The organism is Amycolatopsis sp. lyj-23 (assembly GCF_046549135.1).
Taxonomy (GTDB): domain Bacteria; phylum Actinomycetota; class Actinomycetes; order Mycobacteriales; family Pseudonocardiaceae; genus Amycolatopsis.
In genome coordinates, this window is the sequence record NZ_JAJPWN010000011.1 from 223,790 (window position 1) to 279,751 (window position 55,962).

Sequence of the window (55,962 nt, forward strand, 5' to 3'; positions counted from 1 at the left end):
CCACACGTCGAGGTCGTCGCACGCCTGGCGGGCCAGCCACAGCCCGGTCCGCTCGTGCCGGTAGCCGGCGGCCGGGTCGGGTGCGCCGGGGCCGTGGTCGGTGATGCGGCAGTCCAGCCGCCCGTGCGCGAACCACAGCTTGAGGTGCACCGGCGGAGCGCCGTGCTGGTGGGCGTTGGTGAGCACCTCGTTGACCGCCGCGCCGAAGTCGGTGCGCAGGAGCGTCGGGACGTCGGCGAGGTGGCCGGTCACCCGGCGGCGCACCGCCGGCACGTCGGTGAGGCTCACCGACACGACGTCGAGCCGGGCCGGGGCGTCCGGCGGCGGGACCGGCAGGAACCCGGTCAGCGAGCTCAGCAGCGCGACGGGGTCGACGGCGTGCGGGTTGCGGACCGGTCCCCGCTCGGTGAGCAGCCACGGGTGGGTGCGCTCGACGTGGCCCAGCAACGTCGCCGGGGCGGTGGCCGGGTAGGCGCAGACGACGGTGAGCGCGTCGTCGAGCCCGAGCGTGGTGGCGGCCTCGCCGCGGGCCGCCCGGTGCCAGTCCGCGAAGCTGCCGCCGGCGTCCGGCTCGCCGATCACCAGGACGTTCGGCGCCGCGCTCAGCCGCCGGTAGGCGCTCACCGCCGCGGCCGGGCGGCTGTGGATGTCGACGCGGTCGCGGTGGAGCACGCGGTGCCCGCCGAACGGGGCGGCCGGCCGGGAACCGTGGCCGGGCCCGCAGGCCAGGACCACCGTGCCGGGGCGGGTGCGGCCGGGCAGGGCGGCCAGGCGGGCGACGAGGTCCTCGGTGTCGTCGTACAGCACCGCGTAGTGCGCCTTCACCGGGTTTCCCCGGGTTCGCCGTCACGCGGTTGCACGTGCGCCATCGCGCGGCTGGCCGCCGCGACCAGCTCGGCGGGCGCCGGCCGGTTCCCGGCGGCGCGGAAGTACACCGTGAGCACCCCGAGGAGCTGCCCGGCCGGGTCGCGCAGCGAGTACGTGCTGGCCGCCTCGAACCCGGCGGCCAGCACCTGCGCTTCCGCCGGGCCGCAGACGGCTCCCCCGCTCAGGCCCGGCGTGGGCAGGGCCGCCGCGGAGACCGCGGTGTCCGCCTCCCGGACGGGGTTCAGCGCACCGGTGCGCGCATCCGGGACGTGCAGCGCGCAAGCGCTCGCGCGGGTCGCGCACTGGGCGGCCACGGCGATCGCACTGTAGACGACTTCCCGGTCGGCCAGGGTCAGGAACGACGCATCGGCCAGCGTCTGCGGGCGGCGGCGCAGGACGGGGCGGACAGCGGCCAGGATGGCCCGCCTGCTCGCCCGGACTTCGGCGTCGACGAGGCCTTGTTCGGCGCGCGCCGACATCTCGAAGGCGTCGTGCACGGTGTCGTTCCACTGCTCTTGCGCACCGGGGCGCCGGTCCGGCCACACTCCGCCCCTCCAGCCCGCTGCTTTCCGGTGCGACGGAACCAGGTTACGCCGGAGCACGCCGGAGCACGCCGGGCGACCGGCCGGTGGCCGCCCGGCGTGGGTGTGGTTGGGTCGAACCGACCACGCGCGAGAAAGGCATCCGCCCATGGCGCCGTCCGATCACGGTCTTCGGCTGCGAGCTGAAGTCGAGCGTCCCGGCCTGCTGGTGCTGGCCGCGTCGGGTGAGGTCGACGCCCTCACCGCGGAGACGCTGCAGCTCGCCCTCGCGCTCGGGCTCCCGGCCACCACGGTGCTCGACCTGTCCGAGCTGACGCTGCTCAGCGCCGCCGGATTGCGCGTGCTCGTCCGCGCGGCCGAGCGCGCCGCCACCGAGGGACGCCGGCTGCTGCTGGTGGCGGACAACCCCGTCGCACGCCGCCTGTTGACGCTCGCCCGGCTCGAGACCGCGATCCCGGTCCACGACTCGATCGAGGAAGCCCTGCAGCGGTAGGGAACTTCCCGGAGCGGTGGTCGATTTGCTTCGATCTTCGGTCGTGGTGCGCAGGCATGAGCTGACTGCCGAGGAGTGGCAGGTCATCGAGCTGTTGCTGCCTGTTCCAGGTGCGACGGCCACGGACGGCCGCTGTCGGTCGTGCTGCTCGGCGGCAACGTCAACGACTGCACCCAGTTCACCACCGTCATGGCGGCCGTCGAGTTCGCCGCCCCGGACCGGGGCGACCAGCGACCCGCCCGAGTCTGGTGCTGGCGGACGGACCAGCAAGCCAACCGCCGGCGACGCGGCCGAGCCGGCGGACGCACACCGGCCATCGACCGCACCGCCTACAAACGCCGAAACGTTGCCGAACGCTACTTAAACCGCCTCAACAGTTCCGCGCCATCGCCACCCGCTTCGACAAGACAGCCGCCTACCGAGGCCCGATAGACCTGACCACCCTGCTCCAACTTCTAGGACAGCTCCTACAAAATTCCCGGTCCTCAGTGGACAGACGGACCCGCTCACGCCACCTTGATGACGACCTTGCCCGCGGCGTGCCCGTTCTCGACGGTGGCCAGCGCCGCCGGGGCGTCGGACAGCGGGTGGACCGCGGTGATCACCGGCGTGAGGGCCCCGTCGAGGGCCAGCCGGGCGGAGCGCGCCAGGTTTTCGCGGTCGAGGCGGCGCTCGACGAACCGGCCACCCAGCTCGGGCACCGACTGGTCGCCGACGGCGATGACGGTGCGGGGCTCGCGAGCCAGCGGGGCGACCGTCCGCAGCGAGGTGCCGCCGACGAGGTCGACGATCCCGTCGAGGCCGTCCGGAACCAGCTCGCGGACCGCGGCCACGACGTCCTGGGCGGTGTAGTCGACGAACTGCACCCCGATCGCCTCGGCCTGCTCGCGCTTGGCGGCGCTGCCGGTGCCGAGCACGCGCAGCCCGCGCGCCGCGGCCAGCCGGGCTACCACGAAGCCGACCCCGCCGCCCACCCCGTTGACGAGGATCGTGGCGCCGGCCGGCAGGCCGAGCTGGTCCAGCGCGTCCACCGCGGTCGTGCCCGCCACCGGCAGCGTCGCCGCCACGGTGGCGGACAGGCCCTCGGGGATGCGCGCGGTGTTCGCCGCGGACAGCACCGTCGTCTCGGCGTAGGTGCCGCCGCCGGTGAGCGCGAAGCCGAAGACCGCGTCCCCGACCTCGAGCCCGTCGACGTCCGCCCCCAGCGCGAGCACGGTCCCGGCCGCCTCCATGCCCAGCACGCGCGGGAACGGGCGCCCGCCGTCGAGCCCGGGGACCAGCCCGGCACGCAGGAGGTGATCGAGCGGGTTGACGCCGGCGACGTCGACCCGGATCAGCACCTCACCGGGCCGGGGGGCGGGATCGGGGCGCTCGAACGACTCCTGCACCTCGGGCCCGCCGAAACTCCGGAAACCCCACGCCTGTCCCATTTTCCGCAACCTTCCGCCACGACCGCCCGGCGGTTCCGGGCGCCTGCGGCCATCCTCACCGTTCACACCGGTGTCAGGGGCAACCGGCTGAGGCGCGGATCACAGCGTCAGGCCGACCGGGCCACCGGCTGGGCGGCCAGCGCCGCCCGGTGCCGGTTGTTGGCCGCGATCACTTCGTCGAGCGCGCCCCGCATCGCGGCCAAGCGCGCGATCTCGGCGTCGATCCGGTCCCGTTCGCGCATCATCGTCGCGAAGGCCTCGTCGACGACCCCGGCGTCACCCGGGGTTTCGACGCACGGCAGCACCGCGGCGATCACCCGGCTGGACAGGCCGGCGTCGAACAGCTGCCGGATGAGCGCCACGCGTTCGACCTCGGCGTCGGAGTAGTGCCGCTGCCCGGCCTCGGAGCGGGAACTGGTGAGCAGGCCCTGCTGTTCGTAGTACCGCAGTGAGCGTGAACTCACGCCCGTACGCCTGGACAGCTCGCCGATCCGCATGCCCGAAAGCCTACGCCGCGGCCACCCGTCACCGACCGCCTGACACGGCCGTGACGAGGGCGCCGACGGCGGTCTCGATGTCGGCCCGCGTCGTCCAGCGACCGAGGGACAGCCGCAGCGCGGCCAACGCGCGCTCGGCACCCAAGCCCATCGCCGCCAGCACCGGTGATCCCGTGTGCACGCCGCTGTGGCACGCCGAACCGGTGGACGCCGCGATCGCGGGGGCGGCTTCGAGGACCTCGTGCCCGCGGGTGCCGTCGATGCTGATGTTGAGCGTGTTCGGCAGCCGGCGGCCGGCCGGCGCGGGGCCGTTGAGGCGGACGCGGCCCGGCAGCGCCGCGTCGAGCCGGTGGTGCAGCTCGTCGCGCAGCGCCGTCAGGCGATCCGCCGCGACGTCCTCGGCCGCGAGCCGGGCCGCGGTGCCGAACGCGACCGCCAGCGCGACGTTCTCGGTCCCCGCGCGCAGGCCGCGTTCCTGCCCGCCGCCGTACACGACCGGCTCCAGCGCCACGCCGTCCCGCACGAACAGCGCCGCCACGCCGCGCGGGGCGTACACCTTGTGCCCCACCACCGTCAGCAGGTCCACGCCGAGGCGTCCGACGTCCACCGGGACCTTGCCGCACGCCTGCGCGGCGTCGCAGTGGACCAGGGCCCCGTGCCGGTGCGCGAGCTCCGCCAGTTCGGTGACCGGTTGCAGCGCGCCGGTCTCGTTGTTCGCCGCCATGATCGACACGACCGTGCGGTCCGCGTCCGTCCGCAACGCCGCCGCCAGCGCCTCTTGGGTGACCAGGCCGTGGTGGTCGACCGGCAGCACGGTGACGCGGGTGCCGTGCAGCCGCTCGAGCGCGCGGGCCGTTTCCAGCACGGACGGGTGCTCGGTCGCCTGGACGACCAGGTGCGCACCGGCGGCGAGCACCGCGCCGCGCAGGGCCAGCAGGTTCGCCTCCGACCCCGACCCGGTGAACACGATCTCCTCCGGCCGGGCCCCGATCAGGTCGGCGACCTGCGCCCGCGCGGTGCCCAGCGCCTTCCGCGGTTCCCACGCGTAGGGGTGGGCGCTGGACGGGTTGCCGAACTGCCCGGTCCAAAACGGCATCGCCGCCTCGGCGACCCGCGGGTCGACCGGCGTCGTCGCGTTGTAGTCGAGGTAAACGGGCCCGTCGTCCAGGCCCGGCGGCCGGCGCATCGCCTGGGTCACTCGGTGTCCTCCGCAGTCGGTTTCGGCCGCCAGCCTCACGCAGGGCCCTCGTCGCCGCAACCGCGGCTCGCGGCCGGTCAGCTGACGTTGAAGTTCTGGTCCACCTCGGCGGCCAGCGCACCCAGGGCGCGGTCGAGCCGCGCACGCACCTCCTCGGCGTCGGCATCGGCATCGACCTGCGCCCGCAATTCCGCTTCACTGGCCCCGGTCCCGTTGCTCTTCACCCGCAGGTCGCCCGTCCAGCCGCCGGTGCGCCACGCCACGCGGCCTTCGTCCGCGTGCAGGTCGAGGTCGTAGTCGCCCGAGTCACCCGCCGGCAGCCACGCCTTCGCGCGGGTGGCGTCCGAGGCGGTGTTGAGGACGATGTCGGCTTCGGCCGTCATCGCCCGGGTACTGGTCACCATTCCGGCCCGTTCGGTCATCGCGGCCGGGTACCCCGGTCTGCCGCGGCTACGCCGACGCGCTCGCGGGTCGCGGCGAGCACCGCCACCGTGGCCTCGGCCGGTGGAGCCGAGAGCGCGGTAGATTGGGGGCCATGCGGAACCGGCGGAAGGACGTCACCCGCCGTGCGCCCGGTGCCCTCGAAGCCGAAGTGCTGGCGGTGCTGTGGGGCGCGCAGGAGCCACTGACCCCCGCCGACGTGCAGGCGCGGCTGGAAGACGACCTGGCCTACACGACCGTGGTCACGATCCTCACCCGGCTGCACGACAAGGGCGTGGCCACGCGCGAGAAGCACGGCCGCTCCTTCCGCTACCACGCCGTCGACGACGAGGCCGGGCTCGCCGCCCGGAAGATGGCCAAGGTCCTCGACAGCGAGCCCGACCGCGGCAGCGTGCTGGCCCGGTTCGTCACCCAGCTGTCCGAGACGGACGAAGAGGTCCTGCGCGCGCTGCTCCGCGACGACGCCGGGAACTGACCGAAGTGGACGCCGACCACCTGATCCCGCTCCTGCTGCCGGTGGTGGCCTGGCCGCTGGCGCGGTTCGTCGCACCCCGGCTCCCGCCCCGGGCGGCCGGCTGGCTGCTCACCGTAAGCAGCGTCGTCCTCGCCGCCGGCAGCACGGTCACGCTGTTGCTCCTGGCGTTCGCCGGGCTGTCGCTGGTCCCCGCCGTCGCCGAGGCGGGCCACTGGTCCCCGGACACGCTGCGGAACTTCGACGACGTGAGCATCCCCGCCTCGATCGCCGGCGGCGTGCTGCTGGTGGTGGTCGGCGCCCGGCTCGTCCGCACGGGGGTCCGCTACCTCCGCTGGGCGCGCCGGATGTCCCGTGAACTGGACGACCACGGCCGCGACGGCGGCGTGGTGGTCCTGCCGGGCGAGGAGCCGGTCGCGTTCGCCGCCCCCGGCCGGGGCGGCCGGATCGCGGTTTCCACCGGGATGCTGGCCGCGCTGGCCCCGGCAGAGCGCCGTGCCCTGCTGGCGCACGAACGCGCCCACCTGGTCCTGCGCCACCACCGGTTCCTGATCGCGGTGACGCTGTCGTCGGCGCTCAACCCGCTGCTGCGCCCGCTGGGCGCGGCCACCGGTTTCGCGCTCGAACGATGGGCCGACGAGACGGCGGCCGAGCGCATCGGAGACCGCGCGGTGGTCGCCCGGGCGGTGGCGAAGGCCGCACTCGCCGGCCGCAGGCCGCACACCGGATTCGCCCTGCCGGCGGCCGGCGGCCCGGTACCGCGCCGGGTGTCAGCACTGATGGCGGCACCGGCACCCACCACCCCGGCGGCGATCCTGGCCGGGGTGGTGGCGCTCGGGTTGATCACGCTGTCGGCCCAGACGGCCCTCGACGGCGCGGCCGACCTGCACGACGGCATCGAGCTTGCCCAGGCCTCGGTGCCTGATCGGGCACCGATCGGCGTTCGGGAGCCCTAGGGCTACGGCGCAGCCGCTCGTGCTTCCACGCGGCCAACCCGCTAAGCCGCACGCCACTTCAAAAGCCCGCGCCCGCCGCCCGGGACACTCCCTCGGCGGCGCTACAGCACTGGAAGCGTGCCGCACCGACCCGCGCTGCGCGGGCGCCGCCGACCTCGACGGCACCCAGTTCGGTCCGGTCGTCCACTCCGGACTGGCGAAACCGGTGCTGCTGATCGGCAGCGGCAACTCGTGCACCACCGGAACCTGCCACCCGGCGGACGCTACGGGTTGGACGGAACGAAACACTTCGACTTCAGCGATTACGGCGCCTACCTCACCGCGTTCGCCGACCACATCACCCAAAACCGGCCAGAACCGCTACTCACCACCCGCACACCCGGAGTCACCGTCCTCCACACGCACACCTGAACCCTCCCCGGCTTCAGGAGCTCGCCGCCTCCGGGGTGTCGGTGAACGCCCGGACGAACGAGGACACGCACACCGGGGGCGTCCTCAGCGACGCGACGATGTGCCCGTCGATGCGCAGCGGCGGGTCGAGCGGCAAGGCGCGGACCCGGCGCGCGGCGAACCCGGTCAGCTGTTCCGCGGTCAGCACCGTCCAGGCGCCGTGTCCGCTGCCGACCTCGATCAGGACGGTGAGCACCGAGCCGCCCGATCGTCCGCCCGGTCCGCCGCCGGCCACGTGGAGGGCGGAGGTGACCGCGTCGTGCCAGCCCGGGTCCTCCTCGCGGGCGGGCAGCCGCAAGGCCGCCGAATCCAGGTCGGCCGGGCGCACCGCCGGGAAGGCCGCCGCCGGGTGTTCCTCGGACACGACCGCCAGCAACGGCTCGGACCACGCGCGCACCACGCGCACGCCGTCCGCCTCCACCGGACCGCGGACCAGCGCCAGGTCCAGCTCGCCGCTCCGGACGGCCGCGAGCCGGGCGGCGACCGGCAGGTCCACGAGCGAGGCCTCGGCCGGCCGGGCCCCGTCGAGCAGCAGCTCCGCGGCGCGTTCCAGCCGCGCCGTGAGGCCCGGGGCCACGCCGATCCGCAGGTGGGCGGCCGGTTCGCCGGCGACCACGCGCACGCGGGCCGCGGCGGCGAGGGTCTCCCGCGCGGCCTCCAGCACGCGCACGCCGGCCGGCGTGAGCCGCACGTGCCGCGGCGACCGGTCGAACAGCCGGGTGCCGAGGTCCCGTTCGAGCCGCGCGATCTGGTGGCTCACGGCAGGCTGCACGATGTCGAGCCGCTCGGCGGCCCGGCCGAAGTGCAGCTCCTCGGCGACGGTCACGAAGTACCGCAGCGCGCGCAGTTCCACGTCCCCTCCCGGGCACGATGACAAAAAGTGATCGCTGAGCAGTCTAAGTGGGGCTGGTTCCGCCCGGCCTTCCCGGCTGGGATCGAGGCATGCACATCGGCACCGGCTTGATCAGTCCCCCGTCCCCCGCCGAGGTGGTGTCCGCCGCCGCCGACGCCGCCGACCGCGGCCTCCACGGCTTCTGGACCAACCAGAACCCCGGCGGCTGGGACCCGTTGACGCTGCTGGCGACCCTCGGCAAGCGGCCGGCCGAGGTCGGCACGGCGATCGTCGCCACCTACCCCCGCCACCCCGTGACCACCGCGACCGAAGCGCTCACCCTCCAAGCCGCCGCCGGCGGACTCACGCTCGGCGTCGGCCCCAGTCACGCCTGGTACGTCCGGGACCAGCTGGGCCTTCCGTACACGTCCCCGCTGCGGCACACGCGCGAGTACCTCACCGTCCTGCGCCCCCTGCTCGAAGGCCGCCCCGTCCGCTTCGACGGCGAGTTCTTCACCGTCGACACCCAGCTCGAAATCACCGCCCCGCCGCCCAGCCTCCTGCTGTCGGCGCTCGGTCCCCGCATGCTCGAGCTGGCCCACGACCTCGCCGACGGGGTGGCGGCGGCCTGGGTGACGCCGGACATGGTGGCCGGTCACATCGCCCCCCGCACGGCACCCGGCGCGCGCATCGTGGCCCAGGCCGTCACGGTGCTCAGCCCCGACCCCGACCACACCCGCGCCGGCTTCGCCGAGCAACTCAGCGCGGTGGGCCGGATGCCCGCCTACCGCGCCTCACTCGACCGCGCCGGGCTCGCCAACCCGGCCGACACCCTGGTCATCGGCGACGAGGCCACGGTGCTCGACGCGGTGAAGCGCTACGAAGACGCCGGCGTGACCGACCTGATCGTGGTTCCGCTCAACGAACGCGAACGCACGTTGGACCTGCTGCCGGCCTGAACGATCCGCGGGCGGGGTGTCATCGGCCGGCGACACCCCGCCTCCCCTGGCGATCGTGTTCTGCCCGCGGCGGCTTCGAGTCCGGGACGAAAGCGGGCAGGGCGGCGAGACTGTGCTGGACGGCTTCGGCGCCGTACTCGAACATCTGCCGCTCGTAGCCGCCGACCGCGTCCCGGAGGGACCGGCGGCCCTCGGCGACGTCGACCAGGCATCGGCGCAGCAGGTCGGCGTCGCGCAGGGCGGTGTTCGCGCCGTTGCCGCCGGTCGGTGAGGTGGCGTGGATGGCGTCGCCGAGCAGCGTGACCGGGCCGGATGCCCACCGTTCGCGGGGCTGGACCACCCGGATGGACAGCAGCGCGCTGTTGTCCGGATCGCCCTGCTCGATCAGCGCCTGCAGGTCCGGGTGCCAGCCCGCCATCATGGACAGTGCGGCCTCCCGCGGATCGCGGACGCCGGGTGAGCCGGGCGGCAGGATCATGGCCCAGCGCACGTAGTCGCGGACGTCCGGCAGGGTCACCTCGGGTGCCAGCCGCTCGGCCGCCTCCTTCGGCGGCGTGCGGAACCGCATCGCACCGAGCAGCAGGCTGACCCCGTCGCCGGCGATCTTCGAGCCGAAGGCCCGCGACAGGCCGGCGAAGCGCTCGGTCAGCGGAGTACGGCCGATGACGAACCGGACGCCGGTGTCGGCCGGGACAGTCGGCGGCGAAAGCACCGCGCGGACCGCCGAGTTGACCCCGTCCGCGCCGACGAGCAGATCGGCGGTGACCGGCGCGCTCTCGGCGAACCGCGCTCGGACCGAGCCGTCGTCCAGGACGTCGTAGCTGGTCAGCGCGGCGCCGGTGTGCACGGTGAGGCCGGTCAGCAGCAGGTGCCGCAGCACGTGCCGGTCGACCACGATCCCGGTCGTGGCGGGGCCGAGCTCGCCGATCCGGTTCAGCCGCGGGTCCAGGACCAGGCGTTCGCCGTAGGCGTCACCGACGACCGCGTCCAGCAGCGGGTGCCACCGCGGCGGCAGGCACCCGCGCAACGCCGCGAACCCCACCGGGTTCAGCACGAGCCGGTAGCCCTGGAACCGCGCGGTGATCGCCGGGTCCCGCTCGTGGACTTCGGCCTGGATGCCGGCTTGGCGCAGGCCCTGCGCCAGGCAGAGACCTCCCAGACCGGCTCCGGCAACAGCAACTCGCATCACGACCTCCGGAGCGAACTAAGTTCGTTAAGACGATCTAAGTACTACTTGACGAACTTAGTTCGTGTCAAGCTAGGATGACCGCCGTGGCTTCCGATCCCCAGCGCCGCCGCGCCGCGCGGCACGCCCGACCCGACGGCGATCCCGCGGCGTCCGCACCCGCCAAGAAACCCATCACGGTCGACCGGATCACCGACGCGGCCCTGCAGGTCGTGGCCACCGAAGGCTACGACGCCCTGACCGTCCGCCGGATCGCCGCGGTCCTCGGCACCGGACCGTCATCGCTGTACGCGCACATCGTCAACAAGGACGACATCGACGACCTGCTCGTCGGCCGGATCTGCGCCGGAATCGTGCTGCCCGAACCGGACCCGGCCGCGTGGCGAGACCAGATCCTCGACGTGTACGCGCAGCTGCGCGACCTGTACCTGAAGTACCCGGGGGTGTCCCGTGCCGCGCTGGGTATGGTCCCCACCAACCTCGACGCCCTGCGCGTGCGCGAAGGGCTTTTCGCGATCCTGCTCGCCGGCGGGGTGGCACCGCAGACCGCGGCCTGGGTGCTGGATGCGATGTCACTCTACGTCAGTGCCTACGCGCTGGAGCAGTCGTTGGTCCAGCAGCGGCGCAAGCACCCCGACCAGGAGTGGGTTCTCAGCCGCGAGGAGCTGCTTCGCCGGTTCACCGCGCTGCCTGCCGACACGTTTCCGCACACCCGGCGCCATGCGGCCGAGCTGACCTCCGGGAGCGGGCACGAGCGGTTCGAGTTCACCCTCGCGTTGTTCTTGGACAACCTCACCCAGCTCCGGCCGCCACCGGGGCCGCACTGCACCACGACCTCCTTGTGAGCACTTCCCGGCCGCCCGGAGATCACGGCCCGTTCGCCCGCTTGCGCCCGCGTTGTACGTTGTCGGCGAGCCGTCAACGCCGAGGGTGACCCGTGGGCCGCGTGGCTAGGAGGCAGTGTGCTGGAAGCGCTGGGCATGACTCCCGAGGAAGAACGGGTCTACCGCGTCATCGTCGGCGGGTACCGGACCGCGCCCGGCGAGATCGCGGGCAAGACCGGGCTGAGCCCCGGCGAAGTGGCGCCGATCCTGGACGTCCTGCTGGCGAAGGGGCTCGTCAGCATCGCCGACGGGCAGTTCGTGTCCGCGCCACCGGACGTCTCCCTCGGCCCGCTGCTCGTGCACGGCCAGGAGCAGTTGGAGGCCGCCAGGGCCGCGGTGTCCCAGCTCGCCGAGGAGTACCGCGGCAGCGCGCGGCGGCGTGACTCCGCGCAGCTCGTCCAGGTCATCACCGGGGCCGACGCGATCCGGCGGCAGGCCCTCGCCATCCAGCGCAGCGCCCGCGAGGAGTCCCTCTGGTTCTGCCTGGAGGGCAACGTCGCGATGGCGGCGTCGGAGAACGTCGAGGAGGCGCTGGCGCAGGCCCGCGGCGTGCAGTACCGGGTGATCTACGAGACCGGCCTGCTCGAAGAACCCGGCCGGATCGTCAACGTCCTGGAAGGCATCGAAGGCGGCGAGATCGCCCGCTCGATCGCGAAGCTTCCGGTGCGGCTGGCCATCTCCGACCGCTCGGTGGCGCTGTGCCCGCTGGTCACCCACGACAGCACGGGCGAGCCCACCGCCGCGCTCGTCCGGGAAAGCAGCCTGCTCTCCGCGCTGGTCGCGTTGTTCGAGGTCTACTGGGAACGAGCGTCGCCGCTGCGGATCGGCGACACCGCGCCCACCGCCCACCTCGACCCCGACGAGCGGCGGCTGTTGTCCCTGCTCATCGGCGGGGTCAGCGACAAGTCGATCGCGACCCAGCTCAACGTCAGCTACCGGACCGTCCAGCGGCGCCTGCAGGACCTCATGCGCCGGGTCAACGCCCGCACCCGGATGCAGCTGGCCTGGCAGGCCAGCACACTCGGCTGGCTGGACGAGCCGAGCCCCGGGCACCTCCTGCCGCAAAGCGGCGGAAGGCGCCCGGAGCCCGTGAACGACGCCGTTCCTAGCTGAGCCCGTACGCCCGCAGCACCGTCTGGTCGACGGCGTTGCCCGCGGTGTCGGTGGCCTGCACCCGCAACGCGACGTAGGAGTTCGTGGCCCCGAGCGACGGGTGGTCGATCGTGGCCTCGTAAGACTTCCCGGTGCGCTTGACGTCGACGGCACGCCAGGTCTTGCCGTCGTCGTAGGACGCCCAGGCCCGCACCGACCGCACGTCCGGCACGCCATCCCGTCCTGGAACCGGGCGGCCAGGCCGATCCGGGCCTTGCGCCCGGCCGGGAGCCGGTTGCCGGCGTCCGCGTCGACCGCGTAATCCAGCTGCAGCAGCGGAAGCAGCGTCGCGGACGCCGACCGGGCCGAGCGGAACGTCCACGAAGTCTGCGTGCTGGTGCCGAACAGCCACTCCGGCGAATCACGCCGGATCGACAGGTCGAGCCGGTAGGTCGCCGGGTCCGCGCCGGCGGGGAACGTGCCGAACGCGTACGGCTGTTCGGACACGAGCTTGCCGTCGCGGAACAGCTTCGCCGACGTGACGGCCGGCCCGGCCTGGTCGTCGCCTTCGTTGAAGCCGTAGTGCCCGGTCTGGCTGTCGACGAACTCCGGGATCCGGATCCGGAGGTCGTCGCCTTCGCGCGTGGAGTCCAGGCCCGGCACGCCCCGCGGGATGGCGGGCCGGACCACCGGCGCGAACCAGTCCTCGGTGAGATTCTCCTTGCCCGTGTAGGTGCGCGGCGCCGCGGTCATGCCGCCCTGGAGCGGGGACATCTCGTCCCAGATCAGCCCGTGCTTGACCCGGTGCTGCCACAGCGTGTCGCCGGAGCTGACGTACTCCTGGCGGGTCGACGGCGTCGTCACGCGCCGCTGGTACTCGTTGACGGCGAAGTCCTGCCACGGCCGCCACGCGAACCGCTGTTCCTTGGCCTCACCGCCGCTGCCGGTCTGGCGGTAGCGGGTGGTGACGGTCGCGGTGTTCGCCGCGGTGACCCGGTGGACGGGCTTCTCCGGGATCCGGTCACGTTCGGTCTGCACGACGTCGTAGAGGTACGGGCTGACCGCGACCCCGTGCAGGCTCAGGAAAGCCGGGAACCGCTTGATCCGCTCCAGCAGCGCGAGCCCCTCGTCCCGGTCGAGCTGGACGGTCGGGATCGTCAGGTACGGCGCCGCGCTGATCGACGGCACGCTGTTCGATGGCACGCTGTTCGATGGCACCGAGGCCGCGCCCCAGCCGTCCGGCACGACGATGAAGACCACCGCCGCCCCGGCGTCCGCGGCGGCGCGGGCGACGTCGTCACGGTTGTAGTCGGCCGGGTCCGGGTCGACGATCGCGGCCTTCCCGCGCACGTTCTTGAAGTCCGCCGGTTTGCCGTGCCCCGCGGAGACGGCCTGCAGCAGCTTCCAGCCGTCCAGTCTGGGCGACCCGGCGAGGTAGCGGTTCGTGAGCGGGCCACGGCCGCCCAGGACGTTCACCGTCAGCGGCGGCGCGATCCTCGCCCAGCGGGAGCCGAACTCGAAGGCACCGGTGGTCACCTTCGGCGTCGGGGTGACCCGGAGTTCGCGGGTGTAGTCGAACTGCATGGCGTAGTTCGCGATCTTGCGCGGCCCGAGTTCCCGGTAGGTGTAGTAGCTCCAGATCCCGGCCTGTTCGGACGGTTGCGGGGTCTGGATGTCCACCTTCACCGCCTTGCGGGCGTCCAGCACGACGGTCGTGTCGCCGGTGACCCGGATCTCCGGCTGGACGACCTGGAACGCGGTGAGGCCGTCCCCGCCCCCGTCGACCTCGGCGGTCAGGTAGTAGACGCCCGCGCCGACCTCGACCGTCAGGCCGTCGCCGGCCAGCCAGCTGTTGACGTCGAAGCGGTAGTCCTCGCCGTACATCAGCAGCCAGGGCGCGACGGCCGGCTTGCCCTGCAGGTCGAGCGCGGTGAGCCGGACCTGGTACTTCGGCGCGGTCTTGTCCGCGCCGAGCGCGGTGTGCACCACCACCCCGTCGGCCGTCGCCGTGAGCCGTCCGCTGTAGGTGCCCGGCGCCAGTTTCGCCGGGTCGCCGGTGATCGTGACGGTCGCCCGGCCACCGGCCGGGACGTCCACAGTGGACCTGTCGAGCCGGATCCCGTCCGCGGCGGGGACGCCGGCGAGGGACTTGGCGTCGAGCGCGAGTTTCAGCGAGACCGGGCTGCTGCCGGTGTTGGTGTAGGTGACCACCTTGGCCACCGGCGCCTTGCCGTCCGCGACCGCGCCCAGGTCGAGCGTGCCGGTGGCGAAGACCTTCTGCTTCACCGCGCGCGCCACGTCGACCCGGCCGCCGCCCTGCTCGAACACCGAGAGCCCGGTGGCGGTCAGGGACGTGCTGGCCAGCGCGTCCTTCAGCTGCCTGCCCGTCCAATCGGGGTGCTGCTGAGCGAGGATCGCCGCCGCGCCGGCGACGTGCGGGGTGGCCATCGAGGTGCCGGAAGCGGCGGTGTAGTGGTCGTCGACGACGTCGCCCATGGCGGTCCCCGCGGCGCGGGCGGCGACGATGCCGACGCCGGGCGCGGTGATGTCGGGCTTGACCGCGTTGTCGCCCAACCGCGGGCCGCGGCTGGAGAACGACGCCAGTTTCTCGTCCCGGCCGACGGCGCCGACGGTCAGCGCGGCTTCGGCGGTGCCCGGCGAGCCGACCGTGTAGGCACCCTGGTCGCCGTCGTTGCCGGCGGCCACCACGAAGAGCGTGCCGGTCTGTTCGCTGAGCGTCTGGAGACCGACGCTGAGCGGGTCGGTGCCGTCGGTGGGACCGCCGCCGAGGCTCATGTTGACCGCCTTGGCGCCGGAGTGCGCCGCCCACTCCATCCCGGCGAGGACCCAGGACTCGTAGCCGAAGCCGTCGTCGTCGAGCACCTTGCCGACGAGCAGTTTCGCGCCCGGCGCGGCGCCCTTGAGCCGCCCGCCCGAGGCGGCGCCGGAGCCCGCGATCGTCGAGGCGACGTGCGTGCCGTGGCCGAAGTGGTCGGTGGTGTCGGGACTGGTCGTGAAGTTGACCGCCTCGCTCACGCGCCCGGCCAGGTCGGGGTGGGTGGGGTCGTACCCCGTGTCGAGGACGGCGACCGTGGTGCCGGTGCCGTCGTAGCCCGCCGCCCACGCTTCGGGCGCGCCGATCTGCGGGACGCTGCGATCGAGCGAGACGCGGACCTTGCGGTCGAGGGAGATCCGCTCGATGTTCGCCGAGGAGGCCCAGAACGCGGTGGCGTTCGCCTTGCTCGCCCGGGCGGAACGGCCGTTGACGCTGCTCAGCGTCGCACCGAGGTCGGCCTTCGCGGTGGCTTTCCGGAGGTCGGTGCCCTGGCGGTAGGTGAGGATCAGCGGGAGCGTCGCCGACTGCTCGTCGGCGTACCCCTCGGCGATCAGCTCGGTGACGTCGAAGAGGGACCGGTCGACCTGCTTCGAGCCCAGCCGCGGGGTGACGTCCTCGGGGAAGACGCTGAGGTGGCCGTCGACCTCCTGCTGGTGGAACCGGATCTTCTCCCGGCCCGGCGCGGGCTGGACGGTGGCGGCCTGCTTGCCGCCGGGCTGCCGTTCGACCTGGACGACGTCCCCGGTGAGCAGGGTGACCGAATGGCGTTCGGTGCCCGCGGGTGACGGGGCCGCCTGCGGGCCGGGCGCCGCGTTCGCGACTGAGGCGGTGCCCGCGGCGAGGGTGCCGATGCAGGCCACGACCAGAACGGATGATCTCCAGTGCATCGCACCAGGCTCGCGCCGGCACCGTCATCCGTCACTAGGGCGGGCGCGTCCGAATCACGACACGTCGCATCTCCGTCAGCGGCGGGCTACCGCGGGAACGCCGCCACGAGGAGCCGCCGGAGCTCGCGCCGGTCGTGGTCGTCGAGCCCGGCCAGCACCCGGTCCTCGGCCTCGGCCACCTCGGGGTCGAGGCGCGCGAGCGTGGCCACGCCCTCGCGCGTCAAGGTGGCGGGCAACGACCTCCCGGACGACACCGTCGCGGGCCGCGTCACCAGGCCGCGGTCCTGCAGCTCGCGAACGACCTTGTTCATCGCCTGCGGCGACACCTGGGCCTCGCGGGCCAGCTGGGCGTTGGACTTCGGCGAGCGCGCCAGCATCCGCAGGCAGAGGTACTCGGGCGCCGCCAGCCCCGAGGGCCCGAGCACGGTGGCGGCCACCTCGGCGCGCAGGGCCGCGGTGATCCGGTGCAGCAGGTAGCCGAGTGGCTCGTCCCGGAAGACTTCCATGTCAACCATGTTGACATATATCAATCCGGTTGACACTCTGGGACGCATGACGAGTTCACCCGGCGACGCGTTGTTCGAATCCGCCTACCGTGGTCAGGCCCCCGAGATGGGGCGCGGCTTCCGCCCGCCGTGGAGCCTCGGCGAACCGCAACCCGAGGTCGCCGCGCTCATCGACGCGGGCGCGTTCCACGGCGAGGTCCTCGACGCCGGCTGCGGCGAGGGCGCGACGTCGATCCACCTCGCCGAGCGCGGCTTCCCGACGGTCGGCCTGGACCTGTCGCCGACCGCGGTCGAGCTGGCCCGCGCGGAAGCCGCCCGGCTCGGCTTGACCGGCGCCGAGTTCGCCGTCGCCGACATCAGCACGTTCACCGGCTACGACGGCCGCTTCGGGACCATTGTGGACAGCACGCTGTTCCACTCGATGCCGGTCGGGCTGCGCCGGGGCTACCAGGAATCGATCGTGCGCGCCGCGGCGCCCGGCGCGTCCTACTTCGTGCTGGTGTTCGACAGCGCGACCGTGCCCTCGGACAAGGTCAACCCGGTCTCCGCGGACGAACTGCGGGAGGTGGTGGGCGCGTACTGGGAGATCGACGAGATCCGGCCGGCCCGCATCCACGCCAACGTCCCGGACGGCTTCCCGGATTTCGCGGGCTTCGCGGGCAGCGATGTCCGGGACGAGGGCCCCGGCCGCAAGTCCGCCCCCGCGTGGCTGCTGTCGGCACACTCGTGACGCATCAAGAAGCGTCCGGGAGCTGCGTGGCCCGGTAGCTGCCGGGTGTCCGGCCCATCGTGCGCGTGAAGGTTTCGACGAACGCGCTCGGCGTGGCCCAGCCGCAGCGGTGCGCGGTCTGCGTGACGCTGGCGCCCTCCGCGAGCTCGATCATCGCGTGGAACACGCGGGTCGTGGTGCGCCACTGCGGATACGTCGTGCCGAACTCGACGCGGAACAGCCGGGACAGCGTGCGTTCGCTGGTGCCGGTGCGCCGGGCCAGCCACGCCGTCGTGCGGGGCCGGCTGAGGTCGTCGGTGACCAGCCGGCACGCGTGGGCCAGCCGGGGATCGCGGGCGACCGGCAGCGTCAGCGGCTGGTCGTGGGCGCGGCGCAGGCGGTCGCGCAGCACCGCGTGCAGGCGCGCGGCCTCGGGGGCACCGAGGCCGGGTTCGGTGGTGGCGATGAGCAGTTCGCGCAGCAGCGGGCTCACCGCGATCACCGTCGGCGCGGTGCCGTCCAGCGGCGCGTCCCGGCTCGGGAACATCAGGGTGAGGACCTCGGAGGCGCCGTAGACGCGGTGCTCGTGCCAGGTGCCGGCGGGCATCCACACGGCCCGGTCGGCGCAGGCGACCCACGCGCCGCGGTCGGTTTGGACCGCCAGCACACCGCGGATGACGTACACCAGCTGGTGCTCGTCGTGCCGGTGCCGCTCGATGACGTGCCCGGCCGCGTGCTCGTGGCGGTTTTCCGACATGAATCGACAGGTTATCGGAAGTGCCACCCCGGCGGTGGCTGCCACCGTGAACGCATGACGACCACTTCGCGCCTCCGCCGCGTCGCGATGGACACGCGACCGTTGCAGAACCCGGTGTTCCGCCGCACTTTCCTGGGCCAAGGCGCCGCAGTGGTCGGGACGGTGGTGACCGAAGTCGCCGTGCCGGTGCAGATCTACGACCTCTCGCACTCCTCGTTCGACGTCGGGCTCGCCGGACTGGCCGGGCTCGTCCCGATCCTGGTGTTCGGCCTCTACGGCGGCGCGGTCGCCGACGCCGTGGACCGGCGGCGCCTGTACCTGGCCTCCTCGGCGCTCACCTGGACGGTCACCCTCGCGTTGCTCTGCCAGGCCGTCGCCGGGGTCGGGTCGGTGCCGCTGATCCTCACGCTGGTCGCCGTGCAGTCCGGCGGCTTCGCCGTCTCGTCCGCCGTCCGCGGCGCCATCACCCCGGCCCTCGTCCCCCGCGACCTGGTGCCCGCGGCCAACTCGCTCACCTACACCGCGTCGACGATCGGGCAGGTGCTGGGCCCGCTCGTCGCCGGCGCCCTGCTCGGCCTGCCGAACGGGTTCCGCTACGCCTACGGCGCCGACGCCGTCCTGTTCACCGCCGCGCTCTACGCCACCTTCCGGCTCCCGCCCCTGCCGCCGTCGGCTCCCCTCGGCCGTCCCGGTCTGCGCTCGGTCCTCGACGGCCTGCGCTTCCTCGCCGGCCGCCAGGTGCTGCTCGTGTCCTTCCTGGTCGACATCGCCGCGATGGTGCTGGCCATGCCGACCGCCCTGTTCCCCCAAGCCGCCGAGACGCGCTGGCACGGCGGCGTCGGCCTGCTGTACGCCTCGATCGCGTTCGGCTCGGTCCTCGCCGGGCTGTCCAGCGGCTGGATCGGCCGGGTGCGGCGGCAAGGTGCCGCCCTCGCGGCGGCGGTGGCCGTCTGGGCCGCGGCCGTCGCGCTGGCCGGGCTCGCCCCGGCCCTGTGGCTGGCGGTCACGCTGCTCGTCGTCGCCGGCGCGGCCGACCTCGTCAGCGCGGTGTACCGGCAGACGATCCTGCAGACCACCGTCCCCGACGGGCTCCGCGGCCGGCTGCAGGGCGTGTACACCGTCGTCGTCACCGGCGGTCCCCGCCTCGGCGACCTGCGCGCCGGGATCATGGCCTCGGCCCTCCCCCTCGCCGTCGCGTGGTCGGCGCCCGCACTGGCGTGCGCGGTCCTCGTCCTGGCCGGCGCCGTCCTGGCGAGGTCCTTCTGGCGCTACACGCCTCCTGGCCGTTGACGGCTGACCGAGGTGTACACCGGAGCCGCGCGGCTCATCGTGGCGGCGATCGCCGCCGAGACCACCACGGCGGGCAAGCTGCGCGCCCACCTGGAGACCAACGTCCGGTTCCGCCACGACCACCCGGCGGAAGCCTGCGCGCTGCAGGCACTCGGGCCGTTCGTCAAGGACGCCGTACCCGCTCCAGGCGTCCCGCGAGCCCGGCGTCCGCAGCCTGGCGGTCCTGCTGGCCCGAGGTCAGCAGCGCGGCGAGTTCCGCGACTTCGATGTCCGGGTCATGGCGGTGATGATCCGCGGCGGTGGCGAGTCGGCCGCGGAGCAGTTCCACGGCGATCCGCCGCTGGCCGCTCAGGCGATCTCGACCGTGCCGTCCTCCGCGACGACGTACAAATCGATCCGAAGAGCTGCGCGGACCTCCGGCTGCACACGCTGGGCTGCCCGTCGCACGGAGGCAGGAACAACGAGCGCGTAGCGCACCTCAACGGCATCGAAGCGCATGCGTCGGAGCAACTGACCGTAGGCAGTGTCGACGTCCAAGCCTGGTGAACTCGTGTGCCCCTTCGCCTCCGCAAGCAGAGTGATCCCGTCACGTTCGGCGACGACGTCGACCTGGTCCACCTCAGTTCGCACCGACCACCCGTCACACGCCAGCCATGCCACGAACGCCTTGACGACGTCGGCCTCCGTCATCCGGCCAGCCTCCCATCCGGCTTGTCTTTGCCGCGGACGAGTTCGCAGCACAGCCGGAGGAATCGTCATACGGCACCCCGGCCCCCGGCCGCCCGCGCAGAACTCTGCGTCACAAGCGGTTCCCGGCACTCGCGGCGAGCCGCCCGTTTCGGCCATGATCGACGGCAGCGGGCGAGAGGAGCGCGGATTGAGCACCGGACTGGCCGGACGGCTGGCCGCGGCGCGGGCCGAAGCGCTGGTCGGCCGGGGGCGTGAGCGGGCCGTTCTCGACGGGATGATCGCCGGTGCGGCCGATGCGCCGGTCGTGGCCTTCCTGCACGGTCCCGGCGGGATCGGCAAGTCCTCGCTCGTGCGGTACGCCGCCCGTCAGGCCGAGCTCGCCAGCCGGCCGGTCGTGCGCATCGACGCGCGGTTCCTCGACGCCGACCCCCGACGGCTCGAAGAAGCCGCCGCGCCGGCGTGCGCCGTGCCCGGGACCGTTCTGCTCATCGACACCTTCGAACGGTGCCGGCGGCTCGAGACGTGGCTGCGCGAGACCTTCCTGCTGCGGCTGGCCGACGATGTCACCGTGGTGCTGGCCGGCCGCGTCGCGCCCGACGTCGAGTGGTCGCTGGATCCCGGGTGGGCGCAGCTGTTCACCGCACTGGCGCTAAAACCCCTCGACCCGGCCGAATCCGACGCGCTGCTCGCCGCCCGCGGTGTCCCCGCCGGGCAGCGCGGCACCTTCGTCGCCTTCGCCGGCGGCAGCCCGCTCGCCCTCTCCCTGGCCGCCTCCGCACCCACGCCGGACGCGCACTGGGCGCCGACCGGCGACGTTCTCACCACGCTGGTCGAACGGCTGGTCGGCGACCTGCCCGGCGCCGTGCACCAACGGGCCCTCGAGGTCGTCGCCCAGGCCTACGTCACCCGCGAACCCCTGCTGCGGTCCGTGCTCGGCGACGAGGACACCGCCGAAGTGTTCTCCTGGCTGCGTCAGCTGCCCTACATCGAGACCACTGCCGAAGGGCTGCACCCGCACGACGCCGTCCGCGCGACCCTCGCGGCCGATCTGCGCTGGCGCGACCTCCAGCGCCACGACGACATCCGCGCCCGCGTCTCCCTCGCCGGCCTGGAGGCCGTCCGCGCCGCCACCGAAGCCGACGCGCTCCAGCGGGTCGCGGAATGGATGTTCCTCTTCCGCGACCGGGGCGGCACGGACGACCTCTACAACTTCCGCGAGCACCCGCACGTCGAAGACGAAGCGCTGCGGCCCGACGACGTGCCCGGTCTCCTGCGGTTGGCCGAGGCCACCGAAGGGCCCGCGTCGGCCGCCGCGGCCGCGCACTGGCTGGACCGCCAGCCGGACGCCTTCCGCGTCTACCGCTACCCGGGCTCCCCCGCGCCTGCAGGGTTCATGGCCATGCTCCGCCTGGACCGGCCGCTGCCCGGCGACACGGCGGCGGACCCGGTGATCGCGGCCGTCTGGGACTTCGTGAACTCCGTCGCGCCGCTGCGGCCGGGTGAGCACCTGGGCATCCGCCGCTTCGCGGTGCAACCGGGCGGCTTCCAGCGCCCCTCGCCGCTGATGGAGCTGATCAGCCGGCGGACCATCGGCGAGGAAATGCGGGTGCACGGCCGCGCGGTGACCTTCAGCGTCTTCGAAGACGGCCGGCGGTGGGGCCGGTACCTGGCCGAGGCCGGGCTGCCCGAGGTCGCGACCGTGACCGTCGGCGGGCGGCCGCAGCACGTCTTCGGCCGCGACTGGCGGCGGCAGAGCGTGGAGGACTGGGTGCGCCACCGCGCCCGCACCACCGCTGCCCCGGTGCCGACCTGGTCCGCCGGGAGCCCCGCCGCCGAACCGCCGTCCGCCGCCTTCGGGGAAGCCGTGCTCGAAGCGCTGCGCACCTGGCACAGTCCCCGCGAATTCGCGACCAGCGTCCTGCTGCACTCCCACCTCGTCCCGCCGGGTTCCGCCGACCCGGTCGCGCAGCTGCGGGCCGCCATCACGGCGGCCCTCGACGCGCTCCCGGTCGACCCCGCCGGCGTCAAAGCCCGCGAAGCGCTGACCACCACCTACCTCACGGCCTTCCGCACCCACAAAGCCGCGGCGCGGCGGCTCGGCGTGCCCTACGGCACCTACCGGCGCCACCTCGCCCTGGCCCGCGAACGCCTGACCGCGCAGCTCCTGCGGCAACCGGCCACCCCGCGCGCCGGCACAGGTCCGGACCGCGGCGAACCGGAGGCGATGTCGCGGGCCTCGTCGAGCCAGGCGTAGCCGCTGCTCATCAGCGCGGAAGCCGGGAACGCTTCAGAGCGACTTGAGCACCCGGACGCGGTCGGCGACGGCGCGTCGCGAGACGTCCGCGTCGAACGCGATCGAGTCGAATTCGTGCGGGACACCGGGGTGCAGGTGGAACTCCACCGGTACCCCGGCCCGGCCGAGCTTGGTGGCGTAGGCGATGTCCTCGTCCCGGAACAGGTCGAGCTGGCCCACCTCGATGTACGCCGCGGGCAGGCCGGCCGCGTCCTCGAGCCGGGCCGGGGCCGCGGTGGCCGGGACATCGGGTCCGCCCGCGGCGTCGCCGAGGAGCGCGGGCCACGCGGTGCGGCTGTCGTCGTAGGACCACAGCAGGTACGGCGCGATGTGCTCGTCGGGTGCGGGGGTGCGGTCGTCGAGCATCGGCATGACGAGGATCTGGCGGGCGATCGCCGGGCCGCCGCGGTCGCGCGCGAGGATCGAGACCGCCGCGGCCAAGCCGCCGCCCGCGCTGTCGCCCATGACGCCGATGCGGGCGGGGTCCACGCCGAGCTCTCCGGCGTGGTCGTGCAGCCAGAGCAGCGCCGTATAGGCGTCTTCCAGCGGAGTCGGGAAGGGGTGCTCGGGCGCGCGGCGGTATTCGACCGAGAGCATCGGGACGCCGCCGGCCGAGACGTAGCGGGCGACCGGGCCGTCGAACAGGTCGATGTGGCCGAAGATGTAGCCGCCGCCGTGGAAGAACACCACCGCCGGGCCCGGCGTGGCGCCTTCCTTGGCGTACCAGCGCATCGCGATCGGCTCGCCGTCGACGGCCGTCGCGGCGTAGTCCGTCGTCTTGACGTCGGACGGGATCGGCTGGGCCGTTCCCGCCGCGCCGATGACCGGCTCCCAGAACGCGCGCTGCGCCGCGACGTCCCCGGCCGCCGGCCGCGGGGCGCCGGCCATCGGGGCGAGCGCCGCGGCGATTTCGGGGTCCAGGCTGAGTGTCATGGTGGGTCCTTCCGGGTTCAGGCGGCGGACGGGACGACGACGACCTTGCCGTGCACCGCGCCTTCGGCGGCGCGCGTGTGCAGCGCCGCGAGTTCGGCCAGCGGCACCCGCTCGGCGACGTCGACGTGCAGCTCGCCGGAGTCGACCTGCGCGACCAGCTTCGCCAGCTGCTCGCCGTCGCCGCGGACGAACAGGTCGATGCCGCGGACATCGCGTGCTTCGTCGCTGGGCGCGGGCATCCACACCGTCGTGTTCACCAGGACGCCGCCGGGGCGGACCAGCGTGACCAGCGCGGCCAGCTGCTCGGGGGCGACCGGGGCGAGGTTCAGGACGACGTCGACCGGCTCGGTGACCGCGTCGGTGACGCGGCCGGCGGTGTGGTCGACGACCTCGTCGGCGCCGGCTTCCCCGACCGCCGCGGCGCTGCGGGGGCTGGCGGTGGCGATGACGTGCGCGCCGGCGTTCCCGGCCAGCTGCACCGCATAACCGCCGACCGCGCCGCCGGCCCCGTTGATGAGCACGCGCTGCCCGGCGGTCAGGTGGCCGTGGTCGAAGAGGGCCTGGTACGCGGTCAGGCCCACCAGCGGCAGCGCCGCGGCGTCGGCGAGCGGGACGCTCTTCGGCGCCGCCGCGAGGACCTCGGCCGGGGCCAGGACGTACTCCGCGGCGGCGCCGGGCTTGTCCATCGGCAGGAAGCCGACGACCGGGTCGCCGACCGCGAGGCCATCCACCCCTTCGCCGAGTGCGTCGACCGTGCCGGCGACGTCCAGGCCGGGGGTGTGCGGCAGCTGCACCGGGATCGGTCCCTGCATGAAGCCGCCGCGGATGTTGCCGTCGACCGAGTTGAACGACGTCCCGGCCACGCGGATCCGGACCTGGCCGGCGCCCGGCGCCGGGAGTTCCACGTCTTCGTAACGCAGGACAGCGGGGTCGCCGTATTCGTGGAAACGCACTGCCTTCATCGGAATCTCCTTCGAGCCACTTGCTTCGAGTTCGAAGCAACTGCGGGCTACGCTACCCGTGCTTCGAATTCGAAGCAAGTGACGTGGGACACGGCGGCGAAGCACCACCGGGCACGCGGGAGGTGCCCGTGGTTCGACCCTGGGTCAAGCCACGTCCGGATCGCCACGTCCGGCGCTGCCCACCCGGGCTCACCGGTGCCCACCGGACCGCACCCTTCGAATTCGAAGCAGTAGACTCGGGTGATGTCGTCCCTGGACCCGGTGCAGCTCGGCGCCTACTTCGACCTCATCGAAGTGACCAGCCTGCTGCGGCACGCGGTCGAGCAGCAGCTGCGCGAAGCCGGCGACCTCAGCTACGTGCAGTTCCAGCTGCTGGCTCGGCTCGGCGACGCCCCGACGGGCAGCCACCGCATGACCGACCTCGCCGACGGCGTCGTCTACAGCCGCAGCGGCCTGACCTACCAGGCGGGCCTGCTGGAGAAGGCGGGACTGGTCGTCCGCGCACCCTCCCCGGACGACGAGCGGAGCATCACGGTCACCATCACCGACGCCGGCCGCGCGCTGCTGGCGAAGGTGCTCCCCGGCCACGTCGAGGTGGTCAGCGGCCTGCTGTTCGAGCCGCTTTCGCGGGCCGACGTGGCGCACCTCGCCGCGCTGCTCGCCCCGGTCCGCGACCACATGCGCGCGACCCCGCCCCGCTCGGCCGCGCCCCGCCGTCGCAAGGGCGACGCCTGATTCTTGTTGTTCACCTCGGGTTCACTTCCCGGCCGTCTCATGGGGGCATGTAGTCCGCACGACCGCCGACCGGAAGGTGCGCGATGAGCACGTTGGACACGATGGCCTCCGAGCAGCTCGACACCCATCTCGCCCAGCTCGAAGACCGCTTGGGCCGGGACTACGCGAACGTGGCCCGCACGCGGCTGCACGCGATGGTGGACCGCGAACGCGCCCGGTTCGCCGGCGCCCGCATCCACGCGTTCGTGCCGATCCTGGTCGAACGCGCGGTCCGGGCCGCGCTGACCACCCCTTGAGAAAGGTCCGGAAAATCGACAACGGCCGCGACCGGAATGCGCTTCCGGTCGCGGCCGCAGAGTCGACGGACCCTTAGTTGTAGCCCATTTCGTCGGGCGACACGCCGTTGTACCCCATTTCCGCGGGGGTGCCGGCGATGACCGCCGTCGGTGCCGCGCCCGCCGCCGTGACGGCGAAGGTGGCGGAAGTGCTCAGGAAACCAGCCGCGAAGAGGGTCAACGCGACCGTCGCGACCGCTCGGCGAACCGACATCATTCCTCCGGTGGGCAATCGGGCGGAACTGGCTTTCGGGCAGTCGGACGTTCCCAGAGCCGCCACAACCGGCGGACAACAAATGGTTAATGATCCGCCAACACGAGGCGGCCATATCGCCTTCCGAACAATGGCCGAACCCGCTGTTTCCCGGACCGGAACAGCGGATGGCCGGAGCACGCCGCGTACACGTCTTGTTCAGCCGCTGTTCGCCTTCTATTATCGAACGTGTGCAACCGCTCACGGACGGTGCTGGCCTCCTGATCGGCCGGGACGGTGAGCTGTCCCGGCTGGCCGGCTGGGTGCACGACGTGGCCGCCGGTCGCGGGCGGGCGGTCCTGGTGGACGGCGAGCCGGGCATCGGCAAGTCCGCACTCGTCCGGGCGGCCTGCGCGATCGCCACCCGGTCCGGCTGCCGGGTCTTCCGCGGCGCGGGCGACGAACTGGGGCAGGCGCTGCCGCTGCTCCCCCTGCTGGACGCGCTGCGGATCACTGGCCCCGCGCCGGATCCCCGCCGGGGAGCGATCGCCGCGCTCCTGCGCGGCGACACCGCGCGGGGCACGGATCTCGCCGCGGCGGCGACCGAGCAGCTGCTGGCGCTGGTGGAGGAGCTGGGCCAGGCCGGCCCGGTGGTGCTCGTCGTCGATGAGCTGCAGTGGGCCGACCGCGCGACCGTGGCGGTGTGGGGCAGGCTCGCCCGCTCGGTCCGGCAGCTGCCGCTGCTCCTGATCGGCGTCCTGCGCCCGGTGCCGCGCCGCGACGACCTGCGTGCGCTGCGCCGGCTCGTCGAGCCCGCCGAACGGCTGCGGGTCGGCCGGCTCACCGAGGCGGCGGCACTCGAGCTGGTGGCGGAGCTGGCCGGCGGCAAGCCGGGCGGCCGGCTGGAGGAGCTGGCCGTCGGCGCCGCGGGAAACCCCTTGTACCTCACCGAGTTGCTCGACGCGCTGGCCCGGAGCGCGTGCCTCGCCGTCGACGACGCGGGGATCGCGGAGCTGACCGGCGGGCCCACCCCCGATTCGCTGCCCGAAGCGATCGCCGACCGGCTCGGCTTCCTTTCCGAGCGGACGCGGAGCGTGCTGCGGGCGGCCGCGCTGCTCGGCGTCGGGTTCTCGGTCGCGGACCTGACGGTCGTGGCCGAGGCCGAGCTGCCGGTCCTGCTGGCCGCGCTCGACGAAGCACGTGCGGCCGGCGTGCTGGTGGCGGCCGGTGACGACCTGGCGTTCCGGCACCCGTTGATCCGCCAGGCCCTGTACGACGAGCTGCCCGCCGGGGTCCGGGTCGTCTGGCACCGGGCCGCCGCGCGCTCGCTCGCCGACGCCGGTGCCCCGGTCGAGCGGGTCGCCCGGCAGCTGCTGCCCACGGTGTCCGACGGCGACACCGGCGAACCGGTGCCCCGCTGGGTCGTGGACTGGCTGCTCGGCGCCGCCACCGCGCTGATCGGCCAGGCACCCGAGGTCGCGGTCCGGCTGCTGCGCCGCGCCGTCCGGGACAGCGAGGCGGCGGCGAACGCGCTGAGCTGCCGCCTGGCCGACGCGCTCTACCGGGTGGGCGACTTCGCCGAGGCCGAGCGGGTCGCCGTGCGCGCACTGCGGCGGGCCACCGATCCGGACCTGCGCGTCGACCTGCACACGACCGTGACGCAGTGCCGGGCGATGACCGGCCGCTCCGCCGAGTCCCTCAGCGCGCTGAAGCAGGCCGCGGCCGCGCCGGACCTGCCCGCCCGGCACCGCGCCCGGCTGCTCGTGCTCACCGCGCGGACCCACCGCGACCTGGGCGAGGTCGACACCGCGGCGCGGGTCGCCACGGCGGCGCTGGCCGAAGCGGACGACGACGCCTGGGCGGCCGGGTGGGCCCGGCACGTGCTGAGCCTGGCGGCGATGATGCGCGGCGAGTGGGCCGAAGCGCTGCCGCTGTTCGAACGCGCGATGGCCACCGCATCGGACGACCCCGCGCTCACCGACCTCGGCCTGCTGGTGCGGATCAACCAGGCCGTCACGTTCGGGGCGCTAGACCGTTACCCCGAAGCGCTCGCGGCGGCCGAGCGGGCCCGCGAACGGGCGGACCGGGCCGGCAGCGTGGTGCGGCTGACCCAGGCGCAGAGCGCGCTCGGCCAGCTGCTGCTGGGCAGCGGCCGGTGGGACGACGCCGTGGCCGAGGTGGACGTCGTGCCGGACGAGCTGAAGGATCCGAGCGTGGCGTGCTGCGACCACGGCGTGGCCGCGATCATCGGCTTCCACCGCGGCGACCCGGCGGCGGCCCACCGGCACCTGGCCGCGGCGGCCCCGTTCGCGGACCGGATCGGCGGCCGGGTCGTCGAATCACTGGCCCTCGCGCGCAGCCTCGCCTTCGAGCAGGCCGGCGAGCCGGAGCGAGCGCTGGCCACGTTGACCGCCGCGCTCGCGGGGGAAGACGAAGGCGAGGGACTGCTCGGCGACGGCCTCCGGCTGGCCGAGGAGCTCGGCGACGCCGCCACCGCGGCCGAGATCGGCGCCAGGATCCGCGCGCTCACCGCCGGCGCGCGAGTCCCGCACCGCGAGGCACTGGGCCGCTACTGCCGGGGACTGACCGAGCGGGACGCGGCAACGCTGCTGGCCGCGGCCGACGGTTACCGCGACGCGGGACGCCCCCTCCCCCGCGCCGAGGCACTGTCGGCCGCCGCGATCGCGTTCGCCGAAGCCGGCGACCGCGTGTCGGCGAGGGCCGCGTTCACCCGCGCGCTGGACCTGTACGGCACGTTGGGCGCGCACTGGGACGTGGCGCGGCTGCGCGCCCGGTTCCGCACGTTCGGCATCCGGCGCGGCCCGACGGTGAAACACCGCCAGGCCACGCACGGCTGGGAAAGCCTCACGCCGACGGAAAGGAAGATCGCCGGTCTGGTGGTGGAGGGCCTGTCGAACCCGCAGATCGCGACGCGGCTGTTCCTGTCCCCGCGCACGGTCGCCACCCACGTTTCGCACATCCTGGCCAAGCTCGGCGTGCACTCGCGCATCGACATCGCCCGCGAAGCGACCCGCCACCCGGCGTCGGGTTAGCGCTCTCGGGAGTGGCGGAGCCGGCTCCACAGCGGGAAGACGAACCACCACAGCGCGAACCAGCCCAGCGCACCGGCGGTGAACCACGCGGCGGTCGCCGGACCGAGGGTGACGCTGAGGATCAGCAGCAACGCGGAGCCGATGGAGAGCATCAGCAGGGTCAGCCCGCACAACGCGAACCGGCTGGACGCGAGCACCAGCTGGCGCTTGAGCCGCCGCTGGTAGACGAGCCGGTGGAACGCCGCGGGGGCGATCAGCAGCGCCGTGGCCGCGGCCCCGAGCACCAGCGCGGCCACGTAGACGCGCCGCTCGAACTCGGTCAGCGTTGCGAAGCGCGGGGTGAAGGCGACGGTGAGCAGGAAGGCCAGCAGCAGCTGCACCCCGGTCTGCGCCACCCGCACTTCCTGCAGTATCTCGGCGTAGTTGCGATCCAGCCGCTGGGTCGGCGTCTCACGCCGCACCGAGAAGTTCCACAGGTCGTGGGCGTCCGGCGGCTCGGCAGGCCGGTCCGCGAAGCTCTTGTCGATCTCGTTCACCGTCATGCGGCCACCATCCCGTGACCGCCGGGGCAAGACATCGGTCGATCAAAGTATCCGGGAAGCCGATCAGCCGAGCCGGCCGAGGACGTAGGTCCGGGTGCCGGCGTCGGTCGTCCGCTCGGCGATGCGGCGGAACTCGGGACTTTGCTCGCCGCGGTCCAGGCGGGTGGCCCTCGCGACCCCCTCCTGGGCCCGGCCGGGCAGCCCGGGCAGCTCCTCGAGCAGTTCGTCGAGGACAGCGGGCGAACCACCCCGCAGGAACGACCCGGCCCGCCGCACGACACGCTCCACGAGTTCCGCTGCCTCGTCGAGGTGGGTCAGGGCCGGAGCGTGCACCGCGCGGCGGACCAGGGGCCGCAGCACGGCTTCGGCGCAGCCGGCCGTGAGCTGCAACAGGAGCAGGGAGTGGGCCGAGCGGATCAGCTCACGCGCCAGGTCAGCAGGGCAAGCTGGGTCTTCGCTGCGGGCGATGAGTCCTTCGGTGAGGGTGGCTGCTCGCGCGGCCAGCGGCCCGTTCCGCCGGATGTCGTCGGCGAGGGCTGCGGTCAGCGCTGCGACGACCGGGCTCGCCGTCGCCCGGTCGAGTGCCTCGGTCAGGCGGGCGGCGAGGTCCTCCGGCAGGGGCTCGCGGACGGCTTCGGTGATCCACCGGCCGATGTTCTGCACCGCACCAGGGTGGCGTGCGGTGAGGAGCTGCCCGGCGAGTGCCGCGTCGAACCAGCCGAGCTCGATCGCCGTGATCACCAGGCGGTGGACGGCGGCCTTGGCCGGGGTCGCCGCCGCCCCGAGCGCCAGCGCCGCGCAGCGTTCCCGCGCGCGGGCGTCGATCGGCGCAAAGGCGCCGGCGACGCGCGCGGCCAGCCCGTCGGTTCCCTCGGCGACCGGACGGAGGCCCGGGAGCAGCGCGGCCAGTTCCGGCACCGGGCAGACGTCGAGGACCGCACTGACGATCCGGAAGAAGTCCCTGCCCGGCAGGTGGTTCGTGCGCGCGATGACGTCGGCGAGGAGATCGGCGTGCGTCGAAGCGGCGTGGATCATGGCTTGCCCGATCAGCCGCGGATCCACCGCGAGAGCCGGTTCGAGCCACGCGATGAGCCGGGCCGCGAGCGCGCGTTCGATCGGCGGTGCCTTGATCAGCATCGTCCGCACCAGGGCCAGCGCGCGCCGATCGGCAGGCGCCGGTTCCGCCAGCAGCAGGCCGAAGGTCGCGGAGGGCTCCCGGGCGGCAACCTTTTCCAGCACGTACACCGCCCGCTGGGCCACCGCTCGGTCGGCGCTCATGGCCGCGTCGAAAAGGTCGTGCAGCGGTACCGAGTGCACGTCGGAAATCAGGTCCGCGACCAGCTGGCACTGCACGTCGTCCCACCCCGCCGCGTAGTCCTTCGCCAGCATCGCCTGCCAGGAATCCCACTGCAGGGTCTGCCGGGCGGCCGCGTCGGCGAACACGGTCCGGGCGAGCGCCACGGCTTCGGCCGTCGAAGCCGCCGGCATCCGCAGCTGCAGAGCCACTTCCAGCAAGCTCGCGGCTTCGCTCGCCGGCACGCCGGTGTGGAGGCGGAGGATCACCGTTCGTGCCAACGGCCCGAGCCTGCCGTAGTACTGCCGGAGCACGGCGCGGTCGGCGCCGGTGTCCGTGGTCTCGGCGAGTGCCTCCAGCAGCCGCTCGGGTAGCTGGCCGCGTTGATCGGCGTCGGCCATGTCCGGCCGCCGCCCGGCGATCGCTTCCAGCGCCGGGGGCAGGAGCCGCTCTCGCTCCGCCGAGCGGGCGACCAGGTCCCCCAGCACCCGCGCGGCCAGCAGCAACACACTTACGGATATCCGGGCGAAACCGGCGAGCAGCAGATCGGCCACCGCGCTCGCGTCGTTCTCGGCGGCGGCGCCCAGTGCTTCCACCACGTGCCACTCGTGCTCGGGGGAAGTCCGCCGCCCGAACAGCTCGGCGACCAGGCCGAGGTCGCCGCGGGTGACCGCCGAGAGCGCCACGGCCCGCAAGGACAGCAGGTCGTCGAGGTCGAGCCGGGCGACAGTCCGCTGGTACTCCGCCGGGTCTTCGAGCGTGTACAGGAGCTGGACGAGGATGGGCCCGAGGTGGCCGCGCTGCCCCGGGTCGGCGAGCCGGAGCAGGAAGGCCGTCCGATCGGTGCCGGCCTCCGCCAGGTACCGGGCGATGACCCACTCGGCGAACGACTGGTGGAAGAAGCGGAACCGGGTGGGCTCGGCGGCGGGCACGAGGATGCCCGCCGAGCACAGGTCGGCCAGCGCACCGGGGTCCGGGGGCGGCTCGAGCTGGGCGGCACGGAAGTTCTCGGCGAACGCCGTGGTGGACCGGTCCAGGATCGCCCGGCCGCCGCTGAGGCAGACCCGGCCGCGCTCCTCCGCCTCGGTGTAGGTGAGGCTCCGGCGCGGGCTGCCGATGACCTGGCGGTTCCAGTGCGCCCGGAACAGGCGCGCGACGGTGAGGTCCTCCGGGATTTCCCCGGTGGGTGCGTACAGGCTGCAGGCCAGGGCGAGCAGCAGCGGGTTCCCGCACACCTCGACCACCGCACGCCGGCGCCCGCGCAGGTGCAACAGGCGCTCGAGGAACGCGTCCCGCCGATCCGGTGTCACCTCGGCGAGCGTCTCCACATAGGACCGCGCGAAGTGCCTGGTCTCCGCTTCGCTGAGCCGGTAGATCTCGCGTCGGTCGAGCCGGGCCGCGAGCAGTGGCATCCGTTCGCTGATCGGCTCCAGCTGCGTCCGGAACTCGAAGCTCCGGCAGGTGAAGACCACCGGCACACCGTTTTCGACCAGCTGGTGGAGCCACTGCGTCAGCACCGGGCGCAGTTCCCGGTCGAGGACCAGGTCGAGGGTGTCCAGGAGCACCACGGGCCGCAGTCCCCACGCCTGCTGAAGACCGACGACGTCGCTCAGCGTGCCGGGACGACCGACCGCCGCGCCGAGCTGGGCATCGAGTTCCGCGAGCGTGCGGGGCCGATCGGTGACCTTCTCACTCAAGGACACCAGGACGACGCCGACGTCCGGCCGGTTCGCGAGTTCGTCGTGCAACTGTGCCAGCAGCACGCTCTTGCCCATGCCGGCCTCGGCGTGGATCGCGACCACGGCCGGGACGGCCAGGGCCTGCTCCACCGCGGGCAAGAACACCGACTCCAGGCTGTCGCGGCGCAGCAGCGGCAGGATCAGCCGCGCGGGATCGGTCAGGGCGGCCCGGCTCGGGGAGACGACGCGGTCCCGCTGCGGAATGCCGTCACCAGCTTCGTCCGCCGGCGGTGTCCACCGCGGTCCGAGGGGCGGCTCGGGATGGGCGGCATGGCCGGTGAGGACGCGCAGCAGGGCGTCGGTGCCGCCCGGCCCGAACGAAACTCGGTAGTGCGTGGTCGTGTGCCCCTGGAGGAAGGGCGGCAGTTCGCCGACGTCATGGCCGGGGAGGAGGACCGGCAGGATCCGAGCGCGCCAGCGGGACCGGTCGGCGGTGAGGAGCTCCCGGAGCATCGCGGCTTCGTACTGCAAGCCCCAGGTCTCGTCGGCGGAGGCCTGCTCCATCGAGCGCCGCAGGAACTCCGGCGACGCGATGGCCAGTACGTAGTCGGCGGCCGGCATGGTCCGGTCGACCCACAACGCCCAGTCGATCCGCTCCCCGTCGGCCCACTGGTCGAGGCGGACGTCGATGCCCGAGTTCCGAAGCAGGGTCGCGAGGCGAAGGACCACGCGCACGTGATCGTCGTTGTCGTGGGCGTAGGACACGAAGACGACCGGCGCGGTCGCTCGTGCCTCCGTCATGGCGAACCACTTTACGGCTTCGGCACTCCGGCACCGAGGTGGCACTGCGTGCCACACGCGGCGGGAGCCGCCTCGGGCGATGTCGTCCGCCCGCGTCGATGCGGTGTAACAGGCGGCATTCTCCGGCCGACCTGTTCCGGCAAGCGGTGTCTTCACCGTGGACGATCGACAGCAGGGAAACGATCATGGCGGCGGAACTGTCGAGGGAGTGGCCGGAGACGACCGCGCGGGCGGTCCTCATCGTGAACCAGCAGATCACACTGCTGTACGACACCTGGAACGAGCGCGCCCGCCCGGGAGACGTTTACGCGTTGGCCGGACACCTTCGGACCTTGTTGCACGATGGCGCCTTCAACCGGGCCTGGGGAGCAGTCTGGCCGGCCGACGAGCGCGCCAAGCCCACAGTCGTCGCTCCGGATCTGACTGCCCTCGTTCCCCGGCCAACATGGCCTCGAGTCGTGCACGCTCAGACGGCGGGGCTCGCCGTTCCGGGTGTGCACCTGTGGATGCCCGTGGCTTTCGGACCGGACACCGGCTCGGGTGCGGACAACGAGCGCAAAGCAACACCGGCCGTGGCCCCTCCCGAAGTCGAAACCTCGCAGGAAGCGTGGCTCAAGCAAGTGCACCTGAGCATGAGGGGTGCGGTGCCCTCAGGGCTGATCGACCAGGAGAGCGTCCCGCTCGCTCCGGAAAGCTGCTACACACGCCTGACGGTGGCGCAGTTCCTCCAGGCGCCCTGCATGATCCAGCGTGGCCGGCCGATCAGCCGACAGCACCTCGTCAAGGTCTTCGCCAACAACCTCGGGGCAGCTCACCTGGACTGGGACGGCAAGGATGAGGACTACCGGCTACTGGCCGAACCCGGTCAGTGGCTGCGGCTGTCGAGCCGGAACCCGGCGCTGCTGGAAATACTCTCGATCGGGCAGATCCTCGCTCGCTCCCAGGCGGCTCGGCTCTTCCGCGAACGTGTCGCGAGCTTGAACCTCGACCCGTCGCTGCTCTGACGGTCCGGCGCCGAACCGTCCTCGTCTCCTGTGGGGTACCCGTCTCGAACCGGTCACGGGTCCCGTGGTCGGCGAGACGCCGCACCGGCCGTCAGTCCTTCGTCGCGCGCTCCCACAAGCGTTCGAACTCCGCGCCGTCGATCACGGCCGGGGTCAGCGCCTGCTGGGCCGCTATCTCCTCGAACGACGGCAGTGGCACCTCGCTGAGCCCGGTGCGGCCGGTCGAGCGCCAGTCGTCGGCGTACTGCAGGGTGCCGTCGGGGAAGACCTCGACCTTGCGGACCTCCCAGCGGTCTTCGTCGAGCTCGCTGTAGATGTCCACCGGGGCGTCCGGGGCCTCGTGCCGCCAGTGCACGTGCAGGTAGTCCATGTCCGTTCTCCGGTTCAGCGCTGGCGCGGCGGGCGCGGGCGGGCCGCGTCGCCCCAGTCTTCCTGGCCCATGCTGCTGCCCAGGTGGGGGCCCGTCGGGTTCGGGCCGTGGCTGACGTGGGCGTCGCCGATCTGGACCGGGCGGGGGTTCGGGTGGTTCGTCGGCTGGTCGCTGTGGTGCACGACGTACACGTCCGGCCGGTGGTCGGACTGCGAGATCGTGTACCCCTGGCTCTCCAGGGCCGACGGGCTGACTTCGATGTGGTGGGTGAAGCTCGCGCCGGAGCCCGGGTTGAGCACCAGGGCCTGGGACAGGCCTTCCTGCGACAGCTGCCCCGGCGCGATGTTCGTGAAGTAGCCACCCGAGCCGTACCGGGCGTGCGAGCCGACCAGCGGGTTGTCGGGCGTGCCGTGTGTCCACGCCGACGGCCGGACGTGGCCGCTGCCCATGATGCCGTGCATGCCGGCTTCGTTGGTGTAGTGGTAAAGGCTGCCGTTGGGGTTGTCCGGGGTGTGCGGCACCGTCGCGTGCGGCGTCGTCGGCAGCGGGTTGTCGTAGTACGGCGGGGGCGGCCGGTTGCCGTTGCGGGGCGGGCGGCTCGGGCCGCCGTTGCCGCCCCGGCCGTTCCCGCCCGGGTTGCCGCCGCCGCCGCGGCTGCCACCGCCACCGCCGCCGCGGCTGCCACCTCCCCGGCTGCCACCGCCGCTGCCGGACGCCGCGTCCGCGCACGGCGTCAGGCCCGACGGGTCGATCCACGCCAGCGGGTTGGCGACGTACGCCTGCGGGTTCGCCCCGCCCGCCAAGCCGAGCGGGTCGGCGCTGAGGAAGCGCGCGGTGCCCGGGTCGTAGTAGCGGTGGTAGTTGTAGTGCAGCCCGGTTTCGGCGTCGAAGTACTGGCCGGGGAACCGCAGCGGGGTCACCGCGGGCGCGGTGTCCAGCGCCCGGCCCCAGATCGTCTGCGGCTGCTGGCGCGCGACGACGCCGTCGAGCCCGACCAGTTCCGTCGGGGTGCCGACGACGTCGGTCACGATCGCGTAGAACCGCTGGTCGAGCACCCGCTGGAAGCCGTCCGGCGCGAGCAGCCGCTCGCACTGCAGCAGCGGGAGCTCGCTGCCGGGTTCGACGTCCCAGCTCAGCAGGCGCCGCTGCCCGGACGCCGTCAGCCGGTGCTCCTCGGCCAGCGCCGGTCCGTCCCAGGTGAAGTCGATCTGCTCGGCCACCGCGCCGTCGGCCGCGAGCCGCTGCTTCGCGACCCGCCTGCCCAGCGGGTCGTAGCGGTAGCGCCACTGCTGCCCGTCGGGCGTCGTGACGCCGGTGAGCCGGTCCTCGGCGTTCCAGGTGAAGCGCCAGACCTGCGGCCGCCCGTCGATCCCCGGCGCGGTCCGCTCGACGAGCCTGCCCTGCCGGTCGTGGGTGTAGCGGGCGGCGCCGGCACCGGTGAGCCGGCCCCCGGCGTACGTCCGCGGCCCCGCGAGCGCGTCGGGGACGGTACCCGCCTGGACGCCGGTGACGTTGCCGGTGCTGTCGTAGCTGTAGCGCTCGGTGTGCGCGGAGCCGGTGACCGCGCTGATCCGGCCGAGCGGGTCCAGCTCGAACGACCGCGTTCCGCCGGCGGCGTCGTGCATCGCGACGAGCAGGCCGTCTTCGCGGTAGTCGTAGGAGCGCCGGTGCACCAGGGCACCGCCGGCGCCCGCCACGGTCTGCGCGGCGAGCCGGCCCGCCGCGTCCCAGTGGCGGCGCAGGTCCGCGACACCCCATTCGCGCTGGACTTCCCGGCCGGCCTGGTCGCGGCGCAGGTGCATCGTGTGGCCGCCGACCCGCAGCCCGGTCGCGGCGCCGGTGCCGTCGTAGGCCCATTCGGTGGTCAGCCCGGACGGCAGGGTGCGCCGGGTCCGCCGGCCGAGCACGTCGTACTCCGACCGCACGGTCCGGCCGTTGCAGGTTTCGGTCAGCACCCGGCCGAGCGCGTCGTAGGTGAAGGTGACGTCCGCGTCGGCGTTGACCGCGCGCAGGAGCCGGCCGGCGGCGTCGTAGGTCCACCGGGTCACGTCGGCGCCGGCGCGCTGCTCGAGCACGCGGCCGAGGGCGTCGCGGGTGAACTCGAGCGTCTCGCCGGCGCCGTTCGTCCGGCTGATCAGGTTGCCCGCCGCGTCGTAGCCGTAGCGGAGCACCCGGCCGTCGAAGTCCCGCTCCTCCACGAGGTTCCCCGCCGCGTCGTGGCGGTACTCCCAGCGGCGCCCCTGCTCGTTGCGGACCGCGACGAGCCGCAGCTCGGTGTCGTGCGTGAACTCCATCCGGCTGCCGTCCGGCGCGATCCGCGCGGCCGGCAGGTCGAACGCCCCGACCTCGTGCAACGTCCGCGCGCCGGTGGCGTCGCGGTGCTCGCGCAGGTTGCCCTCGCCGTCGTAGGACCAGTGCTCGGTGCCACCGCCGGGGCGGGTCACGCGCAGCGGGAGGCCCTCGACGGTCCAGGCGTAGCGGGCCGTCTCGCCGGCCGGTCCGGTTTCGGCGACCAGGCGGCCGAAGCCGTCGTACTCGAACGTGCGGACCGCGCCGGTGGGCGAGGTGATCGACGTGGGCAGGCCCCGCGCGTCGGAGACGATGGTGGTCCGGCCGCCCGCCGGGTCGACGACCGTGGCGAGGTTCCCCGCGCCGTCGTAGCCGTAGGTCGTGCGGGCGCCCGCCGGGTCGACCGCGGCGACCAGTTCGCCGCGCTCGCCGTACTCCCGGATCGTGCTCGCGCCGTCGACGTCCACGGTCCGCACCGGCCGGTGTGCCTCGTCGTACTGCGCCGAGTCGCTGGTGCCGTCGGGGTAGCCGACGGCGACCAGGTCGCCGGCGTCGTCGTAGGTGTAGGTGGTCGCGCCGCCGAGCTCGTCGGTGCGGACGAGCAGCCGGTGGTGGCGGTCCCACTCGTAAGAGACCTCGTGCCCGAGCGGGTCGACCTCGCGGCTGACCTGCCCCCACTCGGTGAAGTGGTAGGTGATGGCGGCGCCGAGCGAGTTCGTCGCCCGCGTGGTGCGCGCGCCGGTGTCGTAGTCGAAGGTGTAGTCGAGGAACCCGCCGTCGCCTTCGGTGCGGACGCAGCGACCGGCGGTGTCGTAGTGGTAGCGGTAGGAGACGCCGTTGCGGTCGGTCCAGCCGGTGATCCGCCCGTCGGCGTCGTAGGAGAAGCGCAGCGGACGGCCGGAGGAGTTGACGACCTCGACGAGGTGGCGCGCGTCGTCGTAGCGGTAGCGGACGAGCGGGAGGTCGGCCGGGGTGCCGTCGGGCAGCCGGGCGCCGCCGGCCAGGCTGATGCCGGTGACGAGGCCGTCGGCGGACTCGACGGCGAGCCGGTAGCCGCCGGAGTGGCTGATCGCCGTCAGGACGCCGTCGGTCCGCTCGAAGTCCATCCGGGCGCCGGAACCGCGCAGCACGGCGGTCACCGGCCGCTCCGGACCGTCGGCCGGGGCGAAGAACAGGGTCTGCGACAGCTCCGGCATGGTGACGGTGAAGCCGCCGTCCGGGGTGCGGGCCAGTGGCCAGCGGGGCCCGAACTCGGGCAGCACCGGCTCGGTGGCGCCCGGCAGCGGGTAGGTCATCAGCGCGCCGTCCTCGGCGGCGAAGCTGATCCCCGCGTCGTCGACCTCGAGCCGCTGGTCCAAAGTGGACGCCCAGGTGCGCCCGAACGACCGGCCGCAGCGGTAGTCCGACAGGTGGGTGCGCGAGACGATCAGCGGGAGCGCGGCGCGCAGCTCGACGTCGGTCTGGGGCAGGAACATCCGCCCGCTCGCGACGTCGATGGGGTCACCGCAGTCGGGCAGGTCGCGGGTCGGGGTGGCGTTGTGCGGCGGGTTGGTGTTGCCGCCGCGGATGTCGCCGCCCTTCGCGCCCGACGCCGTCGTGCCGCCCGAGGACCCCTTGGGCGGGGGCGGCGTGCTGCCCGGGGTGTGGTCCGGGGCACCGCCCGGGGTGTGGTCGCCGGCGGGCGTGGTCGAGCCACCGCCCTTCGGGGGCGGCGAGTGGTCGCCCGAGGGAGTCGTCGTGTCGCCCTTCGGCGGCGGCGTGTGGGCACCGGACGGGGTCGTCGCGTCGCCGCCGTGCGGCTTCGGCGCCTTGGGCGTGGCGTCGATGGGGCCGACCTTGTGCGGGGTGGAGACCTTGCCGCCGCCTTTGAGGCCCTTCATCGCCTTCGCCGCGTCGCCGAACAGGTCTCCGGCCCGCTTCAGCAGGGGCATGAGCGCCTTCAACGCCGTGACCAGCCGCTTGACCAGGTCGGCGATCTTCGACGCCGTCTTCGCCACCGCGCCGATCACCTGCGGCACCACCCAGGTCAGCCCGATCCCGAGCGTGAACACGACCTGCAGCGCCCAGCTGATCAGGTGGCCGATGAGCTCCGCGATGATGTCCCGGACGAGGGCGCGCACCGCGGCCACGACCTCACCGGCGGTCTTCACCCCGCTCGAAGCGCCTTCACAGCCCTTCTGCGCGGACTCCAGCAGCGCGACCGCGTCCTGCGTCCGCTGCCGGTAGGCGTCCGCGGCCGGCCCGGTCCACGACTGCAGGTCGGCCTGCACCATGTCGCCGAGGTCGGTCCCGACGGCCTGCAGCTCCCCGGCGACGTTCTTCCAGGTCTCCGACTGGGCCGCGATCTCGTCCGCGTTGCCGGTGAGGCCGTCGAGCGCTTGCTTGAGCGGCCCGACGTGCTCCATCAGCCACGCCACGCCCGCCGCCAGGATGGCGCCGAACGGGTCCATCGCCATGGACAGCGCGTCCAGCGCGGTCCCGACCGCGCCCATGGCGACCGAGGCCCAGTCCCCGCTCTCGATGGCGGACTTCAGGTCGTTCGCGCTTTCCAGCAGGGAGATGCCGGTGTAGGGCTTGGTCGAGTCCTGGGGCTGCGCAACGAGCGGGTTGGTCACCCGATCATGCTAGCGACCCGGCTCCGGCGGTCACCGCCCGTCATCGCGGGGTGCGCCAAAGACTCCGGAAGGACGTACCAAAGGGGCAGGCGCCGGCCGGCTACGGGTGCGGATCCCCGGTCTTCCCGCCGCCTCAGGCGAGCGACGGCTCGGCGTCCGCGGCCTCGGGCTCCAGCGCGCTTTCGCTCTCGGTGCCGTACTGCTCACGCACCTCTTCGACGACGACGGCGATCCGGCCCAGCCGGTCCAGCACCTCCTGGTGGGCCGCGCGGATGGCGGCGGCCTGCTCCTCCGCGCGGGAGATGATCAGCTGCGCCTCACGCTGTGCGGCCCGCTCGATCTCCGCACGGGACGCCTCCGCCTCGGCGACCGCCTTCTCCGCGGCCGCCCGGAGTTCGTCGCTGTCCTTGCGGGCCTGGTCCTTGATCTCCGCCGCCTCGGTCTTCGCGACCTGGAGGATCTTTTCGATCCGGCGGCCCAGCCCGGCGGCCTCGTCCGGTTCGCCGGCCCGCGGCGCGGGCACCTGGGCTTTCGCCAGCCGGCGTTCCGCGACCCGCCGCGCCTTCTCGTGCCGGTCTATGCGCTTCTCCGCGCCCCGCACGTATTCGTCCACCTGACGGCGATCGTAGCCCCGCAGCACGATCGGAAACCGGACGTCGGACTCGGGCAGCGTTTCGGCAACCGTGTTCTCCATTCCCCGAGTGTCGGCAAGAACGGGACGACCGGCAATTCGAAATCGGACACAGAATCCACCAAAAGGGCCGTTTGACGGCCCCGCAAGCGGTATTTCACCCGGACGGTCAGGCGGTTCCCGGGTTCGTCACGTAAGGAGCGGTGTCCCACGGCGCGCCGGTGAAGAACCGGACGGTCAGATCGGCGACGTCGGCGGCGCGTTCCAGGACCACCCAGTGGTCGGAATCCCTGATGGCGGCGAACCGGCTGCCGCGGATCGTGGCCGCGAAGGCACGCTGCCGCTCCGGGGTGGTGATGGAGTCGTGCTCGCCGGTGAACACCAGGGCGGGCACCCCGGACAGGCCGCCGCCGAAGGACGGGCTGCTGATCAGCGAGCGCTGCAGGTAGCCCAGCACGTCGGGCACCTGGACGGCGACGTGCTGCATGGAACGCTTGACGTAGCGGTACACCAGCGACCGCCGGGGGATGTGGCGGTCCTCGTCGAGGCACAGCTGCATCCGCGCGGCCACCGCGGCGAACTTCTCGGTGTCACCCCGCTCGAGGTGGGCGGCCGCCAGCCGCAACGACTCCCGCTGCGCGGCGCTCGTGTGCGAAACCACGCCGCCGAGCATCAGCCGCGCGATGCGGTCCGGATTGCGCTGGGCGCAGCCGAACGCCAGTTCCGCGCCGTAGGAATACCCGAACAGGTTGACCCGCGGGGCGGCGAGGTCGTCGAGGATCCGGTCGACCGCGGCGCCGGCGAACTCCGTGCCGGCCCCGGGCGGCAGCGGGTCGGACGACCCCACGCCCGGCAGGTCCGCCGTCACGAAGTCCGCCACCGGGGTGATCCGGTCCTCCATGTGCGGCCAGCCGCGGCTGCCCTGGAACCCGCCGCCGAGCACGACCACCGGTTCCGTCCGCGGATCGGGCTGCCGGAGGAGCCGGTAGCTGAACCGGGTTCCGCCGAGGGTGAGCGGACGGACGTCTTCTTCCCGCATGATCTCCTTGCTCAGCAGCTCTTCGTGAGGACGAGAGCGGCGTTGTGGCCGCCGAAGCCCATCGACGTCTTGACCGCGCACTCGAACGCGGCCGGCCGCGCTTCCTTCGCGACGACGTCGACCGGGATCCGGATGTCCCGGGTCCGGAAGTTGGCCGTGGGCGGCACCAGCTGCCGTTCGAGGGCCAGCACGGTGAGCGCGGTCTCGATGCCGCCCGCCGCGCCGAGCGCGTGCCCGGTCATCGCCTTGGTCGAGGTCACCAGCGGCCGGTCGCCGAGGACCCGGTGCAGCACGGTGGCCTCGATCAGGTCGTTCATCACGGTGGACGTGCCGTGGGCGTTGACGTGGCCGACGTCGGCGGCCGCCACGCCCGCGTCGGCCAGCGCGGTCCGCAGCGCCCGGTCGATCCCGGCGCCTTCGGGGTCCGGCGCCACCGCCGCGTAGGCGTCGCTGGTGGCACCGTAACCCGCGAGGCCGGCCCGGATCCGCGCGCCGCGCGCCGCGGCGTGCTCGGGCCGCTCCAGCACGACGAGCCCGGCGCCCTCCCCCACCACGAAACCGTCGCGGTCGGCGTCGAACGGGCGGCACGCCGTCGCCGGGTCGTCCCGGCGGGTGGACACCGCCCGCATCTGGCAGGCGCTGGCGAGCAGCAGCCGGGAGCAGACGGATTCGGCGCCGCCGGCGATGACGACGTCGCACGCTCCGGCGCGCAGCAGCTGCAGCGCGGTCCCGATCGCGACGGTGCCCGAAGAACACGCGGTGGACACGCTCAGGCTCGGCCCGCGGGCGCCGAGGTCCATGCACACGCTGCTGGCGGCGCTGTTCACCGTGGTCATCGGCGCGAGTTTCGGCGACACCCGCCGGACGCCCTTTTCCGCGAGCACCGCGCTCTGCTGGTCGTAGAACGGGAGGCCGCCGTGGGCGGACCCGATGACGACCGCGACGCGGTCCGATTCCCACACCGCGGTGTCGAGGCCGGCGTCGGCCACCGCTTCCCGGGCCGCGATCACGGCCAGCTGGGAGAACCGGTCCATCATCCGCACGGCCGGTACGCCCAGCACGCTCGCGGGGTCGAGATCGTCGATCGTGTAGAGGAAATCGCACGACAGCCCCTGCAGTTCCGCGCGGTGGCGGACGTTCGGAGCGGTCCCGGACCGGGTCACGCCCCGCCACGCGGACTCGGCGCCGACACCCGCCGCGGTGACCAGGCCCAGTCCCGTCACCGCTGCGGCCGGACGCGCCGTCACCGCGCGGTCTCGACGACGGTGGCCAGCTGCCCCACGGTTTCCCGGGACGTCAGCTCGACGTCTTCGAGGTCGACGTCCAGGCGTTCCTCGAGCAGCACGCGCAGTTCCTCCAGCGCAAGGGAATCCAGTCCCAGGTCGTGCAGCGAGGCTTCGGCACGCACATCCCGCGGTTCGACACCGAAGTTGCGGTGCAGGAGCGTGGTGATCTCTTCGGTGACGGTCACTCTGCTGTGGACTCCCATCCGGTTTCCGCGCGGCCGCCGGTGCGCGGCCGCACGCGGTGGGGATCGGTGCACGTCCGGCGCCGATCCCCACCGGCGTTCCGCGGTGGCTCAGTGACCCTGGCCGGTCCCGCCGTCGGACTGGCCGCCGGCGGCGCAGTTGAGCGGGCTCTTGCCCTCGGCCGCGCTGCTGCCCGACAGGATCGGCACGTCGACGCCGTTCAGGACGTCGTCTACCGGCACCTGGACGCCGAGGACGTTCACCTCGTCGTCGCAGATCCCGACCGTGGCCTCGACGTTGTGCAGCACGTCGGTGTTGTTCAGGTTCAGCAGGCTGAACTGGCTGAGGGAATCGGAATCGCCGTGGTGCACGTATCCGTCCGTGGTGTCGGCGGAGGCGACCCCACCGGCGAGGAACGCGCCGGCCCCCAGGGCGGCGGTGACGGCAAAGACCTTCTTCAACATGCGGGAGACTCCTCGGAAATCACGAATCGGGAACAGCCGCGTTCTACGCCGCGGGCGAGCAGAAATTACTGCGACGCCCGGGCGGCTTTCCACTTCGGAACACCATCGAGTGAGCACCGCGGGCCACTGACCGCGCGGTCGTTGCCTCGATCGTGGCAACCGCGGAATCGGCGCCGCGCCGCGCCGGCGGGGCCGGGTGGTAGGAACGGGGCATGGTCACGCTGGATCGGCTGGTGAACGTCCTCGGCGGGTACGGCGTCCGGTTGTGCTGCTGCCCGGTCTCCCGGGACGTGCCGGTGCGCGACGTGGTGGTGCGGGATCCCGAAGAGCACCGCGAACTGCGCGGGGACGTGTACCTCGCCGTGGGCGCGGAGTCCGTCGGCGCGGCGGTGGACCTGGCCGCCGCGGCGCGGGCCTGCGCCGTGCTGGTCCGGGGCACCGCCACGCCGGGCCCGGAAGTGCTCGCGGCCGCCGGAGCTGCCGAGGTCGCGGTGCTCGTCGTCGACCCGGAGGTGTCGTGGGGCCAGCTGGCCGGGGTGGTCTACGGACTGGTGCTGGAAGGGCGGGAAACCGAGTCCGGACGCGGGCCGACCGACCTGTTCGCGCTGGCGGACAGCCTGGCGGACGCCCTCGGCAGCACGGTGACCATCGAGGACCGGCTGTCCCGCGTCCTGGCTTACTCCAGCCTGTAGCACGGCAGGTCGACGTCCCCGGCGGCGCCGGGGTCCGGCTCGACGGCCGGCGGTACACCGACCCGGGGCGCTTCGCCGAGTCACTGGCGCGTTCGGTCGTCAGCCGCGGCGGCACCATCCGCCACCGGTTCGCCGTCACCTCGGTGCGCCCGCACCCGCACGCGGTCGCCGTGCGGTCGGCCGCCGGGCAGACGCTGTCCGCCCACGCCGTCGTCCTGGCGACCGGGGCCTGGCTGGGCGAGCTCGGCCGCCGGTTCGGTGTCACCGTCGGAGTGCGTGCCGGGCGGGGCTGCTCCTTCACCGTGCCGACGGACCGCCCGGTGCCGAACCCGCTCAACCTGCCCGGCGTCCGGGTGGCCCGCACGCCGTACCGCCGGGGTCTGCGGGTGGCCGGGACGATGGAGTTCCGGCACCCGGACGCCCCGCTCGACGACGCCCGGGGCCGGGCCGCCTCCCCCTCGTCCGGCCCCCACGGACGTCCGGAAGGAGATCACCATGACGACCTCGGCCCGCCCGTGGCTGACGCCCCGCACCCACCGCGACCTGCTCGCCGAGCGCGCCGACCTGGTCCGCGCGCGGAGCACCGGCGACGATCCCGACAGCATCGTGCAGAACCGCCACCGGCGGGCCCGGATCCGCCGGATCGACCACATCCTGCGCGCGGCCGTGGTCGGCGAGGACCCGCCCGACGACGGGATCGCCGAACCGGGCATGGTGCTCACCGTCCGGTACGACGGCACGGACACCGCCGAGACGTTCCTGCTCGGCGTGCGCACCGGAACGAAACAGGACGACCTCGAGGTCTGCTCCCCGGACTCCCCGCTGGGCCGGGCACTGGCCGGGGCGCGGCCGGGCGAGGAGCGGACCCACCGGGTGCCGGGCGGCGCCACGGTCCGCGTCATACTCGTCGACGCGCAGCCCTACGGGAAGTTCCGGCGGCCGGCCCGGTAGCCGCCGGAGGTCTCTCAGCGTCCTCACAGCACGGATGCGAAAGGGTTCGGCGCCGTCCGTTCGTGTTGGAGGTTTTGTGGAGGACCCGCTCACCCGGCGCCGCCTGTTCGGGGTGGCGCTGGGCGCTGCCGCGCTCACCGCGTGCTCGGCACCCGGGCCGGCACCGGCTCCGGCCGCTCCGGTTCCCCGATCGGCGACGCCGTCTTCGAGCGCGCCCCCGCCGTCGCCATCGTCGTCGTCGCCGCGGCCGCAGGGACCGGCCACCGAGCTCGTCCGCTCGTCCTCGGGACGGCCGCAGGTCGCGCTGACGTTCCACGGTGCGGGTGATCTCCAGGTCACCCGCCAGGTGCTGGACGTCGTGCACCAGCACGGCGCGCGGATCACCGTGCTGGCGGTGGGCACGTGGCTCGCCGAGCACCCGGACGCCGCCCGGATGGTCCGCGACGGCGGGCACGAACTGGGCAACCACACCTGGAGCCACCCCGCGCTCTCGGGCTACAAACCGGAGCCGATGTACGCGGAGATCCAGCGCTGCCGGGACAAACTGGCCGAACTGACCGGCTCGCCGGGTGCCTTCTTCCGGCAGTCCCAGGGCCAGCACGCCACACCGGAAGAACTCACCGAAGCAGGCAAGGCGGGGTACGCGCGAGTGCTGTCCTACGACATCGATTCGCTGGACTGGAAGGACCCCGGGCCGGCCGCCATCCGCGCCGCGGTGGCGAAGGCGCGCGCGGGCAGCGTGGTCAGCATGCACCTCGGGCACCCGGGCACGGTCGCCGCGCTCCCCGGCATCCTGACCGCACTGGCGGACCGCGGCCTCACCCCGGTCACCGCGTCGGAACTGCTGGCGTAGCGATGCGCGTCCGGCTGACCGCCGTGGTCTTCAGCACCGTCCTCAGTGCCCTGCTCGCCGGCTGTTCCTCGGACAGCGGCTCGTCCATGCCCGGTATGCCGGACATGAGCGGCGGCCCGGGCACGTCCGTGCCCCACCTGCCCACCCCGCCGGCGCCGGCGGGGAACCCGCTGCCCGGCATGCCCGCCGTCACCGACGCGCACGACGTCGACGCCGCGGCGGGCGCCGGGATGCTCTCGCCCGCGGTCGCCGGCGACAAGCCACTGGTCTACGTGCCGCACAGCGGCTCGGGCGACGTCTGGGTGATCGACCCGGCGAACTTCCACGTCGTCGGGAAGTACCCGGCCGGCAAGGAACTGCAGCACGTGGTGCCGTCGTGGGACCTGCACACGCTGTACGCCACCGACGACCGCGCCGACCACGTGCTGCCGTTCGACCCGAAGACCGGCCTGCCCGGCAAGGCGTTCCCGGTGGTGGATCCGTACAACATGTACTTCACCCCGGACGGGCGGTACGCGATCTCGGTGGCGGAGCGGCTGCGCAAGCTGGTCTGGTACGACCCGCACACGTGGCAGGAGCACGACGAAACGCCCGTCCCGGAGTGCACGGGGGTCGACCACGCCGACTTCTCCCCCGACGGCCGCACGGCGGTCTTCACGTGCGAGTTCGCGGGCCGGGTCGCGGTGGTCGACGTGGCTTCGCACCACCTGCTGCGGATGATCGACATGCCGCACCGCAACACGCACATGGGCCCGCAGGACATCAAGCTCGCGCCCGACGGCTCGGTGTACTACATCGCGGACTCCGACGCGAACGGCCTCTGGGTCCTCGACGGCGCGGCGACGAAGGTGCTGCGGTTCATCCCGACCGGCAAAGGTGCGCACGGGCTCTACCTGTCGCGGGACGCGAAGCAGCTGTACGTGACCAACAGGCACGAAGGCAGCGTCAGCGTCCTCGACGCCTACACCGGCGCGCCGGTGACGGTGTGGCACATCCCGGGCGGCGGCAGCCCGGACATGGGCAACGTGACCGCCGACGGCACGCAGCTGTGGCTTTCCGGGCGCTACGACCGGGTCGTCTACGTCCTGTCCACAAAGGATGGTGCGCTGCTGGCCAGGATCCCGGTCGGGAACGAGCCGCACGGCCTGTGCGTCTGGCCGCAGCCGGGCCGGTATTCCCTGGGCCACACGGGCATCATGCGGTAGCCGGGCGTCCTCAGCGTCCGCTCAACCGGTTCGTTCTCTTGGTCGAAGGAGGGACCGCATGCGTCGGGCGAAGTGGGTGGCGCTCGGCGCCTTGATGGCCTTGCTGACCGGCTGCGGCGCCGAGCCTCCGGCGGTGACCCCGTCGGCGTCGGTGCCTTCGTCGTCGTCGTCGGCTTCGGCTTCGGCGGGCCGGAACCAGGATCCGGCCCGGTTCGCCCCCCAGGTGCGGACGCGGGCCGCCGAAGCGGGCGTGTCACCCCGGCTGCTGATGGCGATCCTCTACAACGAGTCGTACAAGCCCCACGACCCCGAGCTCGAGCGGGCGTGGCAGAACGTCAAGCCGGACGCGGCTTTCGGCGTCGCGAACATGCACCGGGCCACGTTCGACCAGACCAAGGAGGGCCGCGCGTTCGCCGCCCGCGACTGGCAGGAGCTCCCCGACGACCCGGACCTGGCGATCCGCTCGGCGGCGTGGTACCTGCACGACCTGGCCGCCCAGCTCCCGGCGAAGCACCCGAGCGGTCTCACCACCGACGAACTGCTCGCGCTCGGCTACAACGCCGGTCCGGGCAACATGAAGGCGTTCGCCCGCGGCACCCGGCCGGGTGCTCAGGCACAGACCTATTTGGACACCCTGCGGAGCAACTGGGCCAAGGCGGACGCCGCACTGGGACAGCGGTAACGCGCGGGAAGGAAACCCCGCCAGTGGCGAAACGGTCAGAGGGCGATTCCCTCCTGCCCGCTGTCGAGGTGAGGTGGTTCATCTTCTTCGATTCTGTCCGGGTGCGGCAAACCGTCTTCATCGACCTGAAGTGAATCCGCCGGGTTCGGTTCGAACTCAGTCGGAGCAATCCACGGTAGATCCTCGGGTGACCCGGGAATCGCGGTCCAGCTTGATTCGACCGTGCAGAGCTCCTCCGCCGACTGGTCGCGGCCGGCCTCCGAACCGATCCCGGACAGGTCCGACAACGAGGCACCGGTGCCGAGAATGAGTCTGTCGTCCGGAAGGCGCGGTTGCGTTTGCGGAGTTCTGTCGGCAAAATCGGCCGGCGATTCCGGCCCGGCTGACGCAGCCGGGGCGGACTCCGCGGAAGTCTTCGGTTCGAAGCTGTCACCTTCGTTGCAGTCGGGCTCGGGTGCCGCCTGCCGATCATCGTCCGCCAGGCGCCAACCCGGCGGGAAATCCGTCGCCGAACCGCGGTCGCGCTCTCGGGTTCGTCGCCGGACATCTTCGGCCTGGCGGTTCTTCCCTGGGGGCGTCGGTACCGGCCTTGCCCGCTCCGGCTTGACCGGAGCAGGCGCCTCCGGGTTCGCTCCGGGTGAAGGCTTCTCGGTCGCAGGCGAAGCATCGACCTCCAGCTCGGCAACGACCGCGGTATCGGCGGCCTTCGGCTCCACCACGTCACCCCGTCGCCACAACGGCTGTGGCAAGGCATCCGGTTCCAGCAGCGAGATCGGGTCGGGGTTCGATCTTGGTGGCATCGGATCGACCGTCGACCAGGGCCCGGGAGGTTTGCCCGGCCCCGGCCCCGGGCCCTCTTGAAGCCGACGACCGAACTCGTTCTCGCTGAATTGCTTCATCATGCCGGCGAGATACGCGCAGTCGGCCGGCTCACCGTTCGCGGCTTCGGCCAGCACCCCGACGACTTGAACCCTCGTCGCCCATGCGTCGACACCGCCCAGCCGCGCGAACAGCCAGCCGGCCACCAGCTTGCCGATGACCTTGGCCAGGGGAAGGGGCAGCCCCAGCTGGTGCAGCAAGGTGATGACGACAGCCGTCGCGACGATCCTCCGCAGATCTCCGGTCAGGAGCTTCACAAGCGTGGCGACGTCGCCGACGGCGAGCACGGACCCACCGGCCGCGTCGCGGCGGAGGGCCGTCCACATCTCCGGCCGGAAGAACCGGAGCGCCTGCTTCTGAGGATCCTCGTACGGATCTTCGACCATCACGCTGACGACGGCGTCGATCACCTTGCTGCGGCTCCGGCGGTTCGGGTGCCCGCCCGGGTCGTGCTTCGCCCTGCCCATGCTCAAGACTGTGCGCGCCGGACGCCCCGGATACAACCGCCGAAGACGGCGGTACGCGGCCCGGCAGCCGGGCTTCAGCCCGAGACGATCCGCCGGAAGGTCTCCCGCTCCCGGCGCGAAAGCGGCACCCGCAGAACGTCGACCTCCGGCCGGGGCAGCGGCACCCCCATTCCCGGTTCGAACGGCGGGACCGGCGGCACGAAGACCCAGCCGAACCCCGTCAATGCCCGGGCGAGTGCGCGGACCATCCGCTTCATCGTGCCCCCTTCAGGAGACCGTCACCGGGTGGCGGACGACCGCGCCGAACAGGTAGCCCTGCGTGTTGTACGGTGCGACGTCCGGCTGGCTCGCGCCGGTGATGTCGGTGGCCCGGGCGCGCAGCGTGTACGGGCCGGCCGTGCGCGGCCGCCACGGGAACTCCCACTGCCGCCAGCCGCGGTCGGGCGCCGGGCCGATCGGCTTGGCGGGCTGCCACGTGACGCCGTCCGTGCTCACCTCGACGCGGCGGATGCGGCCGTGGCCCGACCAGGAACGGCCGCGCAGCACCTGCCGCTGCCCGGCCGGCAGCGTTGCGCCCCACGGGAGCTCGAACGCGCTCTTCACCACCTGCTCGGTCACCAGCGTGCCCTCGGGCGGGTAGTCCGGGCCCAGCAGGCGGTAGAACTGCGTGCTCCACGGCGACACCAGCGGCGTCGCCGACACCTCGATGCGGCCGAGCCACTTGACCGAGGAGATGCCGGCCCACGACGGCACCACCAGCCGCACCGGGAAACCGTGGTCGGGCGGCAGCGGCTGCCCGTTCATCTCGTACGCCAGCAGGACGTCTTCCAGCGCCTTGGCCACCGGCAGCGGCCGGCGCACCTTGCCGAGGTTCACCCCGCCCGTGACGTAGTCCGGGTCGAGGCCTTCCGGGAGCACGTCCACCGCGTCACGGGACAGCCCGGCCCGCGCGAGCACCGTCGCCAGCCGGACGCCGCGCCAGCGGGCGACGCCGACCGCGCCGAGCTTCCACGCCGTTCCGCTGACGCTCTGGCCCTGCTGGGCGGCGAAGAAACTCCGTCCGTTGCCCGCACACTCGATGAACGCCGTGATCGTCTCCGACGGCAGTGCGCGCAGCTCCCGGTAGCCGAACTCGACCGGCCCGCCGCGCAATCCGGAGCCGAACAGCCGCAGCCGCCAGCCGGCGGCGTCCAGGACCGGCGTCGACGTGTGGTCGCGGACGAAGAACCGGTCGATCGGGGTCAGGTAGCCCTGCCCGCGCATCGCTTCCCAGCGCATCTCGGCGTTGGTGCCGTAGACGTCGAACAGCTCCGGCGGCAGCGGCTTGACGATCGGGCTCGCGGCCGACGCCGCCGGGGTCGCCGCGGCGGCCGCGGCCAGCGCGAGGCCGCCGGCCGCCGTCAGGCGCAGCACGGTGCGCCGGTTCAGTCCCGGCATGCGCGCCTGGCCGGTCTGCCACTGCGCGAGGCGCACCCGGTCGTAGGCGGTCTCTTCGGTCAACGCCGTCATGCGGGGCATTCTCGGGATCACCGCTGCCCGCGGCCAGGGCGTCCACCCTGCGGAACGGTTTTATTCCCGGGCCCCGCCGCCGTCCCAGCAGCTGATCGCGCGCGCCCGGACCGCGGAATCCGGCGCACACTGCGGACAGAGCCGAGGAGAAAGGGGAACGCGGGAATGGCACCAGGAACGGGACCGCGGATCGCCGTCGCGCTGGACGGAGCAGGCTGGCACCCCGCCGCATGGCGGGAACCCGGCGCCCGGCCCCGGGAGCTGCTCACCGCCGGCTACTGGACCGACGTGGTCCGCGAAGCCGAGGCGGGCAAGCTGGACTTCGTCACGCTCGAAGACTCGCTGGCCCTGCAGACGGTGAGCTACCTCGACCGGCCCGGCGAGCGCACCGACATCGTCCAGGGCCGCCTGGACGCCGTGCTCATCGCCGCCCGCGTCGCGCCGCTGACCTCGCACATCGGGCTCGTGCCGACCGCGGTGGTCACCCACACCGAGCCGTTCCACCTGTCGAAGGCCATCGCCACCCTCGACTACGTCAGCACCGGGCGCGCCGGCGTGCGGGTGCAGGTCGCCGGGCGCGCGGACGACAACCGGCACTTCGGACGGCGGGAATTCGGCGAGTTCCGGCTCGAGGACTCCGCCGAGCCGGACAAGCCGAGCCCGCTGGCGGACCTCTTCGACGAAGCCGCGGACTACGTCGAGGTGCTGCGCCGGTTGTGGGACAGCTGGGAGGACGACGCCGAAATCCGCGACGTCGCCACCGGCCGGTTCGTCGACCGCGAGAAGCTGCACTACATCGACTTCAGCGGCCGCTGGTTCTCGGTCAAGGGCCCGTCGATCACGCCGCGGCCGCCGCAGGGCCAGCCGCTGGTCACCGCGCTCGCCCACGCCGCGATCCCCTACCGGCTGGCGGCCCGCTCCGCCGACGTCGTCCACGTGACTCCGTTCGACCGCGCGCAGGCGGCCGCGATCGTCGCCGAAGTCCGGCACGAGCAGGACCGCGCCGGCCGCGGCGGCGAGACGCTGCACGTCTTCGGGGACGTCGTCGTGTTCCTCGACGAGACCGAGCAGGCGGCCGCGGACCGCAAGGCCCGGCTCGACGACCGGTTCGGCGCGCAGTACACCTCGGACGCGCACATCTTCACCGGCACCCCGGCCGGGCTGGCCGACCTGCTGCTCGACTGGCAGGCCGCCGGGCTCTCCGGCTTCCGGCTGCGGCCGGGCGCGGTCCCGCACGACCTGACCGCGATCACCCGGGGCCTGGTGCCCGAACTGCGGTCCCGCGGCGCTTTCCGCACCGAGTACGAAGCCGGCACCCTGCGCGGGCTGCTCGGGCTTTCCCGGCCCGCCAACCGCTACACCGCCGTCTGAGGAGGCCCGAGATGACCCGGAAGCAGATCCACCTCGCGGCGCACTTCCCCGGCGTCAACAACACGACCGTGTGGAGCGACCCCGAAGCCGGCAGCCACATCGAGTTCAGCTCCTTCGTCAAGCTCGCGCAGACCGCCGAGCGCGCGAAGTTCGACTTCTTCTTCCTGGCCGAAGGCCTGCGGCTGCGCGAGCAGAACGGGCAGATCTACGACCTCGACGTCGTCGGCCGCCCGGACACCTTCACCGTGCTCTCCGCGCTGGCCGCGGTCACCGAGCGGCTGGGGCTGGCCGGCACGATCAACTCGACGTTCAACGAGCCGTTCGAGGTGGCCCGGCAGTTCGCTTCGCTGGACCACCTGTCCGCCGGGCGCGCCGCGTGGAACGTCGTCACGTCGTGGGACGCCTTCACCGGCGAGAACTTCCGCCGCGGCGGGTTCCTGCCCCAGGACCAGCGCTACGAGCGCGCCGAGACGTTCCTGCGGACCGCCTGGGAGCTGTTCGACTCCTGGCGCGGCGACGAGATCGCCGCCGACGCCGGCCGCGGCGTGTTCCTGGGCGACCCCCGGGCCGGCGCGTTCGCCCACCACGACCGGCACTTCGACATCGAGGGCCGGTTCCCGGTGCCGCGCAGCCCGCAGGGCCGCCCGGTGATCATCCAGGCCGGCGACTCCGACGAGGGCCGCGAATTCGCCGCGGCGACCGCCGACGCGATCTTCAGCCGCTACGGCACCCTCGAAGCCGGGCAGGCGTTCTACGCCGACGTCAAGGGCCGGCTGGCGAAGTACGGCCGCACGCCGGAGCAGCTGGTGATCCTGCCCGCGGCGACCTTCGTGCTCGGCGACACCGACGCCGACGCCCACGAACGCGCCCACGTCGTGCGGCGGCAGCAGGTCAGCGCGCAGACCGCGATCAAGTTCCTCGAGCAGGTGTGGAACACCGACCTGTCCGGCCACGACCCGGACGGCCCGCTGCCGTCGACCGATCCCGTGGTCGGCGAGTCGACGATCGCCCCGGGGCGCGCCAGCGTCCGCATGTACCGCGACCCGGTCGCCACGGCCCGCGAATGGCGGCAGCTCGCCGAGGCGAAGAACCTTTCCACCCGTGACCTGATCATCGAGGTCACCGGCCGCCAGACGTTCATCGGGTCCCCGTCGACGGTGGCGGCGTCGATCGACGACCTGGTCCAGGCGGACGCGAGCGACGGCTTCATCCTGGTCCCGCACGTCACCCCGGGCGGGCTCGACGAGTTCGCCGACAAGGTGGTCCCGCTGCTGCAGGAGCGCGGCTCGTTCCGGACCGAGTACACCGGCTCGACGCTGCGTTCCCACCTCGGGCTCGACGGCTGACGACCACCGGGTTCGAGCACCACGCGAACGACGCCGCCCCGGCATCGAGCTGCCGGGGCGGCGTCGCTTTCCGGGCCGGCGCACCGGCCCCGGTCACTCCTGCGCGTCGGTGGGCAGCTCCGGTGGTGCCTGCAGGTCGTGGGCGCGGAACAGCACGGCGTGCTCGACCCCCATGGCCTTGCCGCTCATCGCGGCGAACTCCGCGAGGAACTCCGCCGGGGCCGGGTGGTCCGGGAGCGCGGCCAGGTACGCGGCGTGGGCCTCGAGCGAGGCCACGCCGCGGCGCAGCGGCTCGCCGGTGACGTCGACGCCGTGGGTGGCGTCCGGGCCGCCGGGGGTGAGGTACCAGCGCACGGAATGCGGTTCGAGCCCTTCGTCCTCGACCTGGTCCGCGAAGATCCACCGGTTGCCCGCGTCGCGGATCGCGTCGAGCGTCGCGAGCCCGGCCGCGCGGTGGTCGGCCTGGTCGAAGCCGTAGGGCGTGAGCACTTCGAAGCCGGCGCCGAAGACGGCGTCGGGCTTGAACCGGCGGATCTCGCGGCAGATGTCCCGGCGCAGGTCGAGGCCGTAGACCAGGACGCCGTCCGGGTGCGCCAGCACGGTCAGGTGCTCGACGCCGACGGCCGCGCAAGCGGCCTCCTGCTCGGCGACGCGCAGGCGGGCCGTCTCCTCCGGCGGGTTCGGCATGCCGGCTTCACCGCGGGTGAGCAGGAGGTAGCCGACCTCGATGCCGCGTGACGTCCAGCGGGCGACGGCCGCGGACGTGCCGTACTCCATGTCGTCGGGGTGGGCGACGACGCAGAGCACGCGCCGGAAAGTGTCCTCGGGAAGGGCAGGCAAAGTCATGCCGGCCATCTTGCCCCATTCGGGTCAGGGGATCATCCGTTCGCCGCAAGCACCCGAACGGATCTCCGAGCCGGACCGCGGAAGAATGGGACGCCTCGCACCGCGGAAATCGTGATCGAAAACCGCTCCGACGACGTGTTCGCCCCCGCTAGTGGTGCGCCGATTCGGTGTCACATCAGGAAGACAACACAGCGGACAATCACCCGAAAGAATTGGACAGAAGCAGGTCAACCGCCCTCTCCCGCGCCCTTCCGGTTGCCCTGCGGCATATCTGTGTCTTACCGTGACCAAGTCGCTACGGGGAGGGACAAATGGGTTTTCACACGATTCCGGAGGCACTGCGTTCCGCGCGCAGATCTGCGGGTGACGCGGTGGCCGAATTGCGGGGCGCCGACTGCGGGGAGCCGATCCGCGGGCTGGCGACGGCCATGCCGGGCGGCACCACCGCCGGGACCGCCCCCGCCACGGGCGAGGCGTGGACGACGACGTTCCGGTCCTGGTGCGCCGACGCCGAGACCCAGGCCGAAAGCCTGGCCACGGCCGCCGACCGCTACCAGGCCACCGACCGGGCCGGCCGCGACGACCTGGCCGGCGCCGGATCCCTGCGGGGCCCGCGCTGATGGTTTCGCTTTCCGACGTCAAGCGGTGGAACACCGCCCGGCTCGACGAAATCCACGCGACGATCCGCCGCCGGCTGGACGTGCTGGTCCACTCCGGTGACGACTACGGCAGAACCGTTCCCGTCGACGGCTGGGCGGGGCCGGCCGCCGACACCGCGGCGTCCGCGCACCGGGCGCTGATGGCCCGCATCGACAAGCTGGCGGCCGGGGCGGGCATCATCGGCAAGGCCGTCGCCCAGGCGGCCGACGCCATCACCGGCGTGCAGCGCGCCGTGGCCGACGCCGAGGAGTACGCCCGCAAGTACGGCTACCGCATCTCGGACACCGGCGCGGTCACCGACACCTTCCCCGCCGGACAGCCGCCACCGGAGTTCGACCCCGGCGACCGGGCCCGGGCCCACCGGCAGGTCGTCGACGACATCACCCAGGCCCTGCGCACCGCCGACGACATCGACCAGGACCTCGCCGCCGTCCTGGAACGCGCCGAAGCGGGCGAGTTCGGCACCGGCGACGAACCCACCGTGGCCGCCGCGGCCGCGGCCGGCGCCGTCGATCCCGGGCTCACCCTGCCCGAACCGCCGCCGAACGCGACGCCGTCCCAGACCGCCGCGTGGTGGGCCAGCCTGTCGCCCGCCGGCCGGGCGATCCTCCTGCACGACCGGCCGGCCGCGCTCGGCGCCATGGACGGCCTCCCCGCCGACGTCCGCGACAAGGCCAACCGCGCGGTGTTCGGCCGGCAGTACACCGACCTGCAGCACCGGCGCGAAGACCTGCGCAACCGCATGACCGCACTGGACCGGGCCGATCCGGCTAAGCAGAGCGAGTACTTCGACCTCGAACGCGAAGCGGCCGCCGTCGACAAGAAGCTGCAGGGACTCGACGCGATCGACGAGCGGCTCGCCCGCCCGCTGCCCGGCCAGCCACCCGCGTACCTGCTCGGCCTCGACACCGCCGGCGCCGGCCACGCCATCGTCGCCATCGGCAACCCCGACCACGCCCGGAACGTCGCCACCTACGTCCCCGGCACCTACGCCGGGCTCGACGGCTTCGCCACCGACCTCCAGCGGGCCGACATCATGAACCAGAGCGCCGGCCGGCTCAACCCGGTGCCGACCTCGGTCATCACCTGGGCCGGTTACGACGCGCCGCAGAGCATCGTCCCCGACGCCGCCAGCACGAGCTTCGCCGATCACGCCGAGCCCGGGCTGCGCCGCTTCCAGGACGGCCTCGGCGCCAGCCACGACCCGATCCCGGTCAACTCGACGGTGATCGGCCACAGCTACGGCACCACCGTCGTCGGCCAGACCGCCCGCGACCTCGGCCTGCCCGCGGACAACCTCGTCCTGGTCGCCAGCCCCGGCGCCGGCGTGCAGCACGCCGGCGACCTGCACCTCGACGGCGTCCCGGCCGGTCAGGTGGGCCACCACGTGTACGCGACCAAGTCGGCGGTGGACCCGGTGCCCGCGTTCACGAACTTCGGCACCCCGGCGCTCGACCGCGTCGACCCGCTGGGCCCGGACCCGACGACCGGCTGGTTCGGCGGCCGCTCCTTCCCGTCGGACCCGACGGCGGGCCACAGCGATTACTGGACGCCGGGTTCCCCGTCGCTGCGCGGAATGGCCACCGTCATCGCGGGCGCACCGTGACAGCTCCGAGCCGAGGACCCGCCAGGGCGCCGGACTTCCTCCGGTCGCTGCTGCTCCTCGCGGTACTGCTGGCCGCCACGGCCGGATGCGGAGACGACATGAAACCTGCCCTTTCCCTGGCCGAGGCCCGCGACGCCGCGGCCGCCCAGATCCGCGAGGCCGCCGCGGGCACCTTCCCGCCCGGCTTCACGCTCGAAGAGCTGCCGCCGCAACCGCTCAA

The 55,962-nt window shown here is 73.2% G+C and carries 50 protein-coding genes and 3 pseudogenes (2 of these 53 only partly in view); 24 read left to right on the forward strand and 29 right to left on the reverse strand.

Annotation, left to right across the window (positions count from 1 at the left end; genetic code table 11):
* A protein-coding gene (locus ACLJPY_RS27830) for an ATP-binding protein (protein ID WP_410592794.1) crosses the window boundary here: on the reverse strand, positions 1-825 show its 5' portion. It extends 147 nt beyond the left edge of the window; only the first 825 of its 972 coding nucleotides appear in the window; it begins with the start codon at positions 823-825; its stop codon lies off the left edge, out of view.
* Entirely contained in the window at positions 822-1,412 is a 591-nt protein-coding gene (locus ACLJPY_RS27835) for a hypothetical protein (protein ID WP_410592796.1), read from the reverse strand. Before ACLJPY_RS27835 ends, ACLJPY_RS27830 begins: the two co-directional genes overlap by 4 nt.
* A gap of 145 nt (positions 1,413-1,557) precedes the next feature.
* On the opposite strand from ACLJPY_RS27835, the gene ACLJPY_RS27840 reads away from it, so the two are divergent.
* Entirely contained in the window at positions 1,558-1,902 is a 345-nt protein-coding gene (locus ACLJPY_RS27840) for an STAS domain-containing protein (protein WP_410592798.1), read from the forward strand.
* Positions 1,903-2,408: 506 nt separating this feature from the next.
* On the opposite strand, the gene ACLJPY_RS27845 is transcribed toward ACLJPY_RS27840, so the two are convergent.
* The 4 genes from ACLJPY_RS27845 to ACLJPY_RS27860 all read right to left on the reverse strand — a co-directional run bounded on the left by ACLJPY_RS27845 (position 2,409) and on the right by ACLJPY_RS27860 (position 5,449).
* The gene (locus ACLJPY_RS27845) at positions 2,409-3,332 is read right to left on the reverse strand and encodes an NADP-dependent oxidoreductase (protein WP_410592799.1); all 924 of its coding nucleotides are present in this window, start codon (positions 3,330-3,332) and stop codon (positions 2,409-2,411) included.
* 107 nt (positions 3,333-3,439) lie between these two features.
* Positions 3,440-3,829 (reverse strand): MerR family transcriptional regulator, encoded by a 390-nt coding sequence (locus ACLJPY_RS27850; protein WP_410592801.1) that lies wholly within the window; start codon positions 3,827-3,829, stop codon positions 3,440-3,442.
* A 28-nt stretch (positions 3,830-3,857) separates the two neighbouring features.
* Positions 3,858-5,027 carry a cysteine desulfurase family protein gene (locus tag ACLJPY_RS27855; RefSeq protein WP_410592802.1) on the reverse strand — a complete coding sequence of 390 codons (1,170 nt, stop codon included), beginning with the start codon at positions 5,025-5,027 and terminating at the stop codon, positions 3,858-3,860.
* A 77-nt stretch (positions 5,028-5,104) separates the two neighbouring features.
* The gene (locus ACLJPY_RS27860; protein ID WP_410592803.1) at positions 5,105-5,449 is read right to left on the reverse strand and encodes a hypothetical protein; all 345 of its coding nucleotides are present in this window, start codon (positions 5,447-5,449) and stop codon (positions 5,105-5,107) included.
* Between the two features lie 113 nt (positions 5,450-5,562).
* Between ACLJPY_RS27860 and ACLJPY_RS27865 the strand changes: the two genes are divergently transcribed.
* Both ACLJPY_RS27865 and ACLJPY_RS27870 read left to right on the forward strand, forming a co-directional pair.
* The gene (locus ACLJPY_RS27865; protein ID WP_410592805.1) at positions 5,563-5,943 is read left to right on the forward strand and encodes a BlaI/MecI/CopY family transcriptional regulator; all 381 of its coding nucleotides are present in this window, start codon (positions 5,563-5,565) and stop codon (positions 5,941-5,943) included.
* Between the two features lie 5 nt (positions 5,944-5,948).
* On the forward strand, positions 5,949-6,896 hold the full coding sequence (locus ACLJPY_RS27870; RefSeq protein WP_410592807.1) for a M56 family metallopeptidase: 948 nt from the start codon (positions 5,949-5,951) through the stop codon (positions 6,894-6,896).
* A gap of 424 nt (positions 6,897-7,320) precedes the next feature.
* Here ACLJPY_RS27870 and ACLJPY_RS27875 read toward each other — a convergent pair whose 3' ends face one another.
* A complete protein-coding gene (locus ACLJPY_RS27875; RefSeq protein WP_410592808.1) occupies positions 7,321-8,199 on the reverse strand; it encodes a LysR family transcriptional regulator in 879 nt (292 codons plus the stop codon).
* Positions 8,200-8,288: 89 nt separating this feature from the next.
* Between ACLJPY_RS27875 and ACLJPY_RS27880 the strand changes: the two genes are divergently transcribed.
* On the forward strand, positions 8,289-9,137 hold the full coding sequence (locus ACLJPY_RS27880) for an LLM class flavin-dependent oxidoreductase (RefSeq protein ID WP_410592809.1): 849 nt from the start codon (positions 8,289-8,291) through the stop codon (positions 9,135-9,137).
* 19 nt (positions 9,138-9,156) lie between these two features.
* Here the strand turns inward: ACLJPY_RS27880 and ACLJPY_RS27885 are convergent, their stop codons facing one another.
* Entirely contained in the window at positions 9,157-10,323 is a 1,167-nt protein-coding gene (locus ACLJPY_RS27885; protein WP_410592810.1) for an FAD-dependent oxidoreductase, read from the reverse strand.
* Between the two features lie 77 nt (positions 10,324-10,400).
* Between ACLJPY_RS27885 and ACLJPY_RS27890 the strand changes: the two genes are divergently transcribed.
* Both ACLJPY_RS27890 and ACLJPY_RS27895 read left to right on the forward strand, forming a co-directional pair.
* Positions 10,401-11,168: a TetR/AcrR family transcriptional regulator gene (locus ACLJPY_RS27890; RefSeq protein WP_410592812.1), complete on the forward strand. Its 768-nt coding sequence runs from the start codon at positions 10,401-10,403 to the stop codon at positions 11,166-11,168.
* Between the two features lie 540 nt (positions 11,169-11,708).
* Complete coding sequence (locus ACLJPY_RS27895; protein WP_410593072.1) at positions 11,709-12,320, forward strand: helix-turn-helix transcriptional regulator; 612 nt, start codon at positions 11,709-11,711, stop codon at positions 12,318-12,320.
* 2,367 nt (positions 12,321-14,687) lie between these two features.
* Here ACLJPY_RS27895 and ACLJPY_RS27900 read toward each other — a convergent pair.
* Positions 14,688-16,022: pseudogene (locus tag ACLJPY_RS27900) on the reverse strand (S8 family serine peptidase); the annotation flags it as partial.
* 86 nt (positions 16,023-16,108) lie between these two features.
* On the reverse strand, positions 16,109-16,528 hold the full coding sequence (locus tag ACLJPY_RS27905) for a MarR family winged helix-turn-helix transcriptional regulator (protein ID WP_410592814.1): 420 nt from the start codon (positions 16,526-16,528) through the stop codon (positions 16,109-16,111).
* Positions 16,529-16,574: 46 nt separating this feature from the next.
* Between ACLJPY_RS27905 and ACLJPY_RS27910 the strand changes: the two genes are divergently transcribed.
* Positions 16,575-17,258, forward strand: coding sequence for a class I SAM-dependent methyltransferase (locus ACLJPY_RS27910; protein WP_410592816.1), 684 nt, complete (start codon positions 16,575-16,577; stop codon positions 17,256-17,258).
* Between the two features lie 4 nt (positions 17,259-17,262).
* On the opposite strand, the gene ACLJPY_RS27915 is transcribed toward ACLJPY_RS27910, so the two are convergent.
* Positions 17,263-17,994 carry an AraC family transcriptional regulator gene (locus ACLJPY_RS27915; protein ID WP_410592818.1) on the reverse strand — a complete coding sequence of 244 codons (732 nt, stop codon included), beginning with the start codon at positions 17,992-17,994 and terminating at the stop codon, positions 17,263-17,265.
* 54 nt (positions 17,995-18,048) lie between these two features.
* Between ACLJPY_RS27915 and ACLJPY_RS27920 the strand changes: the two genes are divergently transcribed.
* On the forward strand, positions 18,049-19,284 hold the full coding sequence (locus ACLJPY_RS27920) for an MFS transporter (protein ID WP_410592820.1): 1,236 nt from the start codon (positions 18,049-18,051) through the stop codon (positions 19,282-19,284).
* A 163-nt stretch (positions 19,285-19,447) separates the two neighbouring features.
* On the opposite strand, the gene ACLJPY_RS27925 is transcribed toward ACLJPY_RS27920, so the two are convergent.
* Both ACLJPY_RS27925 and ACLJPY_RS27930 read right to left on the reverse strand, forming a co-directional pair.
* Entirely contained in the window at positions 19,448-19,612 is a 165-nt protein-coding gene (locus tag ACLJPY_RS27925; RefSeq protein WP_410592822.1) for a hypothetical protein, read from the reverse strand.
* Between the two features lie 20 nt (positions 19,613-19,632).
* The gene (locus ACLJPY_RS27930) at positions 19,633-19,974 is read right to left on the reverse strand and encodes a hypothetical protein (protein ID WP_410592824.1); all 342 of its coding nucleotides are present in this window, start codon (positions 19,972-19,974) and stop codon (positions 19,633-19,635) included.
* A gap of 187 nt (positions 19,975-20,161) precedes the next feature.
* On the opposite strand from ACLJPY_RS27930, the gene ACLJPY_RS27935 reads away from it, so the two are divergent.
* Positions 20,162-22,228, forward strand: a complete 2,067-nt coding sequence (locus ACLJPY_RS27935; protein ID WP_410592826.1) for an ATP-binding protein — start codon at positions 20,162-20,164, stop codon at positions 22,226-22,228.
* Positions 22,229-22,261: 33 nt separating this feature from the next.
* Here the strand turns inward: ACLJPY_RS27935 and ACLJPY_RS27940 are convergent, their stop codons facing one another.
* Both ACLJPY_RS27940 and ACLJPY_RS27945 read right to left on the reverse strand, forming a co-directional pair.
* Complete coding sequence (locus ACLJPY_RS27940; RefSeq protein WP_410592828.1) at positions 22,262-23,200, reverse strand: alpha/beta hydrolase; 939 nt, start codon at positions 23,198-23,200, stop codon at positions 22,262-22,264.
* A 17-nt stretch (positions 23,201-23,217) separates the two neighbouring features.
* A complete protein-coding gene (locus tag ACLJPY_RS27945; RefSeq protein ID WP_410592830.1) occupies positions 23,218-24,162 on the reverse strand; it encodes an NADP-dependent oxidoreductase in 945 nt (314 codons plus the stop codon).
* A gap of 243 nt (positions 24,163-24,405) precedes the next feature.
* Between ACLJPY_RS27945 and ACLJPY_RS27950 the strand changes: the two genes are divergently transcribed.
* Together ACLJPY_RS27950 and ACLJPY_RS27955 are read left to right on the forward strand one after the other, a co-directional pair.
* Positions 24,406-24,897, forward strand: coding sequence for a MarR family winged helix-turn-helix transcriptional regulator (locus ACLJPY_RS27950; RefSeq protein WP_410592832.1), 492 nt, complete (start codon positions 24,406-24,408; stop codon positions 24,895-24,897).
* Between the two features lie 83 nt (positions 24,898-24,980).
* Positions 24,981-25,193 carry a three-helix bundle dimerization domain-containing protein gene (locus ACLJPY_RS27955; protein ID WP_410592834.1) on the forward strand — a complete coding sequence of 71 codons (213 nt, stop codon included), beginning with the start codon at positions 24,981-24,983 and terminating at the stop codon, positions 25,191-25,193.
* A gap of 73 nt (positions 25,194-25,266) precedes the next feature.
* Here the strand turns inward: ACLJPY_RS27955 and ACLJPY_RS27960 are convergent, their stop codons facing one another.
* A complete protein-coding gene (locus tag ACLJPY_RS27960; protein ID WP_410592836.1) occupies positions 25,267-25,446 on the reverse strand; it encodes a hypothetical protein in 180 nt (59 codons plus the stop codon).
* A 230-nt stretch (positions 25,447-25,676) separates the two neighbouring features.
* Here ACLJPY_RS27960 and ACLJPY_RS27965 point away from each other — a divergent pair, with 230 nt between their 5' ends.
* Positions 25,677-28,478 (forward strand): helix-turn-helix transcriptional regulator, encoded by a 2,802-nt coding sequence (locus tag ACLJPY_RS27965; RefSeq protein WP_410592838.1) that lies wholly within the window; start codon positions 25,677-25,679, stop codon positions 28,476-28,478.
* Here the strand turns inward: ACLJPY_RS27965 and ACLJPY_RS27970 are convergent.
* Positions 28,475-29,020, reverse strand: a complete 546-nt coding sequence (locus ACLJPY_RS27970; RefSeq protein WP_410592840.1) for a DUF6328 family protein — start codon at positions 29,018-29,020, stop codon at positions 28,475-28,477. The two genes, ACLJPY_RS27965 and ACLJPY_RS27970, sit on opposite strands and share 4 nt — an antisense overlap.
* A 63-nt stretch (positions 29,021-29,083) precedes the next feature.
* Positions 29,084-32,794 carry an SEFIR domain-containing protein gene (locus ACLJPY_RS27975; RefSeq protein WP_410592842.1) on the reverse strand — a complete coding sequence of 1,237 codons (3,711 nt, stop codon included), beginning with the start codon at positions 32,792-32,794 and terminating at the stop codon, positions 29,084-29,086.
* A gap of 185 nt (positions 32,795-32,979) precedes the next feature.
* On the opposite strand from ACLJPY_RS27975, the gene ACLJPY_RS27980 reads away from it, so the two are divergent.
* Positions 32,980-33,798, forward strand: a complete 819-nt coding sequence (locus tag ACLJPY_RS27980; protein ID WP_410592844.1) for a hypothetical protein — start codon at positions 32,980-32,982, stop codon at positions 33,796-33,798.
* Between the two features lie 91 nt (positions 33,799-33,889).
* Here the strand turns inward: ACLJPY_RS27980 and ACLJPY_RS27985 are convergent, their stop codons facing one another.
* From ACLJPY_RS27985 to ACLJPY_RS28015, 7 genes are all read right to left on the reverse strand, one after another.
* The gene (locus ACLJPY_RS27985) at positions 33,890-34,168 is read right to left on the reverse strand and encodes a DUF6881 domain-containing protein (RefSeq protein WP_410592846.1); all 279 of its coding nucleotides are present in this window, start codon (positions 34,166-34,168) and stop codon (positions 33,890-33,892) included.
* Positions 34,169-34,182: 14 nt separating this feature from the next.
* Entirely contained in the window at positions 34,183-39,072 is a 4,890-nt protein-coding gene (locus ACLJPY_RS27990; protein WP_410592848.1) for an RHS repeat-associated core domain-containing protein, read from the reverse strand.
* A 133-nt stretch (positions 39,073-39,205) separates the two neighbouring features.
* Positions 39,206-39,766, reverse strand: a complete 561-nt coding sequence (locus ACLJPY_RS27995) for a hypothetical protein (RefSeq protein WP_410592850.1) — start codon at positions 39,764-39,766, stop codon at positions 39,206-39,208.
* Positions 39,767-39,872: 106 nt separating this feature from the next.
* Positions 39,873-40,742: an alpha/beta fold hydrolase gene (locus ACLJPY_RS28000; protein ID WP_410592852.1), complete on the reverse strand. Its 870-nt coding sequence runs from the start codon at positions 40,740-40,742 to the stop codon at positions 39,873-39,875.
* An 11-nt stretch (positions 40,743-40,753) separates the two neighbouring features.
* Positions 40,754-41,989, reverse strand: a complete 1,236-nt coding sequence (locus tag ACLJPY_RS28005) for a beta-ketoacyl-[acyl-carrier-protein] synthase family protein (protein ID WP_410592854.1) — start codon at positions 41,987-41,989, stop codon at positions 40,754-40,756.
* A complete protein-coding gene (locus tag ACLJPY_RS28010) occupies positions 41,986-42,213 on the reverse strand; it encodes a phosphopantetheine-binding protein (protein ID WP_410592856.1) in 228 nt (75 codons plus the stop codon). Before ACLJPY_RS28010 ends, ACLJPY_RS28005 begins: the two co-directional genes overlap by 4 nt.
* Positions 42,214-42,321: 108 nt before the next feature.
* Positions 42,322-42,675, reverse strand: coding sequence for a hypothetical protein (locus tag ACLJPY_RS28015; protein WP_410592858.1), 354 nt, complete (start codon positions 42,673-42,675; stop codon positions 42,322-42,324).
* Positions 42,676-42,887: 212 nt separating this feature from the next.
* On the opposite strand from ACLJPY_RS28015, the pseudogene ACLJPY_RS28020 reads away from it, so the two are divergent.
* The 6 genes and pseudogenes from ACLJPY_RS28020 to ACLJPY_RS28045 form a co-directional block, all read left to right on the forward strand.
* Positions 42,888-43,361: pseudogene (locus tag ACLJPY_RS28020) on the forward strand (PucR family transcriptional regulator); the annotation flags it as partial.
* Positions 43,362-43,405: 44 nt separating this feature from the next.
* Positions 43,406-43,792, forward strand: a pseudogene (locus tag ACLJPY_RS28025) (FAD-dependent oxidoreductase); the annotation flags it as partial.
* Positions 43,793-43,862: 70 nt separating this feature from the next.
* Positions 43,863-44,318, forward strand: a complete 456-nt coding sequence (locus ACLJPY_RS28030) for a GreA/GreB family elongation factor (RefSeq protein ID WP_410592860.1) — start codon at positions 43,863-43,865, stop codon at positions 44,316-44,318.
* A gap of 76 nt (positions 44,319-44,394) precedes the next feature.
* The gene (locus ACLJPY_RS28035) at positions 44,395-45,171 is read left to right on the forward strand and encodes a polysaccharide deacetylase family protein (protein ID WP_410592862.1); all 777 of its coding nucleotides are present in this window, start codon (positions 44,395-44,397) and stop codon (positions 45,169-45,171) included.
* A 2-nt stretch (positions 45,172-45,173) separates the two neighbouring features.
* A complete protein-coding gene (locus ACLJPY_RS28040) occupies positions 45,174-46,376 on the forward strand; it encodes a beta-propeller fold lactonase family protein (RefSeq protein ID WP_410592864.1) in 1,203 nt (400 codons plus the stop codon).
* Positions 46,377-46,434: 58 nt separating this feature from the next.
* Positions 46,435-47,058 carry a transglycosylase SLT domain-containing protein gene (locus ACLJPY_RS28045; protein ID WP_410592866.1) on the forward strand — a complete coding sequence of 208 codons (624 nt, stop codon included), beginning with the start codon at positions 46,435-46,437 and terminating at the stop codon, positions 47,056-47,058.
* A gap of 35 nt (positions 47,059-47,093) precedes the next feature.
* Here the strand turns inward: ACLJPY_RS28045 and ACLJPY_RS28050 are convergent, their stop codons facing one another.
* From ACLJPY_RS28050 to ACLJPY_RS28060, 3 genes are all read right to left on the reverse strand, one after another.
* On the reverse strand, positions 47,094-48,404 hold the full coding sequence (locus ACLJPY_RS28050) for a hypothetical protein (protein ID WP_410592868.1): 1,311 nt from the start codon (positions 48,402-48,404) through the stop codon (positions 47,094-47,096).
* 74 nt (positions 48,405-48,478) lie between these two features.
* Positions 48,479-48,661 carry a hypothetical protein gene (locus ACLJPY_RS28055; RefSeq protein WP_410592870.1) on the reverse strand — a complete coding sequence of 61 codons (183 nt, stop codon included), beginning with the start codon at positions 48,659-48,661 and terminating at the stop codon, positions 48,479-48,481.
* A 10-nt stretch (positions 48,662-48,671) separates the two neighbouring features.
* Positions 48,672-49,913: a sulfite oxidase gene (locus ACLJPY_RS28060; RefSeq protein ID WP_410592872.1), complete on the reverse strand. Its 1,242-nt coding sequence runs from the start codon at positions 49,911-49,913 to the stop codon at positions 48,672-48,674.
* 165 nt (positions 49,914-50,078) lie between these two features.
* On the opposite strand from ACLJPY_RS28060, the gene ACLJPY_RS28065 reads away from it, so the two are divergent.
* Together ACLJPY_RS28065 and ACLJPY_RS28070 are read left to right on the forward strand one after the other, a co-directional pair.
* Positions 50,079-51,284, forward strand: coding sequence for an LLM class flavin-dependent oxidoreductase (locus ACLJPY_RS28065; RefSeq protein ID WP_410592874.1), 1,206 nt, complete (start codon positions 50,079-50,081; stop codon positions 51,282-51,284).
* Positions 51,285-51,295: 11 nt separating this feature from the next.
* Positions 51,296-52,630 (forward strand): NtaA/DmoA family FMN-dependent monooxygenase, encoded by a 1,335-nt coding sequence (locus ACLJPY_RS28070; RefSeq protein WP_410592876.1) that lies wholly within the window; start codon positions 51,296-51,298, stop codon positions 52,628-52,630.
* Positions 52,631-52,723: 93 nt separating this feature from the next.
* On the opposite strand, the gene ACLJPY_RS28075 is transcribed toward ACLJPY_RS28070, so the two are convergent.
* Positions 52,724-53,485, reverse strand: a complete 762-nt coding sequence (locus ACLJPY_RS28075) for a PIG-L deacetylase family protein (protein ID WP_410592878.1) — start codon at positions 53,483-53,485, stop codon at positions 52,724-52,726.
* 362 nt (positions 53,486-53,847) lie between these two features.
* Here ACLJPY_RS28075 and ACLJPY_RS28080 point away from each other — a divergent pair, with 362 nt between their 5' ends.
* The 3 genes from ACLJPY_RS28080 to ACLJPY_RS28090 form a co-directional block, all read left to right on the forward strand.
* On the forward strand, positions 53,848-54,096 hold the full coding sequence (locus tag ACLJPY_RS28080) for a hypothetical protein (RefSeq protein WP_410592880.1): 249 nt from the start codon (positions 53,848-53,850) through the stop codon (positions 54,094-54,096).
* The gene (locus tag ACLJPY_RS28085; RefSeq protein ID WP_410592881.1) at positions 54,096-55,742 is read left to right on the forward strand and encodes an alpha/beta hydrolase; all 1,647 of its coding nucleotides are present in this window, start codon (positions 54,096-54,098) and stop codon (positions 55,740-55,742) included. Before ACLJPY_RS28080 ends, ACLJPY_RS28085 begins: the two co-directional genes overlap by 1 nt.
* Positions 55,743-55,840: 98 nt before the next feature.
* Positions 55,841-55,962: the start of a hypothetical protein gene (locus ACLJPY_RS28090; RefSeq protein WP_410592883.1), read on the forward strand. Its footprint extends 280 nt past the window's final position; 122 of the gene's 402 nt are visible here — the first part of the coding sequence; it begins with the start codon at positions 55,841-55,843; the stop codon falls past the right edge of the window.

Coding starts and splice junctions, on each gene's coding strand:
- ACLJPY_RS27885 (WP_410592810.1), bottom strand. CDS start 10,323: ATGCGAGTTGCTGTTGCCGGAGCCGGTCTGGGAGGTCTCTGCCTGGCG.
- ACLJPY_RS27880 (WP_410592809.1), top strand. CDS start 8,289: ATGCACATCGGCACCGGCTTGATCAGTCCCCCGTCCCCCGCCGAGGTG.
- ACLJPY_RS28060 (WP_410592872.1), bottom strand. CDS start 49,913: ATGACGGCGTTGACCGAAGAGACCGCCTACGACCGGGTGCGCCTCGCG.
- ACLJPY_RS27895 (WP_410593072.1), top strand. CDS start 11,709: ATGGCGGCGTCGGAGAACGTCGAGGAGGCGCTGGCGCAGGCCCGCGGC.
- ACLJPY_RS28065 (WP_410592874.1), top strand. CDS start 50,079: ATGGCACCAGGAACGGGACCGCGGATCGCCGTCGCGCTGGACGGAGCA.
- ACLJPY_RS27920 (WP_410592820.1), top strand. CDS start 18,049: ATGACGACCACTTCGCGCCTCCGCCGCGTCGCGATGGACACGCGACCG.
- ACLJPY_RS28040 (WP_410592864.1), top strand. CDS start 45,174: ATGCGCGTCCGGCTGACCGCCGTGGTCTTCAGCACCGTCCTCAGTGCC.
- ACLJPY_RS27910 (WP_410592816.1), top strand. CDS start 16,575: ATGACGAGTTCACCCGGCGACGCGTTGTTCGAATCCGCCTACCGTGGT.
- ACLJPY_RS27980 (WP_410592844.1), top strand. CDS start 32,980: ATGGCGGCGGAACTGTCGAGGGAGTGGCCGGAGACGACCGCGCGGGCG.
- ACLJPY_RS27970 (WP_410592840.1), bottom strand. CDS start 29,020: ATGACGGTGAACGAGATCGACAAGAGCTTCGCGGACCGGCCTGCCGAG.
- ACLJPY_RS28055 (WP_410592870.1), bottom strand. CDS start 48,661: ATGAAGCGGATGGTCCGCGCACTCGCCCGGGCATTGACGGGGTTCGGC.
- ACLJPY_RS27940 (WP_410592828.1), bottom strand. CDS start 23,200: ATGACACTCAGCCTGGACCCCGAAATCGCCGCGGCGCTCGCCCCGATG.
- ACLJPY_RS27860 (WP_410592803.1), bottom strand. CDS start 5,449: ATGACCGAACGGGCCGGAATGGTGACCAGTACCCGGGCGATGACGGCC.
- ACLJPY_RS28085 (WP_410592881.1), top strand. CDS start 54,096: ATGGTTTCGCTTTCCGACGTCAAGCGGTGGAACACCGCCCGGCTCGAC.
- ACLJPY_RS28070 (WP_410592876.1), top strand. CDS start 51,296: ATGACCCGGAAGCAGATCCACCTCGCGGCGCACTTCCCCGGCGTCAAC.
- ACLJPY_RS27865 (WP_410592805.1), top strand. CDS start 5,563: ATGCGGAACCGGCGGAAGGACGTCACCCGCCGTGCGCCCGGTGCCCTC.
- ACLJPY_RS27975 (WP_410592842.1), bottom strand. CDS start 32,794: ATGACGGAGGCACGAGCGACCGCGCCGGTCGTCTTCGTGTCCTACGCC.
- ACLJPY_RS28030 (WP_410592860.1), top strand. CDS start 43,863: ATGACGACCTCGGCCCGCCCGTGGCTGACGCCCCGCACCCACCGCGAC.
- ACLJPY_RS27985 (WP_410592846.1), bottom strand. CDS start 34,168: ATGGACTACCTGCACGTGCACTGGCGGCACGAGGCCCCGGACGCCCCG.
- ACLJPY_RS27945 (WP_410592830.1), bottom strand. CDS start 24,162: ATGAAGGCAGTGCGTTTCCACGAATACGGCGACCCCGCTGTCCTGCGT.
- ACLJPY_RS28050 (WP_410592868.1), bottom strand. CDS start 48,404: ATGGGCAGGGCGAAGCACGACCCGGGCGGGCACCCGAACCGCCGGAGC.
- ACLJPY_RS27960 (WP_410592836.1), bottom strand. CDS start 25,446: ATGTCGGTTCGCCGAGCGGTCGCGACGGTCGCGTTGACCCTCTTCGCG.
- ACLJPY_RS27995 (WP_410592850.1), bottom strand. CDS start 39,766: ATGGAGAACACGGTTGCCGAAACGCTGCCCGAGTCCGACGTCCGGTTT.
- ACLJPY_RS28045 (WP_410592866.1), top strand. CDS start 46,435: ATGCGTCGGGCGAAGTGGGTGGCGCTCGGCGCCTTGATGGCCTTGCTG.
- ACLJPY_RS27840 (WP_410592798.1), top strand. CDS start 1,558: ATGGCGCCGTCCGATCACGGTCTTCGGCTGCGAGCTGAAGTCGAGCGT.
- ACLJPY_RS27955 (WP_410592834.1), top strand. CDS start 24,981: ATGAGCACGTTGGACACGATGGCCTCCGAGCAGCTCGACACCCATCTC.
- ACLJPY_RS27930 (WP_410592824.1), bottom strand. CDS start 19,974: ATGACGGAGGCCGACGTCGTCAAGGCGTTCGTGGCATGGCTGGCGTGT.
- ACLJPY_RS28075 (WP_410592878.1), bottom strand. CDS start 53,485: ATGGCCGGCATGACTTTGCCTGCCCTTCCCGAGGACACTTTCCGGCGC.
- ACLJPY_RS27950 (WP_410592832.1), top strand. CDS start 24,406: ATGTCGTCCCTGGACCCGGTGCAGCTCGGCGCCTACTTCGACCTCATC.
- ACLJPY_RS27845 (WP_410592799.1), bottom strand. CDS start 3,332: ATGGGACAGGCGTGGGGTTTCCGGAGTTTCGGCGGGCCCGAGGTGCAG.
- ACLJPY_RS27905 (WP_410592814.1), bottom strand. CDS start 16,528: ATGGAAGTCTTCCGGGACGAGCCACTCGGCTACCTGCTGCACCGGATC.
- ACLJPY_RS28015 (WP_410592858.1), bottom strand. CDS start 42,675: ATGTTGAAGAAGGTCTTTGCCGTCACCGCCGCCCTGGGGGCCGGCGCG.
- ACLJPY_RS27890 (WP_410592812.1), top strand. CDS start 10,401: ATGACCGCCGTGGCTTCCGATCCCCAGCGCCGCCGCGCCGCGCGGCAC.
- ACLJPY_RS28000 (WP_410592852.1), bottom strand. CDS start 40,742: ATGCGGGAAGAAGACGTCCGTCCGCTCACCCTCGGCGGAACCCGGTTC.
- ACLJPY_RS27850 (WP_410592801.1), bottom strand. CDS start 3,829: ATGCGGATCGGCGAGCTGTCCAGGCGTACGGGCGTGAGTTCACGCTCA.
- ACLJPY_RS27915 (WP_410592818.1), bottom strand. CDS start 17,994: ATGTCGGAAAACCGCCACGAGCACGCGGCCGGGCACGTCATCGAGCGG.